This is a genomic window from Paenibacillus sp. URB8-2, from assembly GCF_013393385.1.
In the GTDB taxonomy this organism is placed as follows: Bacteria; Bacillota; Bacilli; order Paenibacillales; family Paenibacillaceae; genus Paenibacillus_AQ.
Window position 1 is genome coordinate 2,939,054 of the sequence record NZ_AP023239.1, and the last position, 57,671, is coordinate 2,996,724.

Annotated in this window: 49 protein-coding genes, 2 pseudogenes and 1 riboswitch (2 of these 52 running past the window's edge); of the genes and pseudogenes, 27 read left to right on the forward strand and 24 right to left on the reverse strand. The window is 49.4% G+C overall.

Annotation, left to right across the window (positions count from 1 at the left end; all coding sequences use genetic code 11):
- A protein-coding gene (locus PUR_RS13490) for an MFS transporter (protein WP_179037906.1) crosses the window boundary here: on the forward strand, positions 1-926 show its 3' portion. Its footprint begins 217 nt before the window's first position; only the last 926 of its 1,143 coding nucleotides appear in the window; its start codon lies off the left edge, out of view; it ends in the stop codon at positions 924-926.
- Positions 927-956: 30 nt separating this feature from the next.
- Here PUR_RS13490 and PUR_RS13495 read toward each other — a convergent pair whose 3' ends face one another.
- Entirely contained in the window at positions 957-1,790 is an 834-nt protein-coding gene (locus PUR_RS13495; RefSeq protein ID WP_179035689.1) for an alpha/beta fold hydrolase, read from the reverse strand.
- A gap of 121 nt (positions 1,791-1,911) precedes the next feature.
- Between PUR_RS13495 and PUR_RS13500 the strand changes: the two genes are divergently transcribed.
- Genes PUR_RS13500 through PUR_RS13510 form a run of 3 tightly spaced genes read left to right on the forward strand, consistent with a single transcriptional unit; the run spans position 1,912 to position 7,345 of the window.
- Entirely contained in the window at positions 1,912-3,822 is a 1,911-nt protein-coding gene (locus PUR_RS13500) for a TerB N-terminal domain-containing protein (RefSeq protein WP_179035690.1), read from the forward strand.
- Positions 3,823-3,830: 8 nt separating this feature from the next.
- Complete coding sequence (locus tag PUR_RS13505; RefSeq protein ID WP_179035691.1) at positions 3,831-5,153, forward strand: ATP-binding protein; 1,323 nt, start codon at positions 3,831-3,833, stop codon at positions 5,151-5,153.
- Complete coding sequence (locus PUR_RS13510) at positions 5,150-7,345, forward strand: DEAD/DEAH box helicase (RefSeq protein WP_179035692.1); 2,196 nt, start codon at positions 5,150-5,152, stop codon at positions 7,343-7,345. Before PUR_RS13505 ends, PUR_RS13510 begins: the two co-directional genes overlap by 4 nt.
- Positions 7,346-7,751: 406 nt before the next feature.
- Here the strand turns inward: PUR_RS13510 and PUR_RS13515 are convergent, their stop codons facing one another.
- A complete protein-coding gene (locus PUR_RS13515; RefSeq protein WP_179035693.1) occupies positions 7,752-8,828 on the reverse strand; it encodes a permease in 1,077 nt (358 codons plus the stop codon).
- A 155-nt stretch (positions 8,829-8,983) separates the two neighbouring features.
- Here PUR_RS13515 and selD point away from each other — a divergent pair, with 155 nt between their 5' ends.
- Both selD and mnmH read left to right on the forward strand, forming a co-directional pair.
- Positions 8,984-10,033, forward strand: coding sequence for a selenide, water dikinase SelD (selD, locus tag PUR_RS13520; RefSeq protein WP_179035694.1), 1,050 nt, complete (start codon positions 8,984-8,986; stop codon positions 10,031-10,033).
- A gap of 22 nt (positions 10,034-10,055) precedes the next feature.
- The gene (mnmH, locus tag PUR_RS13525) at positions 10,056-11,129 is read left to right on the forward strand and encodes a tRNA 2-selenouridine(34) synthase MnmH (protein ID WP_179035695.1); all 1,074 of its coding nucleotides are present in this window, start codon (positions 10,056-10,058) and stop codon (positions 11,127-11,129) included.
- A gap of 181 nt (positions 11,130-11,310) precedes the next feature.
- On the opposite strand, the gene PUR_RS13530 is transcribed toward mnmH, so the two are convergent.
- A complete protein-coding gene (locus tag PUR_RS13530) occupies positions 11,311-12,171 on the reverse strand; it encodes a helix-turn-helix domain-containing protein (protein ID WP_179035696.1) in 861 nt (286 codons plus the stop codon).
- A 245-nt stretch (positions 12,172-12,416) separates the two neighbouring features.
- On the opposite strand from PUR_RS13530, the gene PUR_RS13535 reads away from it, so the two are divergent.
- The 10 genes from PUR_RS13535 to PUR_RS13580 all read left to right on the forward strand — a co-directional run bounded on the left by PUR_RS13535 (position 12,417) and on the right by PUR_RS13580 (position 23,054).
- Positions 12,417-13,715 (forward strand): alpha-glucosidase/alpha-galactosidase, encoded by a 1,299-nt coding sequence (locus PUR_RS13535; protein ID WP_179035697.1) that lies wholly within the window; start codon positions 12,417-12,419, stop codon positions 13,713-13,715.
- Between the two features lie 148 nt (positions 13,716-13,863).
- Positions 13,864-14,679 (forward strand): DUF2935 domain-containing protein, encoded by an 816-nt coding sequence (locus PUR_RS13540; protein WP_179035698.1) that lies wholly within the window; start codon positions 13,864-13,866, stop codon positions 14,677-14,679.
- 224 nt (positions 14,680-14,903) lie between these two features.
- Complete coding sequence (locus PUR_RS13545; RefSeq protein WP_179037907.1) at positions 14,904-15,788, forward strand: cation diffusion facilitator family transporter; 885 nt, start codon at positions 14,904-14,906, stop codon at positions 15,786-15,788.
- Positions 15,789-15,850: 62 nt separating this feature from the next.
- The gene (locus tag PUR_RS13550) at positions 15,851-16,669 is read left to right on the forward strand and encodes an endonuclease/exonuclease/phosphatase family protein (protein WP_179035699.1); all 819 of its coding nucleotides are present in this window, start codon (positions 15,851-15,853) and stop codon (positions 16,667-16,669) included.
- A 249-nt stretch (positions 16,670-16,918) separates the two neighbouring features.
- Positions 16,919-18,829: a heavy metal translocating P-type ATPase gene (locus PUR_RS13555; RefSeq protein WP_179035700.1), complete on the forward strand. Its 1,911-nt coding sequence runs from the start codon at positions 16,919-16,921 to the stop codon at positions 18,827-18,829.
- Between the two features lie 115 nt (positions 18,830-18,944).
- Positions 18,945-19,244 (forward strand): metal-sensing transcriptional repressor, encoded by a 300-nt coding sequence (locus PUR_RS13560; protein ID WP_179035701.1) that lies wholly within the window; start codon positions 18,945-18,947, stop codon positions 19,242-19,244.
- A 114-nt stretch (positions 19,245-19,358) separates the two neighbouring features.
- Positions 19,359-20,546, forward strand: a complete 1,188-nt coding sequence (locus PUR_RS13565; protein WP_179035702.1) for an MGDG synthase family glycosyltransferase — start codon at positions 19,359-19,361, stop codon at positions 20,544-20,546.
- Positions 20,547-20,657: 111 nt separating this feature from the next.
- Positions 20,658-21,479 (forward strand): stalk domain-containing protein, encoded by an 822-nt coding sequence (locus PUR_RS13570; RefSeq protein WP_179035703.1) that lies wholly within the window; start codon positions 20,658-20,660, stop codon positions 21,477-21,479.
- Positions 21,480-21,505: 26 nt separating this feature from the next.
- The gene (locus tag PUR_RS13575; protein ID WP_179035704.1) at positions 21,506-22,306 is read left to right on the forward strand and encodes a GNAT family N-acetyltransferase; all 801 of its coding nucleotides are present in this window, start codon (positions 21,506-21,508) and stop codon (positions 22,304-22,306) included.
- Between the two features lie 292 nt (positions 22,307-22,598).
- Positions 22,599-23,054, forward strand: coding sequence for a V4R domain-containing protein (locus PUR_RS13580; RefSeq protein WP_179035705.1), 456 nt, complete (start codon positions 22,599-22,601; stop codon positions 23,052-23,054).
- 106 nt (positions 23,055-23,160) lie between these two features.
- Here PUR_RS13580 and hmpA read toward each other — a convergent pair whose 3' ends face one another.
- Positions 23,161-24,342: an NO-inducible flavohemoprotein gene (gene hmpA, locus PUR_RS13585; RefSeq protein ID WP_179037908.1), complete on the reverse strand. Its 1,182-nt coding sequence runs from the start codon at positions 24,340-24,342 to the stop codon at positions 23,161-23,163.
- Between the two features lie 156 nt (positions 24,343-24,498).
- On the opposite strand from hmpA, the gene PUR_RS13590 reads away from it, so the two are divergent.
- From PUR_RS13590 to PUR_RS13620, 7 genes are all read left to right on the forward strand, one after another.
- On the forward strand, positions 24,499-24,948 hold the full coding sequence (locus tag PUR_RS13590) for an RrF2 family transcriptional regulator (protein WP_179035706.1): 450 nt from the start codon (positions 24,499-24,501) through the stop codon (positions 24,946-24,948).
- 150 nt (positions 24,949-25,098) lie between these two features.
- The gene (locus tag PUR_RS13595; RefSeq protein ID WP_179035707.1) at positions 25,099-27,822 is read left to right on the forward strand and encodes a DUF6603 domain-containing protein; all 2,724 of its coding nucleotides are present in this window, start codon (positions 25,099-25,101) and stop codon (positions 27,820-27,822) included.
- 2 nt (positions 27,823-27,824) lie between these two features.
- Positions 27,825-29,948: a hypothetical protein gene (locus PUR_RS13600; RefSeq protein ID WP_179035708.1), complete on the forward strand. Its 2,124-nt coding sequence runs from the start codon at positions 27,825-27,827 to the stop codon at positions 29,946-29,948.
- Positions 29,949-29,985: 37 nt separating this feature from the next.
- Positions 29,986-33,225 (forward strand): hypothetical protein, encoded by a 3,240-nt coding sequence (locus PUR_RS13605; RefSeq protein ID WP_179035709.1) that lies wholly within the window; start codon positions 29,986-29,988, stop codon positions 33,223-33,225.
- 95 nt (positions 33,226-33,320) lie between these two features.
- The gene (locus PUR_RS13610) at positions 33,321-34,148 is read left to right on the forward strand and encodes an AraC family transcriptional regulator (RefSeq protein ID WP_269474731.1); all 828 of its coding nucleotides are present in this window, start codon (positions 33,321-33,323) and stop codon (positions 34,146-34,148) included.
- Positions 34,149-34,231: 83 nt separating this feature from the next.
- Complete coding sequence (locus PUR_RS13615; RefSeq protein ID WP_232101496.1) at positions 34,232-34,708, forward strand: GyrI-like domain-containing protein; 477 nt, start codon at positions 34,232-34,234, stop codon at positions 34,706-34,708.
- 38 nt (positions 34,709-34,746) lie between these two features.
- Complete coding sequence (locus PUR_RS13620) at positions 34,747-35,457, forward strand: DinB family protein (RefSeq protein WP_179035711.1); 711 nt, start codon at positions 34,747-34,749, stop codon at positions 35,455-35,457.
- A gap of 462 nt (positions 35,458-35,919) precedes the next feature.
- Here the strand turns inward: PUR_RS13620 and PUR_RS13625 are convergent, their stop codons facing one another.
- The 6 genes from PUR_RS13625 to PUR_RS13650 form a co-directional block, all read right to left on the reverse strand.
- Positions 35,920-37,065, reverse strand: a complete 1,146-nt coding sequence (locus PUR_RS13625) for a DUF4179 domain-containing protein (protein ID WP_179035712.1) — start codon at positions 37,063-37,065, stop codon at positions 35,920-35,922.
- Positions 37,040-37,624, reverse strand: a complete 585-nt coding sequence (locus PUR_RS13630) for an RNA polymerase sigma factor (RefSeq protein WP_179035713.1) — start codon at positions 37,622-37,624, stop codon at positions 37,040-37,042. The genes PUR_RS13625 and PUR_RS13630 overlap by 26 nt, the downstream gene beginning before the upstream one ends.
- A gap of 524 nt (positions 37,625-38,148) precedes the next feature.
- Positions 38,149-38,412 carry a hypothetical protein gene (locus tag PUR_RS13635; protein WP_179035714.1) on the reverse strand — a complete coding sequence of 88 codons (264 nt, stop codon included), beginning with the start codon at positions 38,410-38,412 and terminating at the stop codon, positions 38,149-38,151.
- Positions 38,413-38,711: 299 nt separating this feature from the next.
- Positions 38,712-39,290 (reverse strand): ABC transporter permease family protein, encoded by a 579-nt coding sequence (locus PUR_RS13640; protein WP_332107902.1) that lies wholly within the window; start codon positions 39,288-39,290, stop codon positions 38,712-38,714.
- 10 nt (positions 39,291-39,300) lie between these two features.
- Complete coding sequence (locus PUR_RS13645; RefSeq protein WP_232101875.1) at positions 39,301-40,158, reverse strand: ABC transporter permease; 858 nt, start codon at positions 40,156-40,158, stop codon at positions 39,301-39,303.
- A 115-nt stretch (positions 40,159-40,273) separates the two neighbouring features.
- Positions 40,274-41,899: an extracellular solute-binding protein gene (locus tag PUR_RS13650; RefSeq protein ID WP_232101497.1), complete on the reverse strand. Its 1,626-nt coding sequence runs from the start codon at positions 41,897-41,899 to the stop codon at positions 40,274-40,276.
- 148 nt (positions 41,900-42,047) lie between these two features.
- On the opposite strand from PUR_RS13650, the gene PUR_RS13655 reads away from it, so the two are divergent.
- A complete protein-coding gene (locus tag PUR_RS13655) occupies positions 42,048-42,410 on the forward strand; it encodes a winged helix-turn-helix transcriptional regulator (RefSeq protein ID WP_179035716.1) in 363 nt (120 codons plus the stop codon).
- A 12-nt stretch (positions 42,411-42,422) separates the two neighbouring features.
- On the opposite strand, the gene PUR_RS13660 is transcribed toward PUR_RS13655, so the two are convergent.
- The 7 genes and pseudogenes from PUR_RS13660 to PUR_RS13690 all read right to left on the reverse strand — a co-directional run.
- Entirely contained in the window at positions 42,423-43,898 is a 1,476-nt protein-coding gene (locus PUR_RS13660; RefSeq protein ID WP_179035717.1) for a hypothetical protein, read from the reverse strand.
- 672 nt (positions 43,899-44,570) lie between these two features.
- Positions 44,571-46,826, reverse strand: coding sequence for an ATP-binding cassette domain-containing protein (locus tag PUR_RS13665; RefSeq protein ID WP_179035718.1), 2,256 nt, complete (start codon positions 46,824-46,826; stop codon positions 44,571-44,573).
- Positions 46,827-47,061: 235 nt separating this feature from the next.
- Positions 47,062-47,217 (reverse strand): EamA family transporter, encoded by a 156-nt coding sequence (locus PUR_RS13670; RefSeq protein WP_179035719.1) that lies wholly within the window; start codon positions 47,215-47,217, stop codon positions 47,062-47,064.
- 15 nt (positions 47,218-47,232) lie between these two features.
- Positions 47,233-48,373, reverse strand: a protein-coding gene (locus tag PUR_RS13675) for an IS630 family transposase (RefSeq protein ID WP_179035720.1) whose coding sequence is annotated in 2 segments (ribosomal slippage) — positions 47,233-48,003 and positions 48,005-48,373 — 1,140 coding nt in all. Because the reading frame shifts where the segments join, the coding sequence is not laid out codon by codon here.
- A gap of 88 nt (positions 48,374-48,461) precedes the next feature.
- Entirely contained in the window at positions 48,462-49,082 is a 621-nt protein-coding gene (locus PUR_RS13680; RefSeq protein WP_179037911.1) for an IS630 family transposase, read from the reverse strand.
- The gene (locus PUR_RS13685; protein ID WP_179035721.1) at positions 49,067-49,588 is read right to left on the reverse strand and encodes a helix-turn-helix domain-containing protein; all 522 of its coding nucleotides are present in this window, start codon (positions 49,586-49,588) and stop codon (positions 49,067-49,069) included. Before PUR_RS13685 ends, PUR_RS13680 begins: the two co-directional genes overlap by 16 nt.
- Positions 49,589-49,647: 59 nt before the next feature.
- Positions 49,648-50,378: pseudogene (locus tag PUR_RS13690) on the reverse strand (DMT family transporter); the annotation flags it as partial.
- Between the two features lie 211 nt (positions 50,379-50,589).
- On the opposite strand from PUR_RS13690, the gene PUR_RS13695 reads away from it, so the two are divergent.
- Positions 50,590-51,486, forward strand: coding sequence for a LysR family transcriptional regulator (locus tag PUR_RS13695; protein WP_179035722.1), 897 nt, complete (start codon positions 50,590-50,592; stop codon positions 51,484-51,486).
- 6 nt (positions 51,487-51,492) lie between these two features.
- Here the strand turns inward: PUR_RS13695 and PUR_RS13700 are convergent, their stop codons facing one another.
- The gene (locus PUR_RS13700; protein WP_179035723.1) at positions 51,493-51,807 is read right to left on the reverse strand and encodes a DMT family transporter; all 315 of its coding nucleotides are present in this window, start codon (positions 51,805-51,807) and stop codon (positions 51,493-51,495) included.
- Positions 51,804-52,145 (reverse strand): DMT family transporter, encoded by a 342-nt coding sequence (locus tag PUR_RS13705; RefSeq protein ID WP_232101876.1) that lies wholly within the window; start codon positions 52,143-52,145, stop codon positions 51,804-51,806. Before PUR_RS13705 ends, PUR_RS13700 begins: the two co-directional genes overlap by 4 nt.
- Before the next feature lie 93 nt (positions 52,146-52,238).
- A riboswitch (guanidine-I (ykkC/yxkD leader) is annotated at positions 52,239-52,339 on the reverse strand.
- Between the two features lie 214 nt (positions 52,340-52,553).
- On the opposite strand from PUR_RS13705, the gene PUR_RS13710 reads away from it, so the two are divergent.
- Entirely contained in the window at positions 52,554-52,796 is a 243-nt protein-coding gene (locus PUR_RS13710; protein ID WP_179033490.1) for a hypothetical protein, read from the forward strand.
- A 156-nt stretch (positions 52,797-52,952) separates the two neighbouring features.
- On the opposite strand, the gene PUR_RS13715 is transcribed toward PUR_RS13710, so the two are convergent.
- On the reverse strand, positions 52,953-53,795 hold the full coding sequence (locus PUR_RS13715; RefSeq protein WP_179035725.1) for a GNAT family N-acetyltransferase: 843 nt from the start codon (positions 53,793-53,795) through the stop codon (positions 52,953-52,955).
- A 306-nt stretch (positions 53,796-54,101) separates the two neighbouring features.
- Positions 54,102-55,085 (reverse strand): bile acid:sodium symporter family protein, encoded by a 984-nt coding sequence (locus tag PUR_RS13720; protein ID WP_179035726.1) that lies wholly within the window; start codon positions 55,083-55,085, stop codon positions 54,102-54,104.
- A gap of 665 nt (positions 55,086-55,750) precedes the next feature.
- Here PUR_RS13720 and PUR_RS13730 point away from each other — a divergent pair.
- Positions 55,751-56,792: pseudogene (locus PUR_RS13730) on the forward strand (IS630 family transposase).
- On the opposite strand, the gene PUR_RS26305 reads toward PUR_RS13730, so the two are convergent.
- From PUR_RS26305 to arsA, 3 genes are all read right to left on the reverse strand, one after another.
- Complete coding sequence (locus tag PUR_RS26305) at positions 56,789-56,923, reverse strand: hypothetical protein (RefSeq protein ID WP_269474657.1); 135 nt, start codon at positions 56,921-56,923, stop codon at positions 56,789-56,791. The pseudogene PUR_RS13730 and the gene PUR_RS26305 overlap by 4 nt on opposite strands.
- 113 nt (positions 56,924-57,036) lie before the next feature.
- A complete protein-coding gene (locus tag PUR_RS13735; RefSeq protein ID WP_179035727.1) occupies positions 57,037-57,471 on the reverse strand; it encodes a protein-tyrosine phosphatase family protein in 435 nt (144 codons plus the stop codon).
- 59 nt (positions 57,472-57,530) lie between these two features.
- Positions 57,531-57,671, reverse strand: partial view of an arsenical pump-driving ATPase gene (gene arsA, locus PUR_RS13740; RefSeq protein ID WP_179035728.1) — the final stretch only. 1,629 nt of this gene lie beyond the right edge of the window; the window shows 141 of its 1,770 coding nt (coding positions 1,630-1,770); the start codon falls outside the window, past its right edge — the gene reads right to left on this strand; it ends in the stop codon at positions 57,531-57,533.

Genomic DNA, 57,671 nt, shown 5'->3' on the forward strand with positions numbered 1-57,671 from the left:
CGGCGCTCGCGGCGGGATTTGCCATTTTGTGCGTGCTGCGTTTCATAGCGGGCTTCGGGCTTGGCGGCGAACTTCCCGTCGCATCCACACTCGTGTCCGAGAGCGTTGAGCCTAGAGATAGAGGCCGGGCGGTCGTTCTGCTCGAAAGCTTCTGGGCGGTGGGGTGGATCGCCTCCGCACTGATCGCATATTTTGTCATTCCGGATTACGGCTGGCGTGTTGCCCTCATGATCGGGGCAGTACCGGTGCTGTATGCCCTTTACCTTCGACGGGCCATCGACGATTCTCCACGGTTTGCAGGAATCCGCAAGGCGCCTGTTCCATTTGTGGAACGCTTCGCCTCGGTATGGTCGGCTGATAACCGCAAGTCTACCGTTATGCTCTGGATTTTGTGGTTTACGGTCGTCTTCTCCTATTACGGAATCTTCCTATGGCTGCCGTCGGTGATGGTGCTGAAAGGCTTCAGCCTTGTGCGGAGCTTTGAATACACGCTGATAATGACGCTGGCCCAGCTTCCCGGTTATTTTACCGCCGCCTATTTCATCGAGAAGTTCGGCCGCAAATTCGTGCTTGTCGTATACCTCTTCTTTACCGCTGTCAGTGCGGCCTGGTTCGGCTTCGCCTCTTCCGAGGGAATGCTGATCGCCGCAGGCATCTGCCTGTCATTCTTCAATCTAGGCGCCTGGGGCGGAATGTACGCCTACACTCCGGAGCTGTATCCTACGGCTGTCCGCTCGACGGGAGTCGGACTGGCCGCTTCGTTCGGCCGGATTGGCGGCATAATCGCTCCGCTGCTCGTTGGCGTGCTTGTTGAGCGGTCCGTCGGCATTCAATCCATTTTTCTGCTGTTCTTCGTTACGGTGATCATAGGCGCAGCAGCCGTACTGTTTCTCGGCAAAGAAACGAAAGGGACGGACCTGCTATAAACAATTCGCGGTCCATCCCCACAGCCAACATTATATTTTTTTTAAAAACTCATCAAAATACCTATAAAATTCTTCTTTGTTTGCTAGATGAACATTGTGATCGGGATTCGACACTTCTTGGGCAATACAATTGGAGAGGAGCGACTGCATTTCAACAAAATCTTCGTCTGAAACGGCATCGTTGCCTTTTGCTCTGATTAACAATACCGGACACTGTATGCTCGGAAGCAGATGAAACCAATCCACATCATGCGCAATGCCGGCAGCCATAGCCTGGGAACTGAACAACATCTGATACCCCTCAACCGTTTCTACCAGACTATTCATGAAATATTGATAGCTCAGCTTCGAATCCGTAGCATGTTGAACAAAATCCATTGCTTCACTTAAGCTGGAAAATGGTAATGACCAATCTTTGGTCAAAGGGTCAACGGTTGGGATTGGATCTGCCTTCAGCATGTTGGGATTGGCGGGTCCTGACGCGGATCGGTCAAGGATTGCCAATGCTTTTACATATGTGGGATATAACGCTGTTAAATATCCGGCGACCCGTCCGCCCATCGAATGGCCTACGACAAGGACTGAGTTTATTTTTAAAAAATCCAATAGTTCAATCATGTCTCCTGCCATTTCCTCAGCCGTATATTTCGATGCGGGTTTCCCGCTCAATCCGTGTCCTCTTTGATCCGGTGCGATAATTCTGTATTGTTGTCCATAACGTTCTATAAAATCAACCCAGGTTTCGGCCCGGCCCCATCTTCCGTGGAGACAAAGAATAACCGGCCCTTCGGTTTGTGTATCAAAATAAAACAGATCGATGCTGTTCAACTTCGCAATATTTCTGTGGATTTTTGTTTTTCCCACCTTATTCACTCCCCTATATTAGGAAAAATCAAGATATTCAGTTGTTCCGTCTCCGCCACTTTTATTATAATGCGAATAAACGTTCCCGTGGTATGAAGCAAATCATAGGATTCATGATATAATGGTAGGAACTAAATGGGCGGTTCTTGGGCTGCCGGCAATGGAGCGGGATGGATCGATGAGCTATGACGACAAGCCGCATTTCTCAGAGTTGATCTGGGAGGGCGATGAAAAAAATATGGCCGTGCCTCCGCGCGAAGCGGCTCGGGAGGAGGAAAAACGAGCCACCGAGGCGGACAAGAGTCAGAGGTTGAAGGAAAGCCGGAGTATATCCGAAAGACCCGAACAGCTGAAGCTGTGGGATTTGGAGCTCCCTGGTCGCAGGGAAGATAAGCGCGGCGGACTCCAAAGCGCGGCGGTTCCCCGAAGAGACGAGATTGTAAAGGATAAAGAAACTGCTTCCTCCCCCCGGCCGGCCACGACGGAAAGCCAGTTCGTAGAGCATGCAAGGGAGTTGGCCGATTATACCGAGACGTCGGCGGAATTCGTCAAATTCAAGAGCTATTGGCCGACCTACGGGCACATGACCGGTCCGCAGACGAAATGGTATTTCTATTGGCGAAATGAAGTCCGGAACGGTCGTTATCCCGAAACCGATTTGTCTTATATTTTTCTGCATATATATGAGCTGATCAATGGTGTCGGCTGGGATACGCCGCAGAACGGCTATGAACAGCTATCCGGCTTATGGGAAGCTTACCGCGACACCTTCAAACGCCTCGATCACTATCTCGGCGGGTGGATTGCGGATTTCTCCTTTATCCATAAGCTGAATATTCCGCTGCGGGAAATTGTCGTCCGGGCTAAAGGTCTGGGCGGAGATTTGGCGGAGCTGGAGCTGAAACGCTGCCTTACGACCGCGCCGGAGCAGCTGACATTGACCGCGCTGTCGCTGATGTCGGACTACGATATTACCAAGTCAAAGTTTTATGCGGGTCCCGGAAATGAGGTGCTGGAACGTTTCGTTCCGCAGGTAGTTGGTCTGGTGAACGCTTATGTGACGCGCAAGCACGGTGCTTCGCTGCTTGAAATGTTTCCCCCCGGACCGCCGGCGATGAGGGAACGCTACTTGTTCCGCAGCGCCGTCTATGATATTTCAAAGTACGGCTATTCCGTCCTTGTCCCTGTCGTCCGTATCAGCAAATCTCCTCCGCTGAGGAGCCTGATCACCCGGCTGTTCCGGCTTACGGAAAATAAGCTGCGAGCGATGATGGACTACCGGGGGCGCCTGAAAGGTATTAGTATAGATAAAGACATTGAGGAGCTTGTCAGCAAATTCCTTGAACGAGAATTCCGCAAGGCGGAAAGGGAAGAGAAAGGACCGGATATTGTTATAGACAAGGACAAGCTGGAGCGGCTGCGCGGCGACTCGGAAGTTGTCCGCCATCTGCTGACGGTGGATGAACCGGAAGTGGAGAAGCCCGTCAGTGATTGGCCTGCGGCGGATTTGCCGACTGCGGACGAATCTAGCGCGTCTGTGCTTGCGCAGGGCAGCGAAGGAATTGGGCAGGAGCGGAACATTGCCGTAATATCTGACGGAACTGCGGGATCTGCAGTTTCTGCAGGATATGAAGGCGTAGTACCGGATACGCAGAAGCCGGTAGAGGAACTTCCGACTGCAGCAGACGGAGCGGCCAATGGAACAGCGGGCGCGATAATCAGGGGCAGCGAGGCCATATACGAAGCGCAGACAGCACCGAATGAACCGCAGGTGCCATCAATAGTGCCCGAGAACGAGTGGGAAGCAATGGCCGGCGCGCTCAGTCCCTTGCAGCGTCAGGCTGTATTGGCCCTTTCGGGGCCGGATGGTCCTGCCGAGCTGCGCAGACTTGCTGCTGCCCAAGCGGCGCTGCCCGATCTGCTGATTGACGAAATCAACGAAATCGCAATGGATGTGCTCGGCGACCTGCTGATCGACGGCGAGGAATTCTCGCCTGAGCATGCGTCCTTGCTGCAATACTTGAAGAGGTGACATAAGGCATGAATGAACTGAAAATACCGAAACGAATGACGACGGCGCTCGTCAACTCGCTGACGGCGGGCGTTGTCCCGCGCATTGGACTGGAGCATATCGCCGTCGGACGCCGCGCGGAGATCGAATCAATCTTGCGCGATCTTGACAACATTGCCGAAGGTGGCGCGGCCTTTAAGCTGATTACGGGCAAATACGGCAGCGGCAAAAGCTTTTTGCTCCAGATGATCCGCAATTACGCAATGGACCGCGGGTTCGCGGTCGCCGACGCCGATCTGTCGCCCGAGCGAAGACTGGTCGGCACCAAAGGACAGGGCTTGGCCACCTACAAGGAGCTGATGAGCCACTTGTCCACCCGCACCCGTCCGGACGGAGGAGCGCTGGAAGTCATCCTTCAGAAATGGATATCCTCGCTGCAGCAGAAGATTATGCAGGAACGGGGTATGGATCCCGGACATCCTGCTTTTGCCGGAGAGGTCGAGAAGGAGATTTTTGCCGTCGCCTCCGATATGCGGAGTCTCGTGCATGGCTTTGACTTCGCTAAAGTGCTTGCGGCTTATTGGAACGGCCACAAGCTTGGGGACGAGGATTTGAAGCAGGAGGCGCTGCGCTGGCTGCGCGGCGAATTCGCGACACGCACGGAATCCCGGAAGGCGCTGGGTGTCGGGGTCATTATCGATGACGACAACTGGTACGATTATATGAAGCTGTGGGCGGAATTTTCCGCGGCCATCGGCTACAAGGGGCTGCTGCTGTTCATCGATGAAGGCGTCAATTTGTATAAAATTACAAACAGCGTCTCCAGACAGAGCAACTATGAAAAGCTGCTGACCATGTTCAACGACACGATGCAGGGCAAGGCGGAGCATCTCGGGATTTTTCTTGGCGGAACACCGCAGTTTGTCGAGGATCACCGGCGGGGACTGTTCAGCTATGAGGCGCTGCGGTCCAGGCTAGTGGCCGGACGGTACGGCTTCGCCGCTCCGAATAATTTCTCGGGGCCGATTATTCCGCTCGACATGCTGTCTTCCGAGGAGATTCTCGTACTGCTGCAAAGACTTCGGGATATTCATTCGCTGCATTACGGCTATCCGTCCGCGTTGACCGACGACCAGCTTGTTCATTTTATGGAGGAAGCCTCTTCCAGGCTGGGCGCAGACGAACTTCTGACGCCCCGCGAGCTGGTGCGCGATTTCATGGACCTGCTGCATACGCTGCACGGCAGTCCGGAGACTTCATTCGAAAGCCTGGTCGGAGAACGGACAGCAGCCGGCAAATCCGAAAGCGGCAAGGATACGATGGACGATCTATTGGCGGAGTTTGAGCTATGAGCGATAACCCGTTTTACCGGCTTGCGCCGTTTATCAAGGAGTTTATTTACAGAAACCGCTGGGAAACACTGCGCGAAGCGCAGGTGGACGCCTGCCGGGTGCTGCTGGAGTCGCCGGATCATCTGCTGATCGCGTCGGGAACCGCGTCGGGCAAGACGGAGGCGGCTTTTTTTCCCGCGCTGACCGAGCTGTATGAGAATCCCTCTTCCTCTGTCGGAATTCTGTATATTGCTCCGCTCAAAGCGCTGATCAACGACCAGTTCGCCAGGTTGAACGACCTGCTGGTCGAAGGCGGCATTCCCGTCTGGCATTGGCACGGCGATGTGCCGCAGGCCGAGAAGACGAAGCTGATGAAGAATCCGTCCGGAGTGCTCCAGATTACCCCCGAGTCGCTTGAAGGCCTGCTGATGAACCGTCCGAACGCCATTCCGGCGCTGTTCGGCGATCTGCGCTTTGTCATCATTGACGAAGTGCATGCCTTTATGGGCGCCGACCGGGGCATCCAGGTGCTCAGCCTGCTCACAAGGATATCCCGAATGGCGGGCTGTTCTCCGCGCCGGATCGGGCTGTCCGCCACACTCAGCGACTATGATACCGCAACCCGCTGGCTTGCCGCGGGGACGCGGGAGCAGGTACGGATATCCGCGCCCCAGGGCGGGCGGAAGCTTCGCTTGAGCGTCGAGCATTTTTCTTTTCCCGATGCCCGGGACGAGAAGCAGTCCGAACAGCTGGAGCTTGCCCGCAAAGCCTATTACGACTACATTTACGACCATACCCGGCTTAAAAAAGCGCTGGTCTTCACCAACAGCCGCACCGACGCGGAAACGGCGATCCTTGAAATGAGGCGCATTGCGGCGAGGCGCCAGGAGCCGGACGTGTTCCACGTCCATCACGGCAGCATTTCCGCGATGCTGCGGGAGGAGGCGGAGGCCGCGCTCCGCGAAGGCCCCGGTGCGGCGGTTGCCGCAGCGACGCTCACGCTGGAGCTGGGCATCGATCTGGGCGAGCTGGAGCGGGTCATGCAGCTCGGGGCGCCTTACAGCTGCTCCAGCTTCGTGCAGCGGCTGGGCCGCTCGGGACGCCGGGGCGACGCCGCGGCGGAGATGATGTTCGTCACGCCGGAGGAAGAGGACGAGGAAGCGCAGCTGCCGGCGCGCATGCCCTGGACCCTGCTCCGGGCGATCGCCGTTATTGAGCTTTATGTGCGGGAGAAATGGGTCGAGCCGCTTACCGTTCGTAAGCTGCCGATGGGCCTGCTTTATCACCAGACGATGAGCATACTCAAGAGCATGGGTGAGGCTGAGCCCGAAGAGCTGCGGGAAGCCGTTCTCTCGCTCCCTTCTTTTCGGGATTTCAGCGAAGAGGATTATGACGCATTCATGGCTTACCAGCTGGGAATGGGCCAGATAGAGCAAATGGATGAAGGCAGCCTCCTGATCGGTCTTGCCGGAGAGAAGATCGTCAATAACTTTCGCTTTCTGGCCGTCTTCAAGGACGACGAGGAGCATGTCGTATATAACGGCACGGAGGAAATCGGGTCGATTACGACCGTGCCGCCCCCGGGCTACTGCTTCACGCTAGCAGGCAAGCTGTGGAAGGTGGAAGAGGTGGACAACCGCCACAAGGCGGTGTATGTGAAATCGTCGCGCGGCAAAGTCGATACATTGTGGCTTGGCGCAGGCGGCGATGTGCATACCCGGATCATGACCAAAATCCGGGACATACTCGGAGATACGACTCTTTACCCGTATCTCGCGCCTAGAGCGGCAGCCCGGCTTGAGCGGGCTCGGCGGCTGGCGCGGGAGAGCGGATTGCTTCTGCGCTCCGTACTTCCGGCCGGCGGCGATTCGCTGTTCATTCTGCCCTGGGCGGGCAGCCGGACATTCCGCACACTGGAGCGGCTGTTGAAGCACAAGCTGACGCGTCCGCTGGCCTTGCGCTCGGTTGTGCCGATGGAGCCTTATTACATGGTCGTCGCCGGAAAGGCGGACGCCGATTGGCTGGAGGCTTCCATCCTGGAAGCAGGCTCCGCAGGAGTAGACCCGCTGGAATTGCTGGCTCCGGGCGAAGCTCCCTACTTAGGGAAATACGACGAGTGGATTCCCCAAGACCTGCTGCGTAAAGCATTTGCGGTGGACGGTTTGGACGTCCCGGGCTTCCATGAGATGGTGGAGCGTTGGCGGAGGGACTAGCACTCGGTCAGAGCTTGAACGAAGGTTATATTTGAACTCAGAAGTCATGTGCATGAACGGGAAAACCTCCCTTTAATTCACTGTAATGAGGATATCTCAGCCAATAAACAGGAAAAACTCCAGCTAATTGGCCGTTTCCTCGTCATTTCGGGCTGAAACGCCAGTTTTATAGGGAGTTTTTCCCGCTTGAGCCTGACAGAAGCCTCATTTTGCAAAAATTAGGGGGAGGAATTCCGCTTCGTCCGGTCCGATGAGCCGATTCGTAATTTTTTGTATAACTTCGTAGTCTTTACATCAAAGAGTCTCTGAAAAGGGTATCTGGAAAAGCTAAAAACTCCCGATCCGCTGATAACAGCAGAAAGGGAGTTTTTGCTTAAGATTGCACTCAATAGGACAGCCAGATCGCTTACAGCACAAGCGCGCCCACGATTCCTCCGAGAATACCGATAGCTATTACCGAGAAGAAGACGAACCATACGACCCGTCGTGGAAAAGAACGGTATACCATTAGCAGGGACGGCAGGCTGATGGTCGGCAGCGTCACGAGCAGCGCTCCGGCAACGCCTGTTCCGAACCCGAACGAAAGAAAGGTTCCGATAATCGGAATTTCAGCCGCGGTTGGAATGACAAACAAAGTTCCTGCGATGGCGAAAATAATGACGGCGAGGATACCGCTGGCGACACCGGCTCCAAGAGACGGGAACATCCAGGCCCGCGCCGCGCCTAGCAGCAGAACGGTAATGACATAGGCCGGAACGACGGCAAGAAGCATTTTTCCCACTGCGGCCGTCCAGCGAAGCAGCAGCGGACCATCATTCGGGGAAGCTGCCTTCACCGGCTCGGCAATCGCCTCGGGAACCGTCGTATTCCCGGCGAATTTATTGGCGAAGTAGCTGATGCCGAACGTCAGAGCAAGTCCGAATACGATCCGCATCAATGTAAACTTCCACGACAATACAAAGGTCATGAATATCAGGGTTGCCGGATTAAGGACGGGATTGCCGATCCAGAACGCCAGCGCGGCGCCCACGGATACGTTCTTCTTACGCAGTCCGACCGTAATCGGCGCGGCGCAGCATGAGCACATCATGCCGGGGATAGAAGCAATTCCGGCAAGAGCCGTACTCTTGAAATTGGCCTTGCCGAGAAGGCGCAAAAGCCACTTGGACGGGATAAGCACCTGGACGAGTGAGCCCAGCAGAATGCCAAGCACCGCGGCTTTCCATACCGATTTGAAATAAGCGGCCGCATAATCCAGCGCGGCTTGCAGCGAAGGCGCGGGAGCCGCCGCTTCCTTACCGGTCAAAATGGAAGAACCGATGGAATGCTCGGCGGCAGCCTTAAACGCTTTGTGGTAGTAAGGCCACCACTTGACATAGGTGAGTCCGGCAATGGCGATAACCAGAAAAATAACCGCAAGTGCTATGGCCTTGAAATCTCCGGATTTTTGAGGCAGTGATGAACGGTTTGCAGCAGGTGACATAACAATGAATGACCTCCATCTGTTTTAATTCGAAATGTTACAATTATAACATAGCAGGGCAGCTAACAAAGCTTATTTTGCGAAAATATACTAGAATGATGTAATATATTAGGTACTGCGATTTTTGAATTCACGATTAAGGAGTTGAGTGTTTGATGTCTCAAACTGAAACGATAAAACTAACCTCTTTATCCTCTAAAGGAGGATGCGGCTGTAAAATCGGCCCCGCCGATCTCATGCAGGTTATCCGGAATTTGCCGAAATCGGTACCGAACCCCGATCTGCTGGTCGGACTCGATACGAGCGACGATGCCGGTGTGTACAAGCTGACCGATGAGCTGGCGCTGGTTCAAACGGTTGACTTCTTTACACCGATTGTCGACGATCCGTATTCCTTCGGCCAAATCGCCGCCGCCAATGCGCTGAGCGATATTTATGCCATGGGCGGAAAGCCGTTGACCGTCCTTAACATTGTCGCTTTTCCCATCTCCACGCTGGATAAAAGCATTCTGGCCGACATTCTGCGCGGCGCCGCGGACAAGGTGAGCGAAGCGGGCGCAACGTTAGTCGGCGGTCATTCCATCGATGATAAAGAGCCCAAATTCGGCCTTGCCGTAACCGGCCTCGTCCATCCGGATAAAGTGCGGACCAACGCCGGCTCACGGCCGGGAGACAAGCTGATCCTCACCAAGCCGATCGGGGTCGGGATTCTGACCACCTCGATCAAGAAAAGCCGGCTGTCCCCCGAAGAAACAGCACGGCTCACGGCGGTTATGTCCACACTCAATAAGACTGCCGCGGAAGTGATGAGCTCGTACGAAGTTCACGCCTGCACGGATGTTACGGGCTTCGGGCTGCTTGGACACGCCTCGGAAATGGCGAAGGGCAGCGGCAACGGGCTTACCATTCGGAGAGACGATGTACCGGTGCTGCCTAGAGCCCGCGAGCTGGCGGAGGAAGGCTTCGTTCCCGGGGGAACGCGCAACAACTTCGCTCATCTGGAAGGCTCAGTCATCTATCCCGAATCACTGGATCAGATCGGCCGTTATCTGTTATGCGATGCCGTAACCTCGGGGGGACTCCTGATTTCCGTGGCCGCTCATGAGAGCGAAGCACTCCTGGGAGATCTTGTAGCCGCTGGCGTAGAGGCCGCTGTCATAGGAGAAGTTACCGCCGAGCAACCGGGCCTAATTACGGTTGTTTAAGGCATAAGAAGGAGAGAGAGTATTGTTTCAGGATATTTCGCTCGAAGAGCTTCGGGCGCTTAAAGAACGTAAAGAGATGACTATCATTGACGTCCGCTCCCCATCCGAATACAGAGATGCCACGCTTCCCGGCAGCCTGAATATTCCTCTCTTCGACGATGCGGAGAGGGCAGAAGTCGGCACGCTGTACAAGCAGACGAGCATCCAGGCGGCCAAAGACCGCGGGCTGGAGCTGGTCTCCGCCAAGCTCCCGGCGTTTATCCGACAGTTCGGGGAGATTCCAGGGAACAAAGCCGTATTCTGCTGGAGAGGGGGCATGCGAAGCCGGACGACGGCGACGCTGCTCTCCCTTATGGACATTCACGTGTACCGTTTAACCGGGGGATACAAGGCTTACCGTAAATGGGTGGTCGAGACGCTGGAATCCTATGATTTCAAGCCGCATTCCTATATCATCCACGGCAACACCGGGACGGGCAAAACGGCGCTGCTGCACCGTCTTCAGCATAACGGCTATCCCGTTATCGATCTGGAAGGCATGGCGGGACACCGGGGTTCGATTTTCGGACAGGTCGGACTCCACGCGAACAACCAGAAGACCTTTGACAGCCTGCTGCTGGAAAAGCTGGTCACGCTAGAACAATCGCCGTATGTCCTGTTTGAGGCGGAAAGTATGCGGATAGGAAAGGTCGTAATGCCGCCGTTTATGGGCCGGCAGAAAGAGACCGGTACCCAAATTCGGATTGAATTGCCGCTTGAAGCCAGGGTTGCGCAGATTATGCTGGATTATCGGCCCCATGAGCATCAGGAAGAAATTCTGGCGGCATTCCGCAGAATCAAATCCCGCATTCATGTGCCCATTGCTGCGGAGATCGACCGGAGCCTGACTACAGGAAATTTCGAGAATGCGGTCCTGCTCCTGCTGGAGCATTATTACGATCCGAAATACGATTATACTTTCGAACAGTACGGAGAATCCGAAAAAATCTCGTTGAATGTAAATAATGTGGAGGAAGCGGAAACGGCGGTAGCCGCCTTGCTGCGGGAACGCCATCACGGGTCCCCGAGTTCGGGCGAACGACGATTGCATGTGTAAGGATCGGCGCTCCTGTCTTCCGTGATCGGATTCAATGATTTTGATCTTGGCTTTGCTCCACCTGAATCTCCAATCCCCGGACGTCCGGGGATTTTTTGTCTTTCCTTCGTCGGCCAGGTCACCTTTACTGCTCAATTCACATCCGGTGGAATCTATAATTTGACAGCGGCTGATATAAGCCCTAAAGGGGCTTAAGCCCGCTGCGGTATTCGCTCGGAGATTGCCCGAACCAGCTGCGGAATTGCTTGGAGAAGTAGAGAGCGTCGTTAAAGCCGACGGAAGATGAGACTTCGTCAATCGTCAACGCTCTGCTTGCCAGTAGTTCCTTTGCTTTGTCCATCCTGATCTTCATCAGGTACTGCTTGGGGGATAGGCCGGTCCGTTCCTTGAAGGCTTTGGAGAAATGTGCCCGGTGGTAGCCCAGGGCGGAAGCGATCTGGCCGATGCCGAGCTGCTGATGGTACTGCAGGGTTATCCAGCGTATAGCCTGCTCAACCTGCCGGTCGATCATCTCCGTTTGCCGGGCGGTGGCATCCTCCAAATTTCTGCTTGCAAGCGCTAATCTGTGAAACAGCAATCTCAGCCAGCCCGACGCTTCCAGGCTTTCCAGTCCGGGATAAGGCGATTGCTGGAAGGACAGCCGAATCCGCTGGTATAAGGAATGAAGTGCCGCGGGATCCGCGCCCTGAAGCACCGGCTTCTCCGGACTGAGTCCGGCTTCCCTCAGCAGCCGCAAAGCATACTCACCCTGAAGCGCCACCCAAACGTAATGCCATGGCGTCCGCCGGTCGGATTCATAGCTGAACAATTTACCCGGCGAAATCATAAAGGTGTCCCCCGCCTGACATAAATAAGCATGACCCTCGCTTACGAACACGCCTTGACCCGACAAAACGGTATGAATCAAATAATAATCATGAACGGAAGGACCGACTTTATGGCCCGGCTTGGGACTGCCCTCGCCGCTGAACAGAACCGTGAGTTCTCCCGCCTCCGGCTGCAGGTTAATGCCGATTTCAAATTGATAATGATCGAAATTCATGGGACCCTCCAACTTTAGAAAACCCTGTATTTTTCACAACACCTTAAATTAAATATACGACAAACCTCCATATGTTCCTTTTATTCCTCCATATAAATTCCGGATGCTCTGCTCTATAGTAGGAAGGGAAGAAAGGGACGTAATCGCCGTTACATTCGCATTTCCCCTTGGTTTATCAAGGCTTATCTAAAGAAAATGCGCTGTGACCCGGCATTCGACTCCCTATACAAGGAGGAATATGATCAATGTCTAAAATTACATTCATCGGAGCAGGAAGCACGGTTTTCGCCAAAAATGTATTGGGAGACTGCATGGCGACGCCCGCGCTTCAAGGGTTCGAGCTGGCGCTGTACGATATTGATTCCCGGCGTCTGTCGGATTCCGAGAATATGCTGCTCAACTTAAAGCAAAGCGGCGGCAGCACCTGTGAAATCAAAGCCTACTCCGACCGCAAAGAGGCGCTGCGCGGAGCCAAATACGTGATCAACGCCATTCAGGTGGGCGGTTACGACCCCTGCACTATCACCGATTTTGAAATTCCGAAGAAATACGGCCTGCGGCAGACGATTGCCGACACCGTCGGCATCGGCGGTATTTTCCGCAACCTGCGCACGATTCCCGTTATGCTCGATTTTGCCGCGGATATCCGTGAAGTTTGTCCGGACGCGCTCTTTTTAAACTATACGAACCCGATGGCCGTGCTGACGAATGTGATGAATACGTACGGCGGTGTGCGGACGGTCGGCCTGTGCCACAGCGTGCAGGTATGCGTTCCGCATCTGTTCGAGCATCTGGGAATCGAGCAGGAAGGCGTTCAGGCAAAAATCGCCGGGATTAACCACATGGCATGGCTTCTGGAGGTTACTAAGGACGGCAAGGACCTGTATCCGGAAATTAAGAGACGGGCCGCCGAGAAGCAAAAAGAACCGCATAACGACATGGTCCGCTATGAGATTATGCAGAAGTTCGGGTATTACAATACCGAATCTTCGGAACATACGGCGGAGTATCATCCTTACTTTATCAAGCGGAACTACCCGGAGCTGATCGACCGCTTTCAAATTCCGCTGGACGAATATCCGCGCCGGTGCGTAGAACAGATCGAGCGCTGGGAGCATATGCGCGAAGAGCTGGTGAACAACCGCAATCTGGAGCATGCGCGTTCGCATGAGTACGCATCATATATCATGGAAGCCATCGAGACGAATATACCGTACAAAATCGGCGGCAACGTCATGAACACCGGCCTTATCACGAACCTGCCGAGGGAAGCGTGCGTTGAAGTGCCTTGTCTCGTCGACCGCAGCGGAGTCCAGCCGACCTTTATCGGAGACTTGCCGCCTCAGCTTGCGGCGCTGAACCGAACGAACATTAATACCCAGCTTCTGACCATCGAAGCGGCGATAACGCGCAAGAAAGAGCACATCTATCATGCGGCGATGCTCGATCCTCATACGGCCGCGGAGCTGTCCATGGACGACATTGTCAGCATGTGCAATGATCTGATTGCCGCACATGGGGATTGGCTTCCACACTATGAGTGATACGGAATTATAGCTGGCAAATTCGCAGAGAAACCCGGTCTTTATTAAGACTTCGGGTTTCTTTTTTGTTCGTCCTTGGATGTCATAATGGACAAAATAATCCCATATGCCTAGAGCAGGTGACTTTTTCTGCAAAGGAGGGATAGGATTGGATGAATTCGTTGCCAGGTCATTGGATGAAATAAGATTTTGGTCCCGAATCATGAAGGAGCATTCACTGTTTCTCGGGTTGGGCTTTAGATGCGAGGATACTCAGCTAAAAGAGGAAGCAAACCGGTTTTACGCTATTTTTGAGGATATTGAGCGAAGGTCCCACGAATTTCAGATCAATGCAGATCCTCATACTATCCAGAAATTTAATACAGAAGTAGGTATAGCAGCGACTCATATTTGGGCGTTCAAGAGAAAGGTGCTGGGCCTTATATTGCAATGCAAACTTCCCGGACAAACAAACTTCCCTTTGCTGGTGGATCATGTAAGCCGGGAGGCCAATTATTTCAGAAATCGCTTAGAAGAACTCAATACAGGGAAACTTGAACCGTTACCGGATGCGATTATCGATGAAAATGTTTTTTTCTTAAAAATCATGGCCGATCATGCCAAATTTATCGGACACTTACTTGATCCGTCTGAACGGAAATTGGTTGAACAAGCGCGGGAGTTTAGCCATGATTTTGATATGCTGGTGTTCCAAGCGATTGATTTAAGCAGCATGCGCCCTCAATCTCAAACCGTACCGCTGCTCAGTCAATTCGTCGATGAAAACAAGGTGTCGGTAAAATCGTTGCGCGATTTCAAGAAAACCGCACGAGATTTGATTGAAGAATGCCGGATAAAAAGTATTATTCATCCTTTATTGGCCGATCATGTATTTCGTGAAGCCGAACGCTTCCTCTTTATTCTCGATATGTTCGAGCGATCCTTATCGGGTGCCAGGGTGAACAAGAAAGAAATCCTGCACTAATTCTTTGGTTCATCGGAAAAAAGACGTGCTGAAATCGGCGCGTCTTTTTTTGTGGGCGAGAAATTGTTAATTTTGAGTAATGCAAATATTTTTCCCATAGGCAAATTTGTTTGTCTGCCGTTATTTATTAACCTTGACGAAAAAACGTTTCTCTAGACCCACTTATATCCAAACTGATAGTATAAGCAAGTATGAAAGCGGATTGGAAGGGGCTTTATCTTAAAATGGATCAACAAAGGTACGATAACTTGAAATTAGGCGAGCGTGGAGCAATAGTAAGTATTATAGCTTACATCTGTTTATCTGCTTCCAAATTAATTATTGGTTATGCAGCCAACTCTGAAGCTTTGAAGGCGGATGGTTTGAATAATGCGACGGATATTGTTGCATCCATTGCCGTGTTAATTGGTTTAAGATTGGCGCGGAAACCAGCAGACGAAGATCATCCGTATGGACACTGGAAATCGGAAACCGTAGCTTCTTTAATGGCTTCTTTTATCATGATGGCTGTGGGGTTGCAAGTGCTTTACGAAGCTGTTGTTTCTATGTTTCATGGAAAGGAACAATCTCCTGATCTCATTTCTGCATGGGCAGGGATTTTCTGCGCCATTGTAATGTACTGTGTATATCGATACAACAAAAAACTGGCACTCAAAATAAACAGTCAAGCCGTTATGGCCGCAGCAAAAGATAATATTTCTGATGCATATGTGAGTATTGGAGCGGTAGTTGGGATCATCGGTTCCCAATTTAATTTGCCTTGGCTAGATCCGCTTACAGCTGTTGCAGTTGGATTCATTATTTGTAGAACGGCTTGGGAAATTTTCCGTGAAGCATCCCACTATTTGACTGATGGTTTTGATGAGAATATTATACAATCATTCAAAGAAACCGTATTGAACGTAAGAGGAGTAGAGGGAGTTAAAGAAATAAGAGCAAGAAATTACGGAAGCAATGCGGTCGTAGACGTTGTATTGCTTGTTGGGGCAAAACTAGAGTTTCAAGAAGCACATGAAATCGCAACACGGGTTGAAGATGAATTAAAGAGTAATTCTGATGTTTATGATGTTCATGTTCATTATGAGCCTGCAAAAGTAGCCAAGGCATAATGAGAGTGTCTACATATAGCACATGCGAATAAAAGAAAATAAAGAAAGCAAGGGGATTGGTCTTGAAAATATTGACTTTGAACACCCATGCATGGATGGAAACCGAGCAGCTTCAGAAGATAGAACACTTGGCCGATTTTATCAGGGAACAGCAGTTTGATGTCATCGCTCTGCAGGAGGTCAACCAGTCCAAGGAGGAGGAGGCTCTGTCCGCCTGCGATTTGGAACGTTTCTTCCGGACCGAACCGGACACGGTAGTCAGACAGGATAATTACACCTTCGTTCTTCTGCAAAAGCTGGGGATTCCCTATTATTGGACATGGATACCGGTACATACTGGATTTGAGAAGTACGACGAAGGTTTGGCGATCTTGACGCGCACCCCCGTTACCGACGCATTTAGCGAGTACGTGTCGGTCATCCGGGATTACGAAAACTACCGCACGCGGAAGATTGTCGGCGTCAAAGCAGAGGTCCGCGGGGAGGAAACCTGGTTTGTGAGCGGTCATTTCGGCTGGTGGAATGATGAAGTGGAGCCTTTCCGGGGACAATGGGATGCCGCGCAGGAGAAGCTGGACACGCTGAAGGAATCACCGGTGTTTATCTTGGGCGACTTCAACAATGTAGCGCAAATCCGGAACGAGGGCTATGATTACGTCGCCCAAAAAGGCTGGAACGACCTCTATGCATCTGCATCATTTAAAGACGACGGAGCCACGGTCACCAAAGCCATCAAGGGCTGGGATGAGAATAAGGGCAAGCTGCGCATTGATTATATTTTCTCCAATCGGCCGCTTCAGGCTAAATCCTGCCATGTCGTCATGAACGGCATTAGGGGCGCGGTTGTCTCGGATCATTTCGGAGTCGCTGCCGAGCTATAGTTTCTTCTCAAGTGTCTCTACAGGAGCGCTCCATACGCAAAAGCGGCCGGTTAGGGATTATTCCTTAACCGGCCGCTTCGGCTTCCTACAGCAAATATTTAAAGCGCTTCACAGTATTTTTGGCTGAAATTATACGATTTTTGTCACAAAAAAGCTGACATGATTTATTTACAATAACCCCCCCGGGGGGATATTATTGTGAGAATAATTCTCAACATTTGGTTTTAAACTTTGGGAGGGAACAGAGAAATGGGAGAAGTCATGCTGGGAAGTGAACGACAGGAGAAAAGGCCGTTTAAAGCGATCTGGGAGCAGCATGGAGGCTTGTTCATCGCGGCGGCCTGTCTGCTGTTTATCGGGATTGCCTGGATGATGGGCAGAAACGGACAGGGTGCAGGCGAATTAATCTTTTTCATTCTGGCCTATGTTGTCGGCGGCTACAGAAAAGCGTGGGAAGGGCTGGAAACCCTGATCAAAGAAAAGGACCTTGACGTAGACCTCCTGATGGTAGTCGCGGCTTTAGGCGCTGCAGGCATCGGATACTGGCTGGACGGCGCGGTGCTGATCTTTATTTTTTGCCTGAGCGGCGCGCTGGAGGATTATACGATGGAGAAGACGAACCAGGATATCGCCTCCATTCTGAAGTACCGGCCGGAAGAGGCGGTCCTCCTCAAGAACGGCGGTGAAGTCAAGATCCGGGCGGCCCAGCTGCAAAAAGGCGACGTCGTGCTCGTCAGACCGGGTGAACGAATTCCCTGCGACGGCCACATTCTGGAAGGACAATCGGCGGTAGACCAATCCTCCATTACGGGTGAATCCATTCCCGTCGATCTCGCTGCTGGCGATACCGTCTTCGCGGGTACGATCAATGGCCAGGGCGCGCTGCGGATTCATACCGATGCGGGCGCGGAGGACACGCTGCTGGCAAGAATCATCCATCTTGTGCAGGAGGCCAAGAACGAGCTGCCGCCAAGCCAGTTGTTCGTGGAGCGTTTTGAGGGCATCTATGCCAAAAGCGTGGTTGCAGCGGCCCTGCTGCTGATGGTCGCGCCTCCGTTTCTCTTTGGCTGGTCTTGGGAAAGCACGGTTTACCGGGCGATGATCTTTCTTGTAGTCGCTTCGCCATGCGCTCTTGTATCCTCGATCATGCCTGCGATTTTGTCCGGTATTTCCAATGCCGCCCGCAAAGGCGTATTGTTTAAGGGCGGGGTCCATCTGGAGCAAATAGGGGAAGTGAAAGTAGTCGCTTTTGACAAAACGGGAACGCTGACCGAGGGCAAACCGAAGCTTACGGACTGCATTCCTTCCGAAGCCTGCAACGAACAAGAGCTGCTTACTTTAGCCGCTTCGCTGGAGTATTTGTCGGAGCATCCGATCGCCAAGGCCATTGTCGGTTATGCCAAGGCCGCCGGGATCCCATTCGAATCGGCGTCGGAAATGCAGGCCGTGCCGGGTATGGGAGTCAGCGGAACCGTTAACGGCAGGAACTGCCGTATTGGCAAAAAGGAGCTGCTCGCGAGCCTGAATCTGGATGATGCTATGCTGCAAACGGCGGGCAAGCTTGAGGCGGACGGAAAGACGGTGATCTTCGTTGAGTCGGATGGCACGCTTGCAGGTATGCTCGCGGTACAGGATACTCTGCGCCCCGGCGTACGGGAAGCCGTCATGAAGCTGAAGAGCATGAACCAAAAGGTCGTTATGCTCACCGGGGACGCAAAGCTCACGGCGGAGGCCATCGGACGGGCCGCAGGCGTGGACGAGGTCCACGCGGAACTGATGCCTGATCACAAACTTGCGCTGATCCGGCAGTTGACCGAGCAGTACGGCAAGGTCGCTATGGTCGGCGACGGCGTTAACGATGCGCCCGCGCTGGCGGCTTCCGCCGTAGGAATCGCTATGGGCTCTGTCGGAACCGATGTTGCGCTGGAGACGGCGAATGTTGTTCTGATGACCGACGACATTTCCAAAATTCCTTTCGCCATATCGCTTGGACGGCGCGCACGCAGGGTCATCCGGCAAAATATAACTTTTGCGCTCGCCGTGATTGCCCTATTGGTCGTATCCAACTTCTGGGGCGGAATCAATCTGCCCTCCGGCGTGGTCGGCCACGAAGGAAGCACGCTGGCCGTGATCTTGAGCGGGCTAAGACTGCTTCGCTGATCTCTCTTGACCCGAGAAGAAGGAAATTGCCCCTCTGAATCAACTCTTGATATAATAACGGCATGGCCATCATAGAAAAATAGCCGAAGCAGAGAATAATCGGAGGGGTGCGCACATGGTTCGGGAATCCGGTGAACACGAACACAATTATGATCATAAGTACCGCAAGCAGATCGTCAACAGATTAGCCCGGATTGAAGGCCATATACGCGCAGTCAAGGAAATGACCGCCGAGGACCGGGACTGCTCCGAAGTGCTGCTGCAAATCGCAGCCGTGCAAAAGGCGCTGGACAAGGCCGCCAAGATGCTGCTAAAGGATCATCTGGAGAACTGTGTCGTCAAAGCCGTTCATCACGGCAATGAGGGCAAGGTTCTTGAAGATCTCACCAAAGCGCTGGACAGCTACATCCGGTGACACCTAAATATCGAAACAAGCCCTGATGATATCATTCGGGGCTTTGTTTTTTAGCATAATTTTCGTGAATGGGTAATTAATAATATTAATGCTTTTATAAAAAGGAGCCCTCCCATGAACCCAGACCCCGTTGTGCTTATCGTATCTTCCGCGTTTGGAGACGGCCATGCCAAGGTGGCTCAGGCCATTGAACAGTCGTTCAAATCGAGAGGCGTTGACCGGGTGCACGTTGTGGACCTCTTTGCCGAAGTCCATCCCTGGCTGAACGGGGTTTCCCGGGCCTTTTATTTAAAAAGCGCCGTCTATGCCCCGAATATTTACGGGTTGATGTACAACACAACCAGCGGGATGAAGCCGGACTATCCTTTTGGCAGGCTCCTGCATTCGATGGGAAAGCGAAAAGCGAAAGAGGTATTGGAAGAAATCCGGCCCGACGTCATTATTCACACTTTTCCGTATCTGGCCGCTTCCCAGCTTGGTAAAGAGTCGGCGATCCAGGTTCCGGTCTTTACCGTATTGACGGATTATGTTCTGCACGGCAGATGGATTCATCCCCATACGATGAAGTATTTTATCCCCACGGAAAGTATAAAAGAGGCGCTGCTCTCGGCAGGTATTGATGAACAGGCGATTACGGTCAGCGGGATTCCGATTCGCGAGGCATTCACGCGGTCTCCGAATCGGGCCGAGGTTCTGCAGAAGCATGGGTTAAGGGATAACCGGCGCTATATTCTCCTTGCGGGGGGAGCGTACGGGGTCATGGCAAGAATCAGGAACATTTTAAAAAGTGTGCTTGACCATACCGACTTCGATTTTATCGTGCTCTGCGGGAATAACGACCGGCTTCGCGAGTCTCTGGAGGACACTTACAGGGATAACAGCCGCGTTCACATCCTGGGATATACAGACGATGTACATGAACTGATGAGTATTTCCTTTTGCCTGCTGACCAAAGCGGGAGGGGTGACGCTTACCGAGGCGTTCGCGATGTTATTGCCTGTTATTGTGTACCGTCCGCTCCCTGGTCAGGAAGCCGGTAATGCAGAATCGCTCTCCATGCAAAAAGCCATTTACACCGCCTGCAACGAAAGGGAATTACTGGACCGGCTCCGGAGACTGGGAATCCAATCTTTCCGGGAGGAGATAGAGCGGCAAATGAAGGCCATTTCCCGGACAGAATCTTCCAGCCGCATTGTCGATGAGGTAATGAATGCGATTAAGGAACGTCCGTCATATGCCGGGCGGATCTTGAAGAAAACAGAAGGTAAAGGGAAGGCAAAGACCGCCCGCGGATATCGGTAGGAAAGCAGCTTGCCTCTGCCGGCCATTGTCCGCTTGGCGTTTTTTTGTTTGCATCGGAACCGACTTTGCTCCAAAATATAGATATATTTGGAGAGAAGGAGAAGATTACCTGTGGTTCGGACCCAAAGAAAAATCGGAATCTTGCTGCTTGTTTTCTTAACGGTTGTCGCAATGGCGCCGTCAGCTTTGTTTGCCGCTCCGAAGCCCGTCGTTACGGAGATGCCGATTTCGATCGGCAATTACTATGTGCTCTTTCCGGGGAAACTTGCGCCTTATGTGAAATCCGGAAAATGGATGGTGCCAATTCGGGCATTTTGCGAAGTCATTGGAGCTGATATGATTTACAATCCAATAGACCATACGGTATCCGTCATTTTGCTCGGTGAGAAGGTACAGGGCATTAAAGCGGGTCAACTGGCCGCAGTGTTTGAAGGCGACTTGGCATGGTCGTTAGGGGCTGCGCCGGAACTGCGGAACGGCGTACTGTTTGTGCCTGCGGCTCCAATTTTGAACGCCCTGAAGGTGTATCGCTGGGAGATAATCTCAGGAAATACTGGTAAATCCACACTGGCGATTAAGGCGAAGGAGGATGTGCTGCTCCGACGGATTGTCCCTGCTCCTTCCGCAGATTTATTTCCCTCGGAAACCACGTTTCATCCTTATCCTTTCTATCCGGAGACGCTGACACAGGAAAAGAAAGGTAAAGAATACCTTGTTACCCTGAATGTGCAGAACACATCCGGTTTTGTCATTTCCAAGGACAGTTCGGAGCTGAAACTGACGTTCGTTGATGGAAAAAGGAACGCTATCGTACGCAAAATTGATGGACCAAGCGCTCTGGTTCCGAAAGCCGGACAAGTATCATTCAAATTTACCGTTCCGCAAAAGGCCGACTATGTCCTGTTCCGGTCGCGGATCGTAAAATCGCAGTAATATTCATTTTCACTAGGGGGAGCCGTATGATTCGTAAGCTGGCGGAAGAGGACCGCGAGGGATTACTGGCTTTTTTGGGAAAAGAGCCGGCGCTTAATTTATTCCTGATTGCGGATGTGGAGAACTTCGGTTTTGAACAGGATTTTCAGGAAGTATGGGGGGAATTTGATCCCGGGGAGGGCAGGCTGAAGGCGGTGCTGCTACGCTATGAGCATAACTATCTGCCGTATGCGGAGGGGCCGTTTGATGTGCAGGGGTTTGCCGAAATCATGCTGCAGGACGGGAAGATGGAGATGTTGAACGGCTCGTCCTCTCTTGTGAACCGGTTCAGCGGCGTGATTAACTTCCGTAAAGAGAAAAGTCTTTATTTTGCAGAACTGAATGAACTGAACACACCAGAGGAAAGCGCTCAGTTTGACGCGGAGACCTATGTGAAGCGGGCAACGATTCAAGATGTGGAATCCATATGTTCGCTCATCGACGGAATAGAGGAATTCGACGTTAATCCGGAAAGCTCGCGCCGGAGCCTAAGACGGACACTGGAAACCGGAACGGGACGCACCTATTTCGTTGAACGGAATGGTCATGTAGCTGCGTCGGCTTCGACTACGGCGGAGAATTCGATGTCCGCTATGGTAGTAAGCGTGGCCACTCATCCGGAATGCCGGGGACAGGGACTGGCTACGTCTGTCATCAGAAAACTATGCGCCGATGTCGTCCGGGAAGGCCGCTCGCTGTGCCTCTTTTACGATAATCCGGACGCAGCCTCCATATACAAACGGATTGGCTTCAGCGACATCGGCTCCTGGTCGATGATGTACAAATAACGATATTTCAAGATCCGCAAGGCCATCGGGTTGAACAATATTTCCGCAGCATGGACGCAAAACGTAAGACAAAACTAAGAAAGCAACGGCTGAAAGAGAGCTTGAATTAAGCGGATTTGTTCAATGAGGGAACGCTCACGCCATTATTCCAACCTTGTGATGGAGGAATACTCAAGTGTTCAAGGAAATTCAAATCAATATTTTATTAAAGTGAGTAGAATCACTCTTCTCAAAAAGCAATATGGTAAGATGTGGTCATTATTGATAGTCGACAAAGAGGAGCGGAATATGCATGAAGGAAACATTTACATATGAGGATATGAAATTGATCGGACGGAAGAAACTGGGCACTCATGTTCCGTTAGAACTGTTTCGGACGATTCGGCTCATCGGCATGTATCAGGCGCTGCCACTCGGAGGAAAAGCAACTACGGTAACAATAGGTCGTAAAATCGGAGAATCGCTGCCCGTCACTTCAATAGAAGATATCCTGCAGATGTTTCAGGAACTACAGATCGGCATCCCGAGTATAGTATATCAGGACGAGCATAAGCTTCGAATAGCCGTTGATGAGTGCTTCTGCAAAGGCCTTCCAGTCATGGAAGGAAAGATAGTTTGCGATCTGGAGGGAGCAATATTGGAGGGCGCTATCAACAAAGTGTCTGAGCGAAAAGTGACTGTGCGGGAGGTCCTGTGCAATGTATGCGGGGACGATCACTGTGAGTATGAGATCCGTTATACGTTGTAATACCAACCTAAACGGCGGCCTTTCCCCGAAACTATAAAGGGGAAAGACCGCCGTTTAATGTCTATATGGCGATGTCGGATAATTGACGAATATCTTGTTATAAGGGTTATCCGTTTTCTATTTGCATAGCCGGACCAAAGAACTCGTGATGAATCTGGCCTTCCTTCATTCCCATCGCCCGCAATTCTCGAATGATGGATTCCATGAACGGAACCGGTCCGCACACATACACTTCTCCGGTGGTATCGACGAACTCTTCCAGAACTTTACGCGAGATGTAGCCGTCCGGTTTATCCGAAAAGAACGTTTTATACTTCACATTTCTCATACTCGCTGCATGTTTTTCCACATCGACTTGAAATGCGGCAAGCGCTTCATTACGCGCAGCGTGCAGAAAGACAGTCGGACGGTCAGGCGTTGTGGTCGATACCGTTTCGAGCATGCCCATCATCGGCGTAATGCCGACACCGCCTGAAATAAAGGCCACAGGCGATGTTTTCGTCGCATCAAGCACAAATTCACCGGCAGGGGCGCTCACTTCAACGGTATTTCCTTCTTGGACCTGCCCGTGAAGAAAGCCCGAGACGACACCATTCGGATCATTATCCGCCTCGCGTTTCACAGAGATTCGGAACTCGTCCGGTTTTGGAGCTTGTGAGAGGCTGTATTGACGAATCATCATGTATTTCTCACCCGGTATCGACACGCGAATGGAGATGAACTGACCCGGTTTATACTCCGGAACGTTAGAGCCGTCTGCCGGTTTTAGGTAGAATGATGTGATAGTGTTGCTTTCTTTTACTTTCCGCGAAACTGTGAACGATTTAAAGAAGTTCCAGCCGTTTTCTTGTTCCCGCGATTCTTTGTACATGTTTGCTTCTACGCTTATAAAGGCATCAGCAATGACACTGTATGCTTCCGCCCATGCGCCCAGAATGTCATCCGTTGCCGCATCGCCTAATACTTCCTTGATCGCTTCCAGCAAATGCTGGCCGACGATCGGATAATGCTCCGCCTTGATACCGAGGCTGACGTGCTTATGTGCGATTTGGACAACGGCAGGCAGAATGTTCTCCAGGTTATCAATATGGACTGCCGCCGCATATACCGTATTCGCGAGTGCTGCCTGTTGGCGGCCCTGAGCCTGGTTTGCATGGTTGAAAATGTTTAGAAGTTCAGGATGAGCGGCAAACATATTCCGGTAAAACACCGATGTGATTTTTGTGCCGTGCTCCGCCAAGACAGGTGCTGTCGATTTGACGATATCTCTTGTTCCTTGGGATAATATGATAAGTCACTCCTTTTTTCATTTCTATAGATCTACTATAAGCTTATCCTAAATTTAAAGATATATTCAAAATACATCTTTAACAAAATGGACAAAATATCAAGGCGGAAATGTAACAATGATCATATACTATAATGCCCGATGGGAGGGTAAAAAATGAGGCTTACCATGTACACCGATTTTTCTTTACGAATTCTTCTTTATCTGGGGACGAAGGAGCGAGTTGAACGGTCAACCATTCAGGAAATATCGGATGCATATAATATATCCAAAAATCATTTGGTGAAAGTTGCACATGAACTCGGCAAGGCGGGGTTTATTGATACGGTGAGAGGAAGGGGAGGCGGCATCCGGCTGGCACATGCACCCGAAGATATCAACATCGGTGAAGTCATTCGGAGGATGGAAGACGACTTCCACCTCGTCGAATGTTTCAATCCCGCTGGAAACCATTGTCCGATCACCCCGGTATGCGGTCTGAAAGGCGTTCTTGGGAGAGCATTGAATGCGTATTTGCAAGTGCTTGACGAATACACACTCCAGGATTTGCTAATTAATAAAAACGGACTGAAAATGATTTTGCAACAGCAGAATATCGATACTTAAAGATTTTGACCGAGACGGACGCACACTTTAAGAAATCGAAAAAAACAACCCCATTGTGAATGCGATTTCAAATCAATTTTACATATTTTGTATAAAAAACAAGGGGGAGGGGACGATACTTTTGTACAAGTTACGAAAGGGAGGTACATCATGAGAACGGACATTCCGTTAAGTGTGGAACAAATGCTGTTGTCTGAGTTGCTTGTAAAGCTGGATATTGTTATTCCTCCTAACTTTCCGATTCCCCCGCAATACGATTTGACTCTTTCGGATATTACCCTTCCAACCGTTGACCCCCCTTACTGCGTAAAAGGCAGGCTACAGGATCATCCAGACATCAAAGTTGGCATAATGAAGTTTGATCCGGATAAAAAGGATCAGTTTGCCGTCGCCATTCATTATGAACGAATCATGAATTTATCTCAGATGAAGCTTTTCGGAAAATCGGTTGATGAATTGAAAGGCATCGGGGCTCATCTGCAAGGGATGGCTTACCTTCATCTTGGAATGAATACCGCCAGTGAAGATATGGTGAAAGGATGGAACCAATGTTTTGGAGAGCCATTATTCCCTGAGCGTGAACTGCTGCCGGGTCTTCGAATATACGGGACTACGGCGTTGTTTGGACAAATAGAAGACTGGGATCTCATTCTGTATAAGCCTGACCCCAATGCGTTTTATTTAGATGGAATCAGCAGTGAAATCCACTTTAAAACCGAAGTCTGGTATCCCGTTGAGCGTACGTTTGGCCCGATAACCCTTAAGAAAATCGGGATCGAAGGCATGGATTTTCAATTTGCATTCAAGACGGACGGGCTGCTGTCGTTATTTGGCGTTGAACTGGATCTCAACGATTTACAAGTAACCGTTCCATTCATCCAGCCACTTCCACCCGATGATTCCGACATCAAAACTTTTTTGAAAGGCATGGAGCTGTCTTATGATTTGGACCCTATGACTATTAGCGGCGGGCTGCTGATGGAGTCGAATACGCGGTTTTCAGGAACAGCGACGGTCGAGACGCTGAAGCGAAGCTTAAGCGCGATAGGACAATACGGGAAAACGGATGGCGCCGATTCCCTGTTTATCTATGCCCGGTTGAATGAGCCCTTAGGGGGCCCTCCTTATATGTACGTTACCGGGGTCAGTCTCGGCTTTGGGATTAATCGGAGATTCGTTGAACCTCCCGTGGACAAAGTCCAAGAAGTTCCTTTGCTCGATCACGGCGACAACAACAATATGGATCAAGTCTTATCTGCGCTCTCCGATAAAAAGATGATTATTGAAGAATTGGGATCGAATTGGCTCGCGGTAGGATTACAGTTTAATTCCTTCGAGTTGATTGAATCGAGCATGATCTTGATTGGCCAGATGAGCAAAGATTTTGAATTGATTTTGCTTGGAAGGTCTGCGTTGGATCTGCCGAAAAAGAAAGGGGCAGACAAATTTGTTCATGTTGAAGCTCTCATAAAAGGTGTATGGAAACCGGCGTTAGGATTTGCAGGTATATCTTCAACGTTGTCGGAAGATTCTTATTTGTACAGTAAAAACTGTAAACTCGCCGGTGAATTTGCGGCCTGGTTCTGGTACGGCAAGGAGAATAATGGAGATTTTGTTATTTCTCTCGGAGGCTATCATCCCCAGTTCTCTGTTCCGAGTCACTACCCTCCTTTAGAGCGGTTGTCTCTAAGCTGGGATATCGGGGGATTTGTTCTGAAGGGCAGTTCCTACTTTGCTTTAACCCCTTCCTGTACGATGGGTGGTGGAAGCTTCGAGCTCGCCTATGATAAGAACAACATTTATCTCGGCTTTACCGCATACGCGGATTTCCTTTTGGAGTGGAAGCCCTTCTATTTGGACGCTATCGTAGGGGTTACCGTTCGGGGTCAGGTGAAGTCAAAATCGAAGGGACTAAGAAAATTACTGAAGTTTCTCAAAATTGAATTCGAAACCCGCTTCGAACTATGGGGCCCGCCTACTGGAGGAAGGGTCCTGCTGAAATGCTCTGCCTGCAACATTCCTATTTCCTTTGGAGAAAATAAAAGAGATAAACAGTTGCTGCTCGATGATATGAACGAGAAAGAATTTATGGATATGCTTCCTGACCCGGATAATCCCTTGCGTATTCTGGCTTCAAGCGGAATCACCGGACGGACGCCCTCCGAATCGGATGCAAACAAAGAGAAATGGTTGATCCGGCCCGATAACTTCGCCTTCACTATTGAATCCGAGTTTCCGTACAAACAATTCAGCGTATTGAAAAAGAACAGTGACGGCAGCGAAGCATGGGAATCGATAGTGGACGATCCGTATGACGGAAACTTGAGCATAAGACCTCTTGGCAAACCCATCACCCACTCCAGCCTTCAATTGTCCTTGAGACATAAAGAACGGGGAGTCATCGATTTGGACCGGAATAACCTGTCCGTCGTCAGAAAAGGAATTCCCAAAGCCATGTGGTGGAAGGAGAAGGTTTCGTTCCGTCCAGGCATAATTTCAAAAGAAACCATTGAAGAGAATGTGGGCGTTGAGGCCTTACCTCCTCCGCAGATTGCAGCCTTTCGAGGCGGCATCCGGATCGAAAGTAAATATACGCCTGAGAAAGTAGCGGAAGTAACGTTGCCCCCATCGGAATTGTCGAAGCTCTTAGGTTCTATAGAGTACCGTGAGGATTCCCGTGATCGGATTAAAAGCACAATAACGGACCCTTCCGTAGCAGCCGAGCGGACCCTTATTAGTGAATATCTGCACAATGCGGGTTTATATCCTTCCAGAAAAAATGATGACTTGATCAAACTGGCGGACCATGCCGATTGGCTGTTCGTGGAACCGCCTCTCTTATGGAATGCGGCATTTGCAATCTGGGAGGTATAGGAATGAAACGGAAAAGCGTGATTAATACAGACTTTGTCTCCATCTACGATAAGATCTCTCCGTCCTTGAAGGCAGGAGAATATACCATTTCCATCCAGCAGAATGTATCCTGGGACCAAAATGACAAGAAAATGGATCAGGTACAGAATTTCTTCATTGACGCCCCCCGATTTACACTGCCGGCGGACAATCTAGGGATTCAACATCCGATTATGGAAGGACAGTACGAGCAAACGATTCCCCATCTAATTCTTTCCAATCCAGCCTTGCCCTGGGCGAGATGGCCGGACGACGGGGTGAACGATCTTCCATGGTTAGCTCTTCTTCTTGTTAGAGAGGATGAATGGGTTGGGGACGGGAAGCCGGTAACTATGTCCGTAAAAGACACTTTTGATCCCGGACTGTATCCGGACATTGAGCCGCCTGCGATCAATAGAGGAGAAACGGAACAAAACCAGTCCCCTTGCCAATCCGTCGTGATCAAAACAGGAGTGCTAAGCCAAATTTTCCTCCTTGAACACGAAGTTTCCTGGTTGGCGAATGTTCGAGTGTCAGTCCCCTCATCGGATCAGAGCGCCGCTGTGATAATCTCCAACAGGGTGCCAAAAGTTGCGGGGTCACTCCCACAGCAAAAGTTTTACGCCTACCTGGTTTCGCTAGAGGGACACACACAATGTCTAAGAGGGACGTTTCCTGTTAAACCATTTGTCCGGTTTATTGTTCTCGATCATTGGAAATTTACATCGTATAAATCGGCAAATAAAAGCTTTTCCGCTCTAGCCGGGAATCTTTTAGAAGGGATGAAGGCGGATCCGTGGCTGCGCCATGCGGGTCATGCGGACCCGAACGCCCCGGAGGTAATACGCCAACGTCTATTCGACGGCTACTCTCCCGTATTGTCCCATACCAAAACCGGGGAAGAGACAATGGCTTGGATGGTCGGACCAGGTCTAGCGGTAACTGATCCTAAATCAAGACCCCATGTAAGCTACTGGAACTCCTCTCAGCTGCTGCAATACGACGACAAGAAGGGTTTATTTGATGTCTCCTGGGCGGTTGCGTACCAGTTCGGTAAAGCGGCGGCTCTTGCCAATCACAAGTTTGCCGAGCATCTTTGTGTGCTTCGCAGGCAATACGCGGCACAATTTATGAGCAGTCAAATTTCATCCTATCCTTTGAAGCACAAAGAGCAGAAAGACCTGTGGACGAAACTGGAAGAGGGGCTTGAATCGGACTGGGCATTCCGTGTGAACGATGCGATGGCGGGATATCGGGAGGAGGAGCCGCAGCTCAGGTACCACAGGAAATGGCGCAAAGAAAGACGCACGAACAAGAAAGATCCTTACCAAGCAATCCGGGAAGTCATTAATGAGACTGGAAATGATGCGAAGAAAATCACTGAGTATTTTCACAAGCTGCAGACCCAGGAAGAATGGGACGTTGTCAGTTATTTAAACCAATTGCAAGACCTGAAGCACATCGCATTTCCATATCTTGTTCCACACCATCAATTGCTTCCCCCGGAAAGTGCCCGGTTGTTTCGATTGGACCTCAGCTGGATGGACAGCATGCTCGATGGCGCGCTAAGCATCGGTGTTCACTCGGATTGGGATCAGGCGATTAACGGTTACATTCGAAGCCAACTTGATTATAAGGTAGATAACCGTTTGGGGCTAATCATACATTCGGCTCTGATCTCGGATTACCCGGATGTGAAAATCAGAGGATACATTAATAGTGAAGAAGTAATGGCTGTGCATGTGGAGCTTCAAGAGCAAATCAAACTGATTTTGTTTGAGAAAGAACCTTTGACCATTACCCTAACCGAACCTTGCGAGAAGCAGCGATTCGGGTTTGATGTCGACGATAACGGGGCGTTCACCATAGACCTTAGAAGTACAAACAACACGCAGGTTGATCAATTAGGCAGCCGTCTATCGGTTCCCTACTTTATCACAGATACAGATTGGAGGGACAAGGATCTGGGCGTTTTGGATATTGGGAAACTGCAAGAACATTTGGAGAATGAACTTGCTCGAATTGAAGGTGCTGGGAATTGGGGATCTTCAACATTTGCGCTTCAATTGTTAGATGCACCAGATTATGCGCTGTTGACCTTACATTGAATCACCTCATTTGTTCTGAAAGGGGAATGTTACAATTATGGAAAAAGAGACGATCTGCTTAGTCCCAATGGTCGTTGAAGCCTTACCGGTAGATTCCAACACATTGAATAGTCAGCCTTTCCGCCGGTTTACAATGAATCATAAAGAGTGGTTGTCTCCAGAGCCCGGACCGTTCCAGCCGACAGTCATGGACAGATCCGATATGGGGGTCTACCTGCATTGGACACTTCCCCAAGCATTTCGAAATGCCGTGGAATTGGTTGACGGGGACCACGAATACCGAACGGTGCCTAACCGATGGCTCGTTGTGCGGAAGCAAGCTGGGAATTCCCCAAGCGCATATCGTTACTGGGTTGTGGAAAGCGACGCCCTGCATAATGAACCCAGTGCGGGAAGTCCCTGGTCTTCCGATTTTGGAGCGGAACGAATCGGAATCACGATCCCCTTACCGGAACGGACGCCGAATCCGGCAATAGACTACCTTGAGGAATTAACCGTGATGGGGCCGGGAGATCCTTCCTTCGCTGCGTACCAGCCCAACTGCATAGACGTATTTTCCATGATTGACCCTTTAAACGGGATTGATGAAGGAACTCTGGAGTATGTTGTGATTGGCTGGTTTAATAACCCGCACCGAGATCCCTTGCATGAAATCCGGTCCGTTTCAGAATTCATTGAGAAGCTCGGCGAATTAGATTGGCGCATCGATGGGGATGTTACTATGTTCGCAAATCGAACCTTTATATATGGTCAAGTTAAAGGATTGTCGTGGAAGAGGGAAGCTGCATCATCTCGCATTCCTCGTCAATCAGCCGGGCATCTTGTATCGGTCGGCATGACATCTGTCGATGCTTTTTCCGAGATGTTGGGGGCTTTTACTTTAGAATCGGAAGAAGAAGAGGGCTTATCCCCATCAAACTTACTGGAAACTCACATGTATAATCAATTGAGGACCTTTGAAGAACCGGATGGAACAGACACGCTGGATATAAAGATTCACCAAACCGGCTTTGAGCAGCTTCCGGGAGGAAGCATTTGGAATTGGACCTACAGAGAAGAACAACAACCATTTGCGGTTCAGCAAGATCCGTATCGTGACAGGGCAGACCGGAAATTATCCGAATTGAACAGAGAAAAGATAAAATCGGAACGGATGTATAGACAAGTCAAAAAGATGAAGCAAGAACTATACGAGGTTTGGTGGAAATGGCGCTATAAATATAAAGGACGTGAATCAGAGAGCGGTGAACTGCAAAGTTACGCTTACCGCTTAGGGCAAATGATTCTCGAATTCGAAACTCAAGCAGAGAAGGTTGATTTCCTTTATCGGAACTTCGCAGATACCTTTAAGGACAAAATGTTGATACCAAATAGTCTTCCCCGTTTTTGGCGTCCTCAAGATCCTGCCGTATTGATCACCGGGATCAAAGAAACATTGACCGATCGGGAGGGCCGACTGCCTTTTTGTAAAATAAAACAATATGCTTTCAGCGAAGATCAGTTTCCGGGGAATTATGATGGGCTTCCGCATGGATTATATGAAGCGATGCTGGATTTGCTTCAAATGGATGAAGCCCAACCGTGGAGTTTGCCATGGGAACCGATCTTTCTTGAATGGAAACTGAAGTGGTTTCCTATGCCATTCAACGAAGTGAATTGGGAATTCCAAGGCGAAGAATATGTATGTAAGACTGAGCCAATGACGAGTCAAGCACAGATCCTGACAGGGAGAACATGGTTGGGGCCTCAAGCGATAGGTTACCTTGAAGACAGAATCCGTCAATTACGAAAGGATTTAGCTGAAAGCAACTCAAATGCCGCGCGGTTTGAGCGCCGGTTGGAATCTTGGAAAGTGCTGTCCCAAGCATTGGAAGGTCTGCTGGACCAGCTCATTCTTCGTGATGTAAAGGCACATCCGGTTGCCCATGATATCGACGAGATTCTTCAGGGAGAAGATTCAAGGGTGATACCGGATAAACAGGCTTTTGCGCCTTCATCTTCGTTTCAATCCATCATTTCAGGACATTTTCGATTGGAACAATTAGATATCATTGACCGTTTTGGACAACTCGAGCAGGTGTCTCTAGCCGGAAATGATCCGTTGGTCGCGCAGTCATTGGCTTGCGAGCCTGCCATTAACGGAGTGGTGGAGCTTAAGCCCAGGTTGGCTCAACCGATGCTCTTGAATGTGAATTGGGTGTCTGCCAAAGACGATCGCAAAGAATATAATTTGGATTATAATGTCAATCCAGTCTGCGGCTGGATACTTCCCAATCATTTGGACCGGGGACTGCTGGTATACTCGCCGCAGGGACAGGTGCTGGGCGAAGTCCGGATTGCCGGGAGCGGGAGAACTAGCAAAGTTCATTGGGAACCGGCGCCGGATGTTCCTTTTACAACGCTTCAATCCTTGAAGGATTCTTATAATATATTGGGACAGGTTCTAATCGGGCTTGAATCTGCGGGAGGTTCAGCTTTGCTTGCTCTTGAACAGTCCATCGATGAAACCCTGTGGATGATTGAACCGAAGGGAAGATCATTTGCCCGGAATATGGCCGTCTTTTTGGGCAGGCCGCTAGTTTTGACAAGAGTTAAGGTGGGTTTGGAATTGGACTGTCCAATGCTACCGGTTCACGATTCTGGCAAGAATTACAATTCGGACAGGGACCAGCATCCGTATTATCGATTGGAATTGCCGATCGGAGTCGGAAATTCCGAAAAGCTCAATTCCGGTATACTGGGTTATTATGAAGGAGACGATTACTCAAAATTCTATGCCGTTCATGCTTACACCGGACCAGACAGAGAGAACAGCACATATATCCAAGTCATTGGCGAACCGGATTTGCAGGACCCCATAAATAGAAAAGCCTATCTTCGGCTGAAAATATCCAAATCATTGAAGTGCAAAACCATTACTATCCTTATGGACCCGACTGCTCCAATACATCTGAACGCCGGGCTAATTCCAGAGAAACAATTGGAATTGCCGGAGAAGTTTCGTGTGGATAATACTGGCATCCTGGAAACCCTGTTCCAGGGAGGCCCGATTCTGACAGCCTTCACAACGGATGATCAGACCCCAAAAATTCTTTATCCCAAACCAAATGATACTCTTGGAAATTGGACGTGGATCGAACGGACCAAATCTTCCGGTGAAGAGTGGCCCACACAACAATATCCCATCAAACCTACCGATCATAAAGATTTCGCAACCGCCCAGGATATTAGTGTGCGGGAAGGATGGCTAAAATTAACTGTTAAAGAGTCGGATTAGTAACAAAAGCCCGATGTTTTTTGGCCACGAAATAAACGCAAAAAGCCGCGCTTAACGCGGCCTTTTGCGTTTTCTTTAACCAACTCGAAGACAACCTGGCGGGGGAGATCAACTTCAACACTGCAGCAGGAATTTCTTGTTGCTCCGTCTACCACTTTCAAAGGATGTTTTCGTTCATGACGGAGATCCCTTTATCAGAATATATTCGGCGAAGACGCTTGACACTCGCAGCCTTCGAGCTGCAGCAAAGCGAAATCAAGGTCATTGACCTGGCGTTGAAGTATGGTTATGAGTCTCCTGAAGCATTCACCCGTGCTTTTCAGAAAATACATGGAGTCACCCCCACTTTAGCACGCCAGAAAGGAATCTATCTGAAGTCTTATCCCCGGCTCTCTTTTCATATTACGATCAGAGGAGAAGAAGAGATGAACTACAAAATTATCGAAAAGGAGGGTTTCACCGTCTTCGGAGTAGAGGAAATCTTCTCCATAGAGAATGGGGAGAATCTTAGATGTATACCACAGATGTGGGAAAGACTTTTGAGCGACGGCACCGTAGAACGGATAGGACAAGCGTCAGGCAGGGTATGGAACAAATTCAGCAGTGGAATCATGCCGGTGAATGCTGTCATGTGCCACCGGGAAGAAAAAGCCAACCGTTTTCCCTATATGATTTGTGGATTCATGCCTGAGTCCGGCCATTTGAATACAGAAGATTATACAGTTGTGGATATTCCTACGTTAACATGGGCTGTATTCACAACAGAGGTTGCTCATATTCAAATCTTATGGAAACGTATCTACACCGAATGGTTCCCAATTTCCTCTTATGAACCGTTATCCGGCCCCCAACTCGAAATGTATGGAGTTGCGGAGGGCGGGAAGAGATATTGTGAAGTCTGGATCCCTGTTGCGCATAAGTGACACGGTTTCACGGCTACTTTGAAAGCACCCTTTTTGTGGGGTTAGCGATAGTTTTTAACTTTGTATACGAGGGAGGAAGAAAAGTGGTTGAAATAATTGAAAAACGACAATTCTCAGTTATTGGTAAAATGGGGCAGGGGCCGGCAATTGAAGGCCCAAAGTGGATACCACCATTATGGCAAGAGGCCAACAGTAACTTTGCAGAGATAAGTAATCTTGCTAAGTTGGATGCTGGAGGTAACATTGCTGGAATATGGGGTGCTATGAGTGATGTTGATGAGAAATTTGAAAGATGGAAAGAGGAAGGAAAATATTTAGCTGGATGTGAAGTTACTGACGAAGCTACAGCACCGATTGGCTGGACCAAATGGACCATTCCAGCATTCAAGTATTTTGTAATTAAATGTACACAAGATTCTTATCAAGAAACTTTTAAATATACGATTAACGCTTATTTACCACAAAATAATTTCTCGATCGTTGGAGCGATTCAAGAATTTTATAATCCCAAAGATAATAATGGCGAATTGACGTTATACTTCCCAGTTGAAAAAATATAACGATACAGACCAAAGCCAAAAGGGGCGGGTTGATTTCAATGGACTTGGACGAACAACGAGCTTGGAGTGAAAACCATAGGGAATTAAATGAAATCATTTCAAAACCTCAAGAATATTCTCAAGCGATTCATTTATTTCTTTCACTACATGCTTGGTTACACTCTTCAGAGGTTGGAAATGAGGGTAAGCAAACACTAAAAGATGTAGTTGTTGAAAATTTAACTGAAAAAAGCTTGAGAAAGTATCCAGTAACTATCCCTAATACGAAAAATTCCATTGCATGGCACCTATGGCACATTGCACGAATTGAGGACATGACCATGAGTATTTTGGTCGCTGATGATCAACAAGTTCTTTGTGCTGGGAATTGGTTTGAAAAAATGAATACTAGATTTTTACATTCTGGTAATGAGATGAGCGAAGAGGACATTGTTGATCTAAGTTCAAGTATAAATTTTGAATCATTATTGGCATATAGAACAGCCGTCGGAAAGCACACACGACAAATAATATCGATGTTGACTCCCGGACAATTAAAAGAAAAGGTTGACCCAAAGAGAATCAAACGATTGTTTGATGAAAATGCCGTTACGCAAAATGCGAGTTGGTTAGCCGGTTATTGGAGCAAAAAAAGCATAGCTGGGCTAATGCTGATGCCTGCAACAAGACATATTTTTTTACACTTGAAAAAATGTATTCATATAAAGGATAAACTTCATAAACCAATGAAGAATCCACTCCAGAGATAAGGAATGGATTCTTCTATAATAGTTTAAGGCGTATGTTATTAAAGTTCGTATTTAATATGTTACTGGACATGGATCGATAAACCAGCGGTGTTACACGGTTTCTCTTGGATATATTCACAAAACCCATATTTTGTACATATGTATATAAAAACCCATTGGCTGTGAAATGAAAAATTTCCCCAGATTCGTCTTTTATATTTGTTCCCAAACAGTATCAGAGACCGGTTTATAATCTTCGTCTTTTTTTGGGTTTAACTTAGGTCATCTTCTTGATATATAAGTTTCCTAATTGGTAATTCAGGTGCTTCAGTCCACTCATATCGTTGTATAAAATACAAGAAATTTTCTAGACCATCCGTAGGCTCTGACAAGAACATTCGTCAAGTAACACAGACAAGTCCGCATCTGCGCAGCAGCTACGGACTTGTCTAGGTTTCTTTCTCTTATTATAGCCTAACTGAATCAAGGAATAACTATAGTGGTCTCCAGGTCTTTATAATAGGTTTTCAGTCGTTCGCCATTGGCATCCTTTAAGAGATTCAGCTTTTGATCAAACGTGCACGTATAAGGCCGGACTGTAATCGTCTTGGGCACCTGCGGGAACGTGTCGTATAGATTATCCACAGAAGCAGCGATTGGTGACACCCTGCCATTAGGATATCCCATCTGTCTCGGGCTGATGACGTGACCTTCTTCATCCACAATCTCATAGAAGACTATAGTCGGGGCATATTCACCCGTCTGCTCCGGCGCTATAGGCACCTCTCCCTTGCTGTCTATCATCAAACGGATGGTGGCCGGCGTGATGTCCAGATTTTTAACACTATAGCTGAAGGAGCCTCTGCTTGCCCCCTGGTTTGGAGTCAGATTGATTACTCCCTCTGTCACCTTCTTCACATTTGTCTGGAACTCAAACGGCTCTGCGACTTGTGCAACTGGTACACTGATATGAACCGTGAACTCATCCCCGTATTTCGCTGTGTTTTTCAGCTCATTCAGTTCCAATAATAGCGTGTTCGGCCGCCCCTCTACGTCGCCTGTTGCAGATGATCCGAACTCAACAACCTCCCCCGACGGCAAGGTTACGCTAGGAATCCCCAACAAACCTTTGGTTGATTTGTCGAAATCGTGGGTCGCGAAATCTGTGATTTGGGCAAGCACCCGTTCATCCGCAATTCCACTTCGCTCGAAACCAATGGCCATCCGGGTACCGTCATAAAATACTTCTGTAACGCTTAATGTCACCCCGTCATGCGTCACACTCAAACCGGGGGTAGTCGTCATTCCTTGTTCGGCAGCCAGCTTGAGTCCCGGATCCTCTGTGTGTTCAAATATACTGCTCAGCATCGGAATCTGCCGCAATGTGTCTGCCCACGCAGGGGAGATGAATCCTGCAGCTATTGTGCATATTCCGAGTATTACTGCGGCACCTGCAGCAGCTATTGTCTTCCTTATCAGTCCGCCTTTTGGCGTAATATTTGCCTCCGCATGCTCTATACGGTTCATAATTTGCTCACTGTAGCTCTCTACCGGCAACTGCATCTTTCCAATACTCCGGCGAATTTCCTCATCGATTAGAACTTCACTTGGAGTCTGCCACTTCTCCATGATGGTAACCTCCTTTATGCTCTTTTTGCTGAATCAGTCTCTTGCGTAGCCGTTCATATTTCTTCCGGAGAGCCGCCGATCTGCGGCCGGTAATTTGGGCGATTTCTTCAAAGCTGTATTGTTCCACCGCATGAAGAATCAACAGCCCGCTTTCCTCCGATGTGAGATTTACCAACAGGCTTTCTACCAGCGATTCGTCCTGCGATACATCCCCATTACGATTCAGATGCATTTCATAAAGGGACAGCATTCGTTTGTCGCGCTTATTTCTGCGAAGCTGATCCAGACAATGATGATAAGCTATCTTATATAGCCAAGCCGAAAAAGATATTTGCTTCTCATACCGTTCAAGCTGCTGATATACCTTCACAAAAATGTCCTGCACCGCATCCTCTGCTTCTTCACGGCTTCTCAAAAGGTAATAGCAATAGGTGTAGATCTGTTTTTCATATGCTCTGATGACAGTTGCATAGTCTTGTCGCTCACCTTGACGCACTTTATGAATCGCTGCTTCGATTAGATTTGGATTCACTTGGCCCCCGGGGTTACGTTGCTCCAAAAGAATCACCTCCGTTTCTTCTTCCAACTATATAACGAACGTCATTCATCGATTTGTGACATATATTAATACAATTTATATAAAAAAGCAGCCACTCTGGAAATTTGAGCAGCTGTTGTGAATAACTGTATGATTTTTTTTGTTATGAATTTTCCCGATGACCAATTCCTCCAAACAGTGGACAGATCCTCACATACATGATTCGCGGCAATGGATACATGTTCTTGTCCCGAGCGAAGGACAAGAACATGTATCCATAAATCAAAAAAACCGCGCCCAGCGCGGATTTCATTAAGTATATGTTCTTGTCCTCTTACACCTTTCATAGCCTAATAATCATGTTTTTTGATATAGGAACTTATATAATTATTTAATTCGAAATCTTTTGGGAAATCGATAGCTATTCGGAAAGCCCACAATTCTAATACTTTATTTCATTTGACAGCTACAACTGGCTACGAGCTCATCATACGGCGCATTAGCTTACAGATGATCCGGAAATCCGCCGGTTCGCCCGGGCGGTCCTACGTTGACAACTCCGACGAATCTTCGCCCCGTCCTCCTGCGGCGGTAACGCCACCCGCCTCACAGAACTCTCCTGATTCACCCTCGTCGGCGGCGGGCAGCTCGCTTCTATGGAAGCTATGCTTCAGTTGGTTGCGACGTTTTTCACGAAAGAAGATGACGCCTCTCTGACAGCCCGCCCGCTGCGACGCCGGCGCCCGCTTGCCGTTGTGCACACCCCGGCTCAGATGAAAAGCTACAATCTGTGTCTGTCCTACTCTCATTCAAACAATTGCTTATGCTTATTGAAAAATCGATAAAAAAATTGTACATTGACTAGCCGAGTGATTTCGGGAAATTTGAACATCAACCTCCGCAACTCATTATTATTTAAAAAAAGAACATATGAATTGACTTGTAATCACCTGATCGCCTTGCTGCGGTCATAGTTTAATTCAAGAGTCAAGTCAACATTAATTCAACAAAAAAGAGGGGTTCACCGCCCCTCTTTGCTAATTCCGCCAATACATCTCCGATTTAATTATCCTTCCGTACTAACAGTAATCATATTAAAGGAATGTCCTTAGCAACCGACTCCGTACACGGGTTCGTCATCACCCCTTGATAGAACCGACCAGAGCACCTTTGACGAAAAAACGTTGAAGGAACGGATACACGAACAGCACAGGCACGGTGGCGATGATGATCGTCGCATTTTGATCGTTTCGCCGATTTTTTGCGCTTCCCCCACGCCGGTCATCAGGCCAAGCTGCTTGATGACCAGATAGAACGGAATCATACCTCCGCTGAAGAACATCGTCACGACCACGAAAATCATCAGAACCTTATTCCACAGCACGTTACGCCTTGACAGGACGTAAGCCCCCAAAATGGTCATCGTCAAATTTAGGATGACCCCGCCGGCGACCAGCCGGATCGTGTTCCAGTAACCCGTCCAGACGGCCGGGTTGGATAAAGCACGCTCGTACGCAAATGTGACGAATCCGAGAGGCTTCCAGAGAAGCCCCCGATGGGCAAGCAGCCGATCCCCGTCGCTGAGTGAAGCGAAGAGCACATAGAGAAGCGGATATAATGTGACCGCGATGAGTATCGCCAGCAGCGTATAGACGACAACGTCCAATAAACGATCGGATAAGCGCATAGGTTCCTCCTTACCATAAACTGTTTCGGCTCAGTCTGCGGCTCAAGGCATTCGCAAACAGGAGTACGGCCAAATTAATCACGGAATTAAAGAGACCGACTGCGGAGCTAAAGCTCCAGTCGAAGTCGATCAGCCCTTTTCGATATACGAAAGTGGAGATCACATCCGCCGTCTCGTAGGTAACGGGGTTGTAGAGCAGGATGATTTTCTCGTAGCCGACCTCGAGTATGTACCCGAGCCGCAGAATCAGCATGATGATAATCGTCGGTGCAAGACCAGGCAGCGTGATGCTCCACATCTGACGCAGCCGGCTTGCGCCGTCGATGCGGGCGGCCTCGTATTGCTTCGGATCAATCGCGGTCAGCGCAGCCATGTAAATAATCGATTCCCACCCTGCCCGCTGCCAAATTTCCGACAGTACATAGACGCCCCGGAAAAGGCCGGGCTGCTGAAGCATATCCTGGCCGTCCGTTCCGCTTATAAACGTGTAGACCAGATTCACGAGCCCGCCGCTTCTGGTCAGATCCTTCACAATGCCGCAGACGACGATCAATGAAACAAAATAGGGCATGTACGAGACGGTCTGGACAACATTCCTGAAAAGGCGGCTGCGCACCTCATTGATGAGCAAGGCCAGTACGATCGGTGTTGTAAACTCAAACAACAGAGAGTAAGCGCTCAGCAGCAGCGTATTGCGCAGCAACCGCCAGAAATAATGACCATTGACGAACGCGTAAAAGTGGTCCAGGCCGACCCATTCGCTGCCCCATATGCCTTTCATCGGCGAGAAATTCTGAAAGGCAATGACCGCTCCAACCATCGGCCAATAGAAAAATACGATGTAGTAACCCACGATGGGAAGCGCCATCAGGTAAAGCAGCTTGTTGCGTTGGAAATCCGAGGCGATGCCGGGCCGCAGTATCCGGCCCTGAACTTTCTTCTGACGGGTGTCTGATGCCGGTCTTTGTTCCACGGACGAGACCCTACCTTTGCTGGAAGCGGTCATACGCGGCTTGCTGGATTTCGATGGCGCGTTTGATATTTAGCGACTCGAGCTCCTTCACGAATTCTTCATAAGCACTGATCGGTTCCGCTCCGAGAATAATCTTCAGTGTGGTCTCGTCGACGAGCGTGTTCACGTCGCTCATGATGCGCGCATACTCGCTCGAATCCTCCGCTGCGATCGTCAACGGCGGGATGACGTGCTTCAGGTTGTCGGTCTTCCAGATGTCATAGTTGTGATCCTCATTCGTGACGGCCAGGTTGTCGATCAACTCCCGGGATTCTACATAGGGACCCGGATTGACCGTATGGGTATAGAGAGCGAGCGCTTCTACGTAGGACAGCTTGTCCGGGTTGTTTGTGATCAGATTCGTCAGCTTCGGCTTGCCGTTCTCAAGTGCATAGGTTTCGCCTTCCGTACCATAGTTGAAAAAGCGGTAGCCCTCTTCCCCATACGCATAATCGAGCACCTGTACAGCGAGTTCAGGGTTTTTGCTCTTGGCGGATATTGCCGCGCTGGCTTCCGCCCCGTAAGGCCATGCCAGCTGCCCGAACTCCGGCGTATCGCCTTTCTTCAGGACCGGATAGGGCGCGAAAACGAACTTGGCATTCGGGTCCTGAGCGGCAAGGGCCTTCTCCCATCGGTCGATGCTCGCACCGGAAGATACCGTTGCCCCGGAACCTGAGGACGTCATATTGGCGTCGAGCGCCTTGCGGTCCGTCTGGGTGAAGTTTCGGTCCAGCAGCCCTTCCTTGTACCACTGGCTGATCGTTGTCAGGAACTGCTTGTATCCCGGCTGAAGCGGACCATACTGCACTTGGCCGGTGTCGTCGACATAGAAATCGCGGATGACGCCGAAGGCTCCGATGAACGCGCCGTCGAGAAAGCCCTGCAGCGGATTCGTCTGGCTGCCGAGGGAAAGCGGCGCGGCGGATCCTTTTTTCTCCTTGAAGGCTGTCAGCACGGTATGCCATTCATCGATTGTCGCGGGCGCGTCCAACTTCAATTCCGCCAGCCAATCCTTGCGCAGCACAGGTCCCGCCCACTGCTGGGTCATTCCTCCTTCCTTGAGAAAAGGGAACGCGTAGTAATCGCCGTTGTCTGTTTTCACCATCTTGTCAAGTTCCGAGTGATCCTTCAGATATTTCTTCAGATTGGGGGCATGCTGGTCTATCAAGTCGTTCAGTCTCAAAATATAACCGTCGTTCAGCGCTTTCTCCGGACCACCCGGTGCATTCAGCCAGTTATACTCGATAATGTCGGGCAGGTTGCCGGAAGAGAGCAGCGTGCTGAACGACTCCTTCGCCTGCGCGCTCGACACCTCGGCGAATTGAATCTTCACACCGGTCCGCTTCTGCCATGCCTGATAAAAGGGGACCTCCTGGATGCTCGGTTTCAGCGTGGTTGGCGACTGCAGCCAGTAGCTTAACGTCTTGTCGGTCTGGATCGGATAGACAGCAGCGCCGCTGCTCGCCCCGGTTTCCGTCGGATTGGGCGTCGACGGGTTGGAGTCGGAGCGTTCATTACCCTGGGCGCAAGCCGACAAGAACAAGAGGATGGATAGAGTCAGCAGCAGTGGGACGGATCGAATTGAATTTCTCATCATTGGAGTAGTCTCCTTCATCATATAAATTAATGTTTTCAGGGTTGGAAAGTCGGAAATAATGCAAACTTTCTTGTTAATTTCAATTCTGTTTTGCTATAATTAAATGTAACACTAGTTTAATAGTCAGATTAATGAAATGAGGTAACGCATGATCAAATTCAGAAACCAGGAGTACGCGTGCACAACTGAAATTACGCTCGGACTCATCAGCGGGAAATGGAAGATTTTGATCCTGAGCTATTTATCCCACAAGACCTGCCGTTTCAACGAATTGCAGAAGCTGATGCCCGAGACCACGCAAAAAATGCTGACCCTGCAATTGCGGGAGCTTGAGAAAGATGGGCTTATTATCCGAAAAGTGTACGCCGTTGCGCCGCCCAAGGTCGAATACATGCTCTCCGAGCTAGGCCAGCGGCTGATTCCGTTGCTAACCCAATTGTGCAAATTCGGTTCGGATTACGTTGACAGCTTTCCATTAGACGATTCCGTTCCTAGCGATCAGCACGCCTGAGAGGGACCGATGTCAGTCGGTCAACCGCACCGCCCCGTCAAACAGAAACTTCGCACCGAACCCTTTGCCCGATTCGTTGGCTGATCCGAGCGCCGATCCCGCAACACCTTCGCTGGCGACGATATTTTCCGGATATAACTTGCCCAACAGAGCCCACTGCACCAGCGGATTTCCATACGCGGCAACCGAATGAACGCCTGCCCCGGCCGTTACAAGTCCCGGCAGGACCAGGATCGAATCGGCCTCATGGACAGGCAAATCACCCGGTTCTGCACACGAAGTGTCCGGCTGCTCCGCATCGGGATTTTCCCGCTGCGGCCGGTACAAATAGCGGTGACCTCTCAGCGCCTGCCCGAGATCCACGGCGTATTCACGCTCGGGAGTCGGCAATATCAGTTGCAGTTGCACACGGCCGGAATCAGTTGCGACGGGGACGAGTCCGGCTTCGCGAATGGCTGCAAGAGACGGAGGCGAACTTGACGAACCGGTCCGCTCCGAAGGAGCGGATTCCAGCGCGCTTCGCTGCGCGGCATAATAATCGTCCAAAGCATAGTCGAATGTCGCCGGCTCCGGATAATCGGTCACGCCCGCCTTGTACGTCCAGACAGGATGCCAGCGGAGAAGGGCCTTCGAAGCGGCGATGATCGGCCTCCCGATGGAGGCGGGAAGGATCGTGCCGAGACGATATTGGAACCCGTATCCGGCGGCGGAGAGTTCCGGACTCAGCACCCGCTGGGCATAGCGAACGATCGCCTTATGCGGAATTTTTCGGGTCAACAGCACGGCCAGAAATTCGTTGCGAGCTTCTTCCAGCCATCGCAAACCTCTTTCCCGATCGGTTCCCTTGCGCTCTAGAAGCACTTCTTCCCAATTTTCGAACGGAATGAGCGCATCCCTGAGAAGGATGAGCTGATGAAGATACTCATTGAACAATTGCATCACAGCAGGACTACCGGAAGGCCCGGTTAGCAAATGGACGACGTCCGGAGTCCATAAGTGCTGGTCGCATCGGCTCCTCATGGTGAGGCGGCGGAGGGTGCGTTCTCCGTAACGCTTAAGCGCCGACGCTTGCTTATCTTCTTCCCTTGCCCAATTCGCGATGGTTTCTCCGATGCGTTTGGCCTGGTCGGACAACTCGGAACGGGAATCGTCCTCGTGTTCCGCCTTCAGCTGTTCCAGCGGCAGGACCGCCTCCCTTCCGGCCGTCGCCAGGCTTGACTGAAGATTGTCCAACAGTGCTTTTGAGTTGGCTGCGTCGCCGAGTTGGATGCCGATTGCGGCGAGAATGATCCCGGCCTCGAGCACGATGTCCTTTGCCCTGTAGACTCCTTCGGGGAGATCCCATTCCCACAGGTCCGGCAATTCTTCGACTGCATGCAAGTACTCGTTATTACGATGCAACAAAGGGTTGCTTATTCGCGCTTTAAGATCAAGGGGAGTTCCCCATGCGATACTCCAGTTTCCCGAAGTCAGTCGATATGGAATCATGCTGCACCTCGCTTTCCTTTTGCTCATTATAAAAGCAGAGGCGGGCATTTGAACAGAACGCACATTTTTGTTTCGATGGACCCGTTTGGTGCGTTAGGAACAAAATTGAAACCTCGAAAAAGGGGCAAAAATAAACGGACCTTGCCGCATCAATGCGAACAAGGCCGGTTAGTATTGCTGTTTCTTTCAAATAGGTCCGTCTTCTGGATGAGTGGCAAGGGGAACAACGATTGTTACAGCTTGTTCTACCGTTCACGTCCTCTGAAAATGATACAAATCCGTCATAGCCGCGCTGCGCCAGTCGCTATTGCAGCGTGCTGCGCTTGATCTGACTGGGCTTTACCCATCATTCCGATTATTTGCAGCAGGCTTAACAGCGCGCTGGAATAGATCGGGACCGATTTATATATAAAGCCTACTTGTAAATCACGGTATTTGTGCAGAAAGCCAATCACTGTGCGGGCTGAGAGCCGATATCCGCGTGAAATTGTTGCCGCACCAAAACCTGAAATTGGCGAGCTTCAAAGGAGGCGAACTAAGGAAGCTCGCCTCCTGAAATCTCTTATGGGACGCAGCCCTGGTTGAGCATACGTTAGTTTAACCTTTAATATGTTCTCCTTGTCATGCTGAGAAATTACGAATCTCATACATTACGAAAGTGGATTGAACGCATTACATCAAGTATCTTCCCGTGATCGACTGCTCCGCATGGATGATCTGCGCCGGTGTGCCCTCGAACACCACCTGGCCGCCCTTGCTGCCTCCGTCCGGTCCCATATCGATGATCCAATCCGCTTGGCTGATCACATCGAGATTGTGCTCGATGACGATCACCGTATTGCCTGCATCCACGAGGCGGTTCATGATCCCCAGAAGGTGACCGATATCTGACATATGTAGGCCGGTCGTCGGCTCGTCCATCACGTAGATGCTGCCCTTCTTATGCAGCTCGCTTGCCAGCTTGATGCGCTGGCATTCCCCGCCCGAGAGCGTGCTGAGCGGCTGGCCGAGTGTAATATAGTTCAGCCCCACATCACTCATCGCCTGGAGCTTGCGAACAACCTCTTTTAGCTGAAAAAAATCCAATGCCTGCTCAACAGTCATCTCCAGCACTTCTGCAATTGACTTGCCGTTCAGCTTGTATGCGAGCACCTCTTCCTTGAACCGTCTGCCTCCGCATACTTCGCATGGCAGCTTCACACTGTCGAGGAATGCAAGATCTGTATACACAACACCCAGCCCTTGGCAATTCTCGCAAGCCCCCTTGGAGTTGAAGCTGAACAAGCCTTGGCCCACCTTGTTCGCGGAAGCAAACGCCTTGCGCACATCATCCATAATGCCCGTGTAGGTCGCGGGATTCGAGCGTGTTGACACTCCTACCGCCGATTGGTCGATGACGATCGCATCCGGATGCTGGCTGAGGAATACTTCGTTAATCAGCGTACTCTTGCCCGAGCCGGCGACACCCGTAACTACTGTCAGCACTCCGGTTGGAATATCTACACTCACGTTCCGCAGGTTGTGAAGTAGGGCATCCTTGATGGACAGCTTGCCGGATGGCTGCCTGTAATCGTGCTTCAGCTGGAGCGGCCGCTTCATATGGGTGCCTGTCAGTGTACCTGCTTCCAGCAGGCCTTGGAAGCTCCCTTCATACACGATGGTACCGCCTCGGCTGCCGGCGTGAGGCCCGACATCGACGATATGATCCGCCAACTTGATCACATCGGGATCATGCTCAACGACGATCACGGTATTGCCTTTGTCGCGCAGCTTCTGAAGCAACCCATTTAACCGGTGTACATCACGGGGGTGCAAGCCAACGCTGGGTTCATCGAAGATGTAAGTGACATCCACCAGACTGCCGCTCAGGTGCTTCACCATCTTGACGCGCTGCGACTCGCCGCCGGACAATGTATCCGTCTCACGGTCCAGCGTCAAGTAGTCAAGTCCGATATCCACCAGATGCTGCAGCCGCTCCGTCAGCGACTTGACGACCGGCGCGGCGATCGCGTCGTCAATCTCCCGAATGACGCGAATGAGCTGTGCGATCTCCATGGAGGACAGCTCCGCAATGTTGAGTCCATTGATCCTGCAGTTGAGCGCAGCCTGACTGAGTCTCGCGCCGCGGCAGCTGGAGCACTGACCCTCGGAGATGTACGGTGCAACCGCTCGTTGTGTGCGCTCGGACATCGTTTTCACATCCCGCTTGATGTACTTGTTGGTGAACTTCTCGATGATGCCTTCCACTGTAATATTCACTGCCTTCCCGCCGAACTGCATCTCCACCTTCCTCGCCTTGCCGTACAGAAGTTCCTCCAGCTCCTCACCCGAATAATCGCTCAACTTCTTGCCTGGATCGAAGAACCCCGACTGCACGATCATCGTCCAATCCCAGCTGTCCACCTTATAGTCCGGCAGCATGATTGCACCTTCATTCAACGACTTTGACTTGTCCATCGCCTTGCTCATGTCAATGCCCAGCCTGCGGCCGATCCCGCTGCACTCGGGACACATGCCTTGCGGATCGTTAAACGAGAACATGTTCGCTTGTCCAACATAGGGCTGACCCACTCGGGAGAAGAGAAGACGGAGAATGGGAGAGATATCGGTAATCGTGCCCATCGTGGAATGGGAACCGCCGCCCAGCCGCTTCTGATCCACAATAACAGCCATGCTCAGGTTCTCGATCGCGTCCGTATCCGGCTGCGGATAGCGGGGCAGGAAAGTCCGCACGAACATGCTAAAGTTCTCATTCAGCAATCGCGTGGATTCTGCGGCGATCGTATCGAAGACGATCGATGACTTGCCGGATCCGGATACCCCGGTGAAGATCGTGATCTTCCGCTTAGGAATGCGCAAGGATACGTTCTTCAGATTGTTTTCCCTCGCACCCGAGATTACGATATACTCCTGATTAGATTCGCTCATGCTTACCATCCTTCCGGGTAGTTTAAATTTTACTTTTATTCACATTGTACCATTCATCGTGCATAGAAAGTCGGGCAGCCCAAACTTGCACCTGTTATTGTTCTAACCAGGGAGGTTATGCGATAGCTTTTCTTGAATATTCAGGGTGAGTCCAAGTATAACTCGTTTCCAAAAAGACTTAACCAGTGTCCCCCAATAAAACACTGGGTTGCACTGGTTGAGTCTTTTTAATCTGCTAACAATTAATTTCTTTTACTTCTTTCTTTTTAGCTGACAAGATAAAAATTGTACTTATAATACACAATGCTCCTATCCATTCTGCAAAATCAAAAGTTACATGCAGCCAAATAACTGATAATAAGGCTGCGGATAAAGGCTCTACGGAAGACAATAAACTAGTACAGCATCAGTCTTTAAATTGTGGGTAAAGCCTTTTAAGTTTTATCCGTGCATCTTCGGTAGTGAATTGCCAATCTATACCTCTTTGAGAAGCGTTACGAGCAGATTCCCATTCGGTCAGTTCGCTTGCTAATTCTTCTATTGACGGAATTCGTCTTGCTAAACATTGGCGCGTCATTACGCTCAGCTCAATTTCAGCAATGTTCAGCCAACTGCCATGTTTGGGGGTGTAATGAATTTCGAGCCGTTTGGCTAGACGCAAGGCGGTTTCCGGTTCAAAGGCTTCATACAACGAGGCGATCGAATGCGTGTTTAAATTATCCATCACTAAACGAATTTTGGGTGCACTCGGGTAATGTACGTCTAACAGTTCTCGAACTTGCTCCGCCCATTCCATTTTTGTGCGGCGAGGACGAACGCTGACGTGTCTCCAGCCCACAAGCGGTTCAGTGAAGATAAAGATACTGCAGGTCCCATGACGTACGTATTCGGAGTCTTCACGCAGCGGCTTGGCGGGCTTCATCGGGATCGGTTTTCGAGCGTCATCCAGCAGTTGGAACGGTTTCTCATCCATGCAAATCACGGGACATTCGCTGTCGTAGGGTAAATGGTAGACCTCTAATACATCTTCCATGGCTGCCACAAACGCTGCATTCTGCTTCGGTGGAATGCACCAACACTTACGAAGATGGGGCTTGAGTTCGTTTTTTAAAATGCGGTCCACCGTGTCGTACGAAATGCTGTCAATGTAACCCAGTTCAACGGTCTTGTCTGCTAAAAAGTCGAAGGGTCCACCGACTTCTTCCAGCGGGCGGAGTACTGCAACTGAGCGCGATGATTTTCGCCTCCAGTTCGCCGGTAACCTTTGGAGGATTTGGCGGTGTCAGTCTCTTTTTTCGTTCGACAGCAGCCTGTAATCCCTTTTCCGAAAAGGTCTTACGGACCAGATATACCGTGTTGGTGTGGATGTGTAATTGCTCCGCAATGGTGGTGTCCGAAAGCTTGCCGCCCACCCGGTTCTCGTCCGCCCACAACAGAATTTGTGCTCGCCGGAGTGAGCGTGCGGCCACTTTCCCTTTTGAGCACACCCCTTGTAATTCTTTCTGCTGATCCGGGGTCAAGCAAACCGCATATGCACGTAGTTTCATAGTCGATACCTCTTTTTCTCTCGACTATATCATATCTACCAAAAGTTAACTATTTTAATTCTGATGCTGTACTAGTACCTTGACTAGATCAAATTTCAGGATACAAATGCTTTAACTTGCCTCGTGCCTGCTCCGTGGTAAATTGCCAATCGACAGATTTCTGAATTCGGTTGCGTTCGGTTTCCCAAGCGGACACCTCGCCCTGCAATTCTTCAATAGAGGTGATTCGGCGGTTCAGGCATTGGATCGTCATTACACTGAGTTCTATCTCAGCAATGTTTAACCAACTTCCATGCTTAGGGGTATAATGGATCTCTAGCCGTTTTGCCAAAGCCAACGCCTGTTCAGGCGGAAAGGTTTCATACAAGGACGAGATCGTATGGGTATTCAAGTTATCCATCACGAGCCGAACCCGTTTCGCCTCTGGGTAGTGGACCTCCAGCAGTTCTTGGATCTGCAGAGCCCAATCGGATTTTGTGCGTCTTTCCGAAGCCTGCACGTGACGCCACCCGGCGAGCGGCTCCGTGAACAGAAACAGGCTGCAGCTGCCTTTGCGAACATACTCGTAGTCTTCTCGCAGAACCTGTCCTGGCTTCATAGGTTGCGGTGGGCGCGAATGATCGAGCAGCTGGATCGGCTGTTCATCCATACAAATGAGCGGGATTTCAGGGTCATCAGGCAGGGCATAGGTCTCTAAGACGTCTTCCATCCGAGCGACGAATTCACTGCTCGATTTGGCGGGAATGCACCATTGTTTTTCAGGTGAGGCTTAAGTTTCGTTTTTAAAGTCGTCCGAATGGTTTCTCGTCCGACCGATTCTAAAATATTCAGCTCAATGACTCGGCGCGTTAGCAAACGAATCGTCCAGCGCGCATACCCTTTTGGAGGCTCAGAGCAGGCTAATGCAATAATTCGGGCTTCCACCTCACCGGTGATCGGTGAAGGGCGTGCCGGTTCAGCACGGCGGCGGTAACAGAGCGTTTGCTCCAGTCCGTGGGTACAGTAGTCTCTAACGGTGTAAAAAACGGTTGCATTACTGACTCCTGAACGACTGGCAATTTCAGTCTGCTTGGGAATAGCACCTTGATTTTCATCCGAAAGAAGCAGCACGAGACAGCGGCGGCGAATGCCGGGAGATGTCGTTTCGGCATGAAGAAGTTGTTCAATTCTTTCACGTTCTTTCGGCTCAAGCCGAACCTCGTATTTTTTGTTCATTTGCTTGCCCTCCCATATTTTTCTTATAGAAAGAGCATAAAACTAGAATAAAAATAGGTCAAGGTACTAGTTTCAGAAGCACTAAGATATCTTAAGCTTCTAAGTAGCAGTAGAAAGCTACCAGGGTTCCAAATATGATAATAAATAGAACCCCTGCATAAGTTGGGAAAGACCATTGCCCCTCAATTTGCCAAGGAGGATGAATGAAGCTAAGTGCTAAGCCCCCCACTAACATTCCCCAACCTACTACAATATCAGATCCCCACTTTAGCAGTAATCGATAAGGTTGCAAAGTATAGAAAGCGAGTGCAAGCGCCGAACTCAATCCCCAAAATAGTGCCCATCCAGAAATGGATAGACTATGAATATTTCCATGTGTAACAAGAAAAAAAGTTCCTAAAATAGCTAGCGATACACCACTGACTTCTTTTAAAGTAGGCAGTCGTTTAGAACGAATGGCTAAATAACAAGTAATTATTGCAGGACCTAAAAACTGAAGCACTGTAGCCGTGGCTGCATTTCCATGTTGAATCCCTGCTAAAAAACTATATTGAAGAGGTAACATACCTAAGATACTAAATAGTGTAAGGCTTAATCCATCTCTTCTATTTTGCCAAACTTTCCATATATGATTTTTATCTCTTCTATAAGAAAATGCTAACAATAAAACACCTGATAATAATAAACGTACGACAGTTAACCATTCTACACTCAGATTTTGTTCTTGAAACACATACTGAGCAACAGTACCTGATACTCCCCATAATATTGAGCAAGTTAGTATTAACATAATTCCTTTTGTTCGCGAGTAAGATTCCGTTGCACCCGCCCCATCCCAGCCCACGATACGTGGTTTCAGTTTATTGGTCACTGAAATCATTCCTTTCTTGAGTCTTACTACAAAAAAATGATATCAGTAGACATATTCATGCGTCCAATTTATGATAATTATCAAAAGGATACATTACAGTAATGTATCGTAAAAGAGAGGTGCTCTTTAAATGGAGTGGAATCAACTCGAATATTTTCAAACGGTAGCTCGGATACAGCATTTTACTCAGGCTGCAAAAGTGCTGCATATTACCCAGCCTGCTCTTAGCCGTTCCATCGCAAAGCTTGAAGAAGAGTTGGGAGTTCCGCTTTTCGAACGCCAAGGTCGAAAGGTTTGTCTTAATCGGTATGGGAAGATGTTTCTGAAACGAATAGAGGTGGCAATTTCAGAGGTTGAAAAAGGAAAACAGGAACTGTTGGAAGAACTAAATCCAATTTCCGGCAGCGTTTCGTTAGCTTTTTTGCATATAATTGGAACTCAAATGGTACCTAGAATACTAAGCGAGTTTGGCAAAAGATACCCTAACATCCGATTTGAACTTTCCCAATTTTCCAACGATGCAGCGATGCAAAAACTAGAGCAAGGTAAGTGTGATTTTTTCATAACCTCTTCCACCGTTTTAAAAGAAGGGATACTGAAACTAGATTTACTGACGGAAGAATTATTTGTCACCGTTCCAACCGAACATCATTTATCGAAAAATAAGGAAATCGATCTTTATCAAATTATGGATGAACCCTTTATAGGCATTAAATCCAATTGTGGTTTGCGAGATACTTTGTACCTTTATTTTCATAAAATGGGGTTTACTCCTAAAATTAAGTTCGAAGGTGATGAGGTCATTACTGTTGCCGGACTCGTATCGGCAGGACTTGGTGTCTCGATACTTCCTGCCGCTCCTGCACTACAAATGGACGGCATTTCGTGGCTGAAGCTTAAGGAGCCGAGGTGTACCAGAAACATTGGCATTGCTTGGAGTGAAAATCATTATATGCCACCTTCCGCACAGCTTTTCAGGACATTTATTATCGAACAGTACGCAGATAAAACAGTTGAGATGTCGTAAATTAGGTCAACTGACAAGTTTTAAACCTACTGCAGATCCAAGTACCATAGCAATAAACACGATTCTCAAGGCATTACGGGATTCCCCATAAAATATCATGCCGAGAATAGCTCCGCCGGAAGCACCTATTCCAGTCCAAACCGCATAAGCCGTTCCCATCGGAAGGGTGTTCATAGCCAGTGACATGAATAAGAAGCTCAATCCAAAGCTTATAATCAGGAGAACAATGGATAACAGATTACGGTCTTTGTGCAACTTGTTAATCATGAGAACCCCTGTCATTTCAAATATACCTGCCAAAATAAGAAATACCCAATTCATGACTTATGCAGCTCCTTTGTTTTTTCCTTACTTAGCATTTTAAGACCAATCACTCCAAGTAAAAGAACTCCAATAAGCAATATTTTTCCGGTTTGTACAGCCGCATTGAATAAAATAATCTCTGCGAGTACGGTCCCTGCTGTACCCAAGCCAACGAATACGGCATATACGGTACCCACATCAAGTGAGCGGGAAGCAGCGATCATTAAAGTAAAACTGACGAGGATGGCGATCAGTGTAGCACCCCATTCAAGTAAACCTTCAGCATGTTTCAGTCCAATGACCCAACCAACCTCAAAGCAAGCTGCAATAATGACGGACAACCAAGTTTTATTGATTTCTGTCACACTCCTTATTTCATTTACATATAGTAGTGGCTCCATTTAGCAACAATAAAAAAGCCTGAGAAACAAACTGCAAATAAGCAGTTCATCTCCCGGGCTTTTATCCCTCCGTGACACAGCCTAGAGGCTGTGAGTCTTCTCTCGGACCAGACCGACACGACTGTCGCGGAACCCTAGAAAACATTTAAATTTCATATGTTCTTATTATACACACTTCCTTTTCATTGACCCCCCCTCTTTTCGAATCCATCCTCCTACTAATGTTTAACGTTGATTTTATCGGGTTAGGATTGCTTTCTCATTATTTGTCCTGTTCTAGTTGTGTGGACTAATTTATTGCATATTCAGCATGACGGAATTATGCTAAATATGCATAGATAATGAACATTTCGGAGGATACATATGATTGCTTTGGAAATAAATCAATATGACCTGATTAAGCCGATGTTTGCTGAGATTCCGGGTTGTCTATGGATTGTCGCTGTAATGGAAGAAAGAAAAATTGGAAATGTGTATGCCTATCTCGTTATTATGGGAATCGGCATCATCGGTTTGCTGCTCTCCTTCTTCATCAAACAAGTTGGGCAAGCATCCGAGAAAGAGTCCGAAATGAAGTTGAAAAAGATAATTGCGGAAGAAGCCTGAGATCTCCAGTCATTAATAGAAAAGCAGGTGACTACTTACTTTACACGGTAAGTGGTCGCCTGCTTTTATGATTTACGCCAAGTTTTGTCACGGATTAAATGCTAATATGGAGCTAGTTCCACCAAAATCTTTAATCATCGCAAACGGTCGCCTTTTTTAAAAAGGCAGCCGATAGTAAGGCAAGGTGACCGTCGGACGAAAGCCCAGCCTCTGCGCCAGATTGTAAGATCCTTTGTTTTCCAGTCGGCAGGCCCATACCGGCTCCAGATTACGCTCTAGACAATAGTCGATTAGCGCGGAGCATACGGAGGTGGCATATCCTTTTCCCCGGTGGGCATCTGCCGTCTCGATTCCAATCTCAAGCTGACTGGCCGTTATGAAGGCCGAGAATGAGGAAGAAGCGACTTCTCCCTCCTGCAGCAGGGAATAACCTACGCCCTTCTCGGCAAAATGCTCGGCATCCCGCCAGAAGAAACGAGGAACTACCGATCCGCTTTGGGCCAAAAACAACTCTTTGGTCATACTGACTACCGGCTCTTCGTGCCTCGGAAAATTCCGCTTCGCATCCAGGTAAGCGTCACGGTCAAAGCTGAAGTTGACTCTGGTGTTTCTATGAATCTTTTTGTTTTCCAAGTCTTCGAGCGACAACCCGCGATTCTCAAGACTGTCGTTATGGGAAGTTAGCATGGAATCAATGACCCTGCTCCATTCTCCGGCCGGATCGGCCTGCAGCCATTCCATCTGCTGCCTTGCTGCCGATTGATTGGTTATGTAATCAAATAGTCCGTGAGTGAATGAATCATCTCCCGAATCACCGAACAGCAGTGACATTCTATAGGGATGAGCTACATAAAATGCACGGGGATTCTCCCGGGAATCTACATATACATGGCCTGGAATATGTTGCCTCAATACCACTCCGGCAAACATTGTGTTAATTTTCACTTGGTCAAGCAGCGGCAGCGCTTTGTGATAATCCTTACGTTCGAGCTCAATCATTATTTGTCCCCCTCTATTTCCGATTAACAGGTGAAACAGCCAACGGAAGTACCATTTGTACACATGAGATTATTTTCAGGCATTCCATAGTGAACAAGGTAATGGAACGCGAGGAGCCGCGATACGGCAGTTCTTGCGGCACGGTCGTAAAGCCGATCGCCAAAAGTTAAGATGCTGTCTCACGCCGGACTCCCCATTAGCGCTCCTTCCCACTTCTCTTTTCCTGGCTAAGTAAAAATATAGAATATTTTAACACTTGAAGTCTGTACCGTCGACGCAAAGTATTAATATTTGTTCATATGAATCTTACTTTGCTTTTTTCAATGGGGAGTTATCGGTTGTGATCAGCTTAATGTCAGTTAATTTGCTCAGCAAGCTGCTTACCATAGATGCCATCAATTGTTGAACAAGCATGGCTAAACAAACGGGCAGCGCCGCGGCGGCCGGCAGGAACGTAGTCGCAATTACCGCTCCAGCGCTTATGTTACGCATTCCAACCGTGTAAGTCAGCGAAATCATGACGCCGGCTTCCTTCTTCCATCCCCATCTCCCTGTCGAATAGCCGAATAGGTAAGCGATGAGTGTTAAGAGAATCACTGTTCCGAGAATCCCCGCAAGCTTCCATTCAAAATGAATGAAGAACGGTGCGACGAATGCCCCGTTCAGCGCAACCACCCCTCCAAGCGCGATCTTGGACAACGGCGCGAGACGGGGCTTCCATATCCGGTTAGCCTGTCCCCTGGTAACATGATTGATGAACATTCCAAGCAGCGACGGAAACACGATCATTAATAAGAGTTTCCATACCATCCCCAGCGCATCAATATGCACCTCCGAAGCAAACAGTAAAGACAGCATTCCTGGAACGACAAACGGAGCAAGAAGAGTATCCAGCAGGATGACTGCAATCGTCAACGTCACGTCTCCTCCTTTGAGCGCTACCCAGAATAAGGTCGTAACGCCTGTCGGAATCGCGGTTCCGAGCACCAGGCCGGTAATCGTCTCAACATCCCCGCTAAAGAGCGCCATCCCGAGCAGCCATGCAACAATCGGCATGACAAAATGAAGAAGAATCAGAGCGCACAACATCGGCGCCGGCCGCCGGAACACACGGACGAAGTCTCTGGAGCTTGTCCCCAAACTTCCCGCGAGCGTCATAAAAGCAAATAACCAGGTGGATAAAAAACCGTATGGCTTCAACCATACAGTGAACAGCATGCCGGCAATCAGACTGGTGGGGGTAATCCATGGCAAGATCCGATCAAACATCCGGTTCATGGTAGTCAGCATGGGTTCGTTCCTATTAACATCATTCGTTTCCTCCTTCACTTCCGTTGGTGAATCACCCGGCTGACACCTCTTGGGTTATCTCAGATATACATTCTCTCATAATTCGAATGATATCTTCAATCCGGCAAGCAATTCTTCACCTCGCTGCCGGGCATTCTCGACAAGCCCTTCGGATTCGATGATTTCAAGACACCGCCTAAAGGGATATACCCGCTGGAAATACCCTTGGCGATGGTCATCACATCCGGCACAATGCCCCAATGCTCTGAAGCGCCGCCTTTCGCGACTGGTCGTGTTTTCCTGTTACTTAGCAGAAATATTCCGTTCACTCCACTTCAACATGACGTACTTTTTTATTTGCTCCACATTGCTTTATCCTCCGGTTTCGAAGACCTCTGCATCCCAGGGCATAAACGTACCGCATATAATCGTTCCTCTACCGGACTTCGCAACAAAATTTGCAAAATGAAGCAATAAATTATACCTGTCTTGGTATTCCAACTTAGCAGCAGTTGTTCCAAAATTATCAATATCCGTGCTATATACCCGGCGAAAAATAAATTGAGTTGAGCGATCATGCACAACCCACAAAGAAATAAATTCCAGTATAATAGTCTTCAATACGATGATTATTGGAGACGATACAAATGAGTGTACGAGTTGGTGTGGCAGAAGAACACAAAGCAGCAGCCATTCTGGAAATCAAAGCCGCGATGAAAATAAACAAAGATTTACGGATGCACGAAAGGTATCAGACGATCCTCCTGCTGTTACTTGGCGAATCCTACGAACGAATTTCCGAAGTGACAGGACGAACGGTTGCGACCTTATATAACTACAGCAAAGCTTACCGAGAGCAAGGGATGCAGGGGCTACAAATCGGACGTCCTCCAGGACGACATCGCTTGTTAACTGCTGAACAAGAGCAACAAGTGTATGAAGTGATAACGAATCAAACGCCCGAGGATCAAGGATTTCCTTCCCAGATGAACTGGACTTCTCCACTCGTTCGGAAATGGATCGAACAAAAGTGGAATATTCGGTATTCGGATCGAGGGACACGAGACCTTTTGTACCGTTTGAAGCTTAGCTTTACGAAGCCGACCTACACACTGGCTAAAGCAGACCCACAGAAACAAGAAGAATTCAAAGAACACTTTCAGGAGTTAAAAAACTCCTCGCTGGGCGCATCGACCGGATTCTGTTTGAAGATGAGTCCATGATCCGGGATTACCAAGCGCTTTCTCGTACCTGGTTTCCCAAGGGGCAGCAAAAATCATTCCCACCTACGGCAAGCATTGGGGAGCGAAGCTGATCGGGACGCTGGATTATGAATCCGGCGAAGTGTTTTGCGTACAAGAAGAACAGTATACCGCCAAAGAATTCTTGTCCTTTCTGGAACGCGTCTTGGAAAAGTATGAAGGCGACCGAATCGTGATGATTTTGGACAATGCACGAATTCATCACGCAGACCTCATCCAGCCTTTTTTAAAAGAACATCAAGCCAAACTCACCTTGGTTTATTTGCCTCCGTATAGTCCGAATTTGAACATGATTGAAGAATTGTGGGGCTGGTTAAAATCATCCGTAATTCATAATGTCTTCTTCGACTCGGTACAAAAAATTCGCAAAGTTGTTCAAGGATTTATCCGTTTGATTAATGAAACGCCCGCTGCCACAGTTGAACGCTTATGTCTTCAATTCTAAATATTAAATGCCGAATATATAAATACATCGAAATCCGGCAAAAGAGCTCGCAGTCCCTGCATAACCGTTGTTTTTCCTACACCACTGGCCCCTGTAACAATAAATAATGGCAATTTCAGATTCATATTCATAAAAAGTGACTCCCCCATTTCGGTATACCTCAATAAAATCGATAAAATGACAAAGAGACTATTCTCAAGGAATAGCCTCTTTAGCATAACGAACCCTTACATCTAACTAACGCTTAATGGGGATAGATCGCTTTTAACGCTTCCCATTGATTTGGCTTTACTGCAATGATGGGCCGTATGGCTTTAGCTTGTTTCTCGGCTTCTTCTAAAGACTCGGCAAGCCCCAATTCACGCAGTGTTCCGACCGCCACGGTACCCGTGCGTCCTTTTCCCCCGCCACAGTGAAAGGCAACTTTTTTTCCTGCTCGATAAGCGCCCACCACTTCCTGAATTGCCGTGCGGAAGAGCTCTCCTTCCGGCTCTGTTGCATGGTCTCCCAAAGGCACTTTAATCCACTGAACGGTATCTGTAGGATACGCGCATTCCTCAGCCTCTTCACGCAGATCCACGACTACTTCGACGCCTTCCTCCGTAACCATTTGTTCAACGTCTTGAGCTCCGCCAAAATAAATTTTGTCTTCTACCAAAGCTTGATAAGATTTAGTCATATGAATCTCCCTTTTGTTAATCTATTTAATCAAATTGGTACTACCTTTTTCCCCATCATTTAATGAAGGTGTGCAAGTTCCGTCAACTGCTCTACTCCGCGGATCTCTTTCGGCCTCCAAGGAATAATTACCGTTTGACCGCCGGACCTTTTGTTGATTTCCCGAATCCATTGAACCTCCGCCATGGCTCTGCCTTTCAA

Excerpts from the sequence above, each read along its gene's own strand:
- PUR_RS13500 (WP_179035690.1), top strand. The coding sequence starts at position 1,912 with ATGGTAGGAACTAAATGGGCGGTTCTTGGGCTGCCGGCAATGGAGCGG.
- PUR_RS13505 (WP_179035691.1), top strand. The coding sequence starts at position 3,831 with ATGAATGAACTGAAAATACCGAAACGAATGACGACGGCGCTCGTCAAC.
- PUR_RS13510 (WP_179035692.1), top strand. The coding sequence starts at position 5,150 with ATGAGCGATAACCCGTTTTACCGGCTTGCGCCGTTTATCAAGGAGTTT.
- PUR_RS13515 (WP_179035693.1), bottom strand. The coding sequence starts at position 8,828 with ATGTCACCTGCTGCAAACCGTTCATCACTGCCTCAAAAATCCGGAGAT.
- selD (WP_179035694.1), top strand. The coding sequence starts at position 8,984 with ATGTCTCAAACTGAAACGATAAAACTAACCTCTTTATCCTCTAAAGGA.
- PUR_RS13530 (WP_179035696.1), bottom strand. The coding sequence starts at position 12,171 with ATGAATTTCGATCATTATCAATTTGAAATCGGCATTAACCTGCAGCCG.
- PUR_RS13535 (WP_179035697.1), top strand. The coding sequence starts at position 12,417 with ATGTCTAAAATTACATTCATCGGAGCAGGAAGCACGGTTTTCGCCAAA.
- PUR_RS13545 (WP_179037907.1), top strand. The coding sequence starts at position 14,904 with ATGGATCAACAAAGGTACGATAACTTGAAATTAGGCGAGCGTGGAGCA.
- PUR_RS13555 (WP_179035700.1), top strand. The coding sequence starts at position 16,919 with ATGGGAGAAGTCATGCTGGGAAGTGAACGACAGGAGAAAAGGCCGTTT.
- PUR_RS13560 (WP_179035701.1), top strand. The coding sequence starts at position 18,945 with ATGGTTCGGGAATCCGGTGAACACGAACACAATTATGATCATAAGTAC.
- PUR_RS13565 (WP_179035702.1), top strand. The coding sequence starts at position 19,359 with ATGAACCCAGACCCCGTTGTGCTTATCGTATCTTCCGCGTTTGGAGAC.
- PUR_RS13575 (WP_179035704.1), top strand. The coding sequence starts at position 21,506 with ATGATTCGTAAGCTGGCGGAAGAGGACCGCGAGGGATTACTGGCTTTT.
- PUR_RS13580 (WP_179035705.1), top strand. The coding sequence starts at position 22,599 with ATGAAGGAAACATTTACATATGAGGATATGAAATTGATCGGACGGAAG.
- PUR_RS13590 (WP_179035706.1), top strand. The coding sequence starts at position 24,499 with ATGAGGCTTACCATGTACACCGATTTTTCTTTACGAATTCTTCTTTAT.
- PUR_RS13595 (WP_179035707.1), top strand. The coding sequence starts at position 25,099 with ATGAGAACGGACATTCCGTTAAGTGTGGAACAAATGCTGTTGTCTGAG.
- PUR_RS13600 (WP_179035708.1), top strand. The coding sequence starts at position 27,825 with ATGAAACGGAAAAGCGTGATTAATACAGACTTTGTCTCCATCTACGAT.
- PUR_RS13605 (WP_179035709.1), top strand. The coding sequence starts at position 29,986 with ATGGAAAAAGAGACGATCTGCTTAGTCCCAATGGTCGTTGAAGCCTTA.
- PUR_RS13620 (WP_179035711.1), top strand. The coding sequence starts at position 34,747 with ATGGACTTGGACGAACAACGAGCTTGGAGTGAAAACCATAGGGAATTA.
- PUR_RS13625 (WP_179035712.1), bottom strand. The coding sequence starts at position 37,065 with ATGGAGAAGTGGCAGACTCCAAGTGAAGTTCTAATCGATGAGGAAATT.
- PUR_RS13635 (WP_179035714.1), bottom strand. The coding sequence starts at position 38,412 with ATGAGAGTAGGACAGACACAGATTGTAGCTTTTCATCTGAGCCGGGGT.
- PUR_RS13640 (WP_332107902.1), bottom strand. The coding sequence starts at position 39,290 with ATGCGCTTATCCGATCGTTTATTGGACGTTGTCGTCTATACGCTGCTG.
- PUR_RS13645 (WP_232101875.1), bottom strand. The coding sequence starts at position 40,158 with ATGGCGCTTCCCATCGTGGGTTACTACATCGTATTTTTCTATTGGCCG.
- PUR_RS13650 (WP_232101497.1), bottom strand. The coding sequence starts at position 41,899 with ATGATGAGAAATTCAATTCGATCCGTCCCACTGCTGCTGACTCTATCC.
- PUR_RS13655 (WP_179035716.1), top strand. The coding sequence starts at position 42,048 with ATGATCAAATTCAGAAACCAGGAGTACGCGTGCACAACTGAAATTACG.
- PUR_RS13660 (WP_179035717.1), bottom strand. The coding sequence starts at position 43,898 with ATGATTCCATATCGACTGACTTCGGGAAACTGGAGTATCGCATGGGGA.
- PUR_RS13665 (WP_179035718.1), bottom strand. The coding sequence starts at position 46,826 with ATGAGCGAATCTAATCAGGAGTATATCGTAATCTCGGGTGCGAGGGAA.
- PUR_RS13680 (WP_179037911.1), bottom strand. The coding sequence starts at position 49,082 with ATGGAAGACGTCTTAGAGACCTATGCCCTGCCTGATGACCCTGAAATC.
- PUR_RS13685 (WP_179035721.1), bottom strand. The coding sequence starts at position 49,588 with ATGAACAAAAAATACGAGGTTCGGCTTGAGCCGAAAGAACGTGAAAGA.
- PUR_RS13695 (WP_179035722.1), top strand. The coding sequence starts at position 50,590 with ATGGAGTGGAATCAACTCGAATATTTTCAAACGGTAGCTCGGATACAG.
- PUR_RS13700 (WP_179035723.1), bottom strand. The coding sequence starts at position 51,807 with ATGAATTGGGTATTTCTTATTTTGGCAGGTATATTTGAAATGACAGGG.
- PUR_RS13710 (WP_179033490.1), top strand. The coding sequence starts at position 52,554 with ATGATTGCTTTGGAAATAAATCAATATGACCTGATTAAGCCGATGTTT.
- PUR_RS13715 (WP_179035725.1), bottom strand. The coding sequence starts at position 53,795 with ATGATTGAGCTCGAACGTAAGGATTATCACAAAGCGCTGCCGCTGCTT.
- PUR_RS13720 (WP_179035726.1), bottom strand. The coding sequence starts at position 55,085 with ATGCTGACTACCATGAACCGGATGTTTGATCGGATCTTGCCATGGATT.
- PUR_RS26305 (WP_269474657.1), bottom strand. The coding sequence starts at position 56,923 with ATGAATATGAATCTGAAATTGCCATTATTTATTGTTACAGGGGCCAGT.
- PUR_RS13735 (WP_179035727.1), bottom strand. The coding sequence starts at position 57,471 with ATGACTAAATCTTATCAAGCTTTGGTAGAAGACAAAATTTATTTTGGC.